53 protein-coding genes, 3 tRNA genes and 1 pseudogene (1 of these 57 running past the window's edge) are annotated in these 57,671 nt (G+C 42.4%); 23 read left to right on the top strand and 34 right to left on the bottom strand.

The window, feature by feature from the left end; all coding sequences use genetic code 11:
• From AC5JL8_RS18790 to AC5JL8_RS18740, 11 genes are all read left to right on the top strand, one after another.
• Window positions 1–813: the 3' portion of an ABC transporter substrate-binding protein gene (locus AC5JL8_RS18790; protein WP_495881204.1), read on the top strand. 432 nt of this gene lie to the left of the window's left edge; the window shows 813 of its 1,245 coding nt (coding positions 433–1,245); its start codon lies off the left edge, out of view; it ends in the stop codon at window positions 811–813.
• Between the two features lie 8 nt (window positions 814–821).
• A complete protein-coding gene (locus AC5JL8_RS18785; protein WP_495881203.1) occupies window positions 822–1,772 on the top strand; it encodes a branched-chain amino acid ABC transporter permease in 951 nt (316 codons plus the stop codon).
• A 160-nt stretch (window positions 1,773–1,932) separates the two neighbouring features.
• Complete coding sequence (locus tag AC5JL8_RS18780) at window positions 1,933–2,883, top strand: branched-chain amino acid ABC transporter permease (protein WP_495881202.1); 951 nt, start codon at window positions 1,933–1,935, stop codon at window positions 2,881–2,883.
• Window positions 2,884–2,914: 31 nt separating this feature from the next.
• Window positions 2,915–3,706 (top strand): ABC transporter ATP-binding protein, encoded by a 792-nt coding sequence (locus AC5JL8_RS18775; protein ID WP_495881201.1) that lies wholly within the window; start codon window positions 2,915–2,917, stop codon window positions 3,704–3,706.
• 15 nt (window positions 3,707–3,721) lie between these two features.
• Entirely contained in the window at window positions 3,722–4,471 is a 750-nt protein-coding gene (locus AC5JL8_RS18770) for an ABC transporter ATP-binding protein (protein ID WP_495881200.1), read from the top strand.
• Between the two features lie 27 nt (window positions 4,472–4,498).
• Window positions 4,499–5,062 carry a Uma2 family endonuclease gene (locus AC5JL8_RS18765; RefSeq protein ID WP_495881199.1) on the top strand — a complete coding sequence of 188 codons (564 nt, stop codon included), beginning with the start codon at window positions 4,499–4,501 and terminating at the stop codon, window positions 5,060–5,062.
• Between the two features lie 155 nt (window positions 5,063–5,217).
• Window positions 5,218–5,865: a histidine phosphatase family protein gene (locus tag AC5JL8_RS18760; RefSeq protein WP_495881198.1), complete on the top strand. Its 648-nt coding sequence runs from the start codon at window positions 5,218–5,220 to the stop codon at window positions 5,863–5,865.
• 89 nt (window positions 5,866–5,954) lie between these two features.
• A complete protein-coding gene (locus tag AC5JL8_RS18755; protein ID WP_495881197.1) occupies window positions 5,955–6,980 on the top strand; it encodes a glucokinase in 1,026 nt (341 codons plus the stop codon).
• A 42-nt stretch (window positions 6,981–7,022) separates the two neighbouring features.
• Window positions 7,023–7,667, top strand: coding sequence for a hypothetical protein (locus tag AC5JL8_RS18750; RefSeq protein ID WP_495881196.1), 645 nt, complete (start codon window positions 7,023–7,025; stop codon window positions 7,665–7,667).
• Between the two features lie 233 nt (window positions 7,668–7,900).
• Entirely contained in the window at window positions 7,901–8,026 is a 126-nt protein-coding gene (locus AC5JL8_RS18745) for a hypothetical protein (protein WP_495881195.1), read from the top strand.
• On the top strand, window positions 8,013–9,350 hold the full coding sequence (locus AC5JL8_RS18740) for a DEAD/DEAH box helicase (protein WP_495881194.1): 1,338 nt from the start codon (window positions 8,013–8,015) through the stop codon (window positions 9,348–9,350). Before AC5JL8_RS18745 ends, AC5JL8_RS18740 begins: the two co-directional genes overlap by 14 nt.
• 252 nt (window positions 9,351–9,602) lie before the next feature.
• Here AC5JL8_RS18740 and AC5JL8_RS18735 read toward each other — a convergent pair whose 3' ends face one another.
• The 3 genes from AC5JL8_RS18735 to AC5JL8_RS18725 form a co-directional block, all read right to left on the bottom strand.
• Window positions 9,603–12,434 (bottom strand): type I secretion system permease/ATPase, encoded by a 2,832-nt coding sequence (locus tag AC5JL8_RS18735; protein WP_495881193.1) that lies wholly within the window; start codon window positions 12,432–12,434, stop codon window positions 9,603–9,605.
• Entirely contained in the window at window positions 12,383–13,162 is a 780-nt protein-coding gene (locus AC5JL8_RS18730; RefSeq protein ID WP_495881192.1) for a peptidylprolyl isomerase, read from the bottom strand. The genes AC5JL8_RS18735 and AC5JL8_RS18730 overlap by 52 nt, the downstream gene beginning before the upstream one ends.
• 232 nt (window positions 13,163–13,394) lie before the next feature.
• Window positions 13,395–14,192, bottom strand: a complete 798-nt coding sequence (locus AC5JL8_RS18725; protein WP_495881191.1) for a TIGR00297 family protein — start codon at window positions 14,190–14,192, stop codon at window positions 13,395–13,397.
• 499 nt (window positions 14,193–14,691) lie between these two features.
• On the opposite strand from AC5JL8_RS18725, the gene AC5JL8_RS18720 reads away from it, so the two are divergent.
• Window positions 14,692–15,123 (top strand): VOC family protein, encoded by a 432-nt coding sequence (locus AC5JL8_RS18720; RefSeq protein WP_495881190.1) that lies wholly within the window; start codon window positions 14,692–14,694, stop codon window positions 15,121–15,123.
• Here AC5JL8_RS18720 and AC5JL8_RS18715 read toward each other — a convergent pair.
• Complete coding sequence (locus tag AC5JL8_RS18715) at window positions 15,053–15,721, bottom strand: esterase/lipase family protein (protein WP_495881189.1); 669 nt, start codon at window positions 15,719–15,721, stop codon at window positions 15,053–15,055. The two genes, AC5JL8_RS18720 and AC5JL8_RS18715, sit on opposite strands and share 71 nt — an antisense overlap.
• Window positions 15,722–16,131: 410 nt before the next feature.
• On the opposite strand from AC5JL8_RS18715, the gene AC5JL8_RS18710 reads away from it, so the two are divergent.
• Window positions 16,132–16,728 (top strand): hypothetical protein, encoded by a 597-nt coding sequence (locus tag AC5JL8_RS18710; protein ID WP_495881188.1) that lies wholly within the window; start codon window positions 16,132–16,134, stop codon window positions 16,726–16,728.
• A 46-nt stretch (window positions 16,729–16,774) separates the two neighbouring features.
• Here AC5JL8_RS18710 and AC5JL8_RS18705 read toward each other — a convergent pair whose 3' ends face one another.
• Complete coding sequence (locus AC5JL8_RS18705; RefSeq protein ID WP_495881187.1) at window positions 16,775–17,872, bottom strand: tetratricopeptide repeat protein; 1,098 nt, start codon at window positions 17,870–17,872, stop codon at window positions 16,775–16,777.
• A 76-nt stretch (window positions 17,873–17,948) separates the two neighbouring features.
• Window positions 17,949–18,656 (bottom strand): 16S rRNA (uracil(1498)-N(3))-methyltransferase, encoded by a 708-nt coding sequence (locus AC5JL8_RS18700; protein ID WP_495881186.1) that lies wholly within the window; start codon window positions 18,654–18,656, stop codon window positions 17,949–17,951.
• A gap of 135 nt (window positions 18,657–18,791) precedes the next feature.
• Between AC5JL8_RS18700 and AC5JL8_RS18695 the strand changes: the two genes are divergently transcribed.
• Entirely contained in the window at window positions 18,792–18,956 is a 165-nt protein-coding gene (locus AC5JL8_RS18695; protein ID WP_495881185.1) for a hypothetical protein, read from the top strand.
• Here AC5JL8_RS18695 and sir read toward each other — a convergent pair.
• On the bottom strand, window positions 18,938–20,968 hold the full coding sequence (gene sir / locus AC5JL8_RS18690; RefSeq protein ID WP_495881184.1) for a sulfite reductase, ferredoxin dependent: 2,031 nt from the start codon (window positions 20,966–20,968) through the stop codon (window positions 18,938–18,940). The genes AC5JL8_RS18695 and sir overlap by 19 nt on opposite strands.
• Window positions 20,969–21,324: 356 nt before the next feature.
• Window positions 21,325–21,861 (bottom strand): putative outer membrane beta-barrel protein, encoded by a 537-nt coding sequence (locus tag AC5JL8_RS18685; protein WP_495881183.1) that lies wholly within the window; start codon window positions 21,859–21,861, stop codon window positions 21,325–21,327.
• A 393-nt stretch (window positions 21,862–22,254) separates the two neighbouring features.
• On the opposite strand from AC5JL8_RS18685, the gene AC5JL8_RS18680 reads away from it, so the two are divergent.
• Entirely contained in the window at window positions 22,255–23,196 is a 942-nt protein-coding gene (locus AC5JL8_RS18680) for an ADP-ribosylglycohydrolase family protein (protein WP_495881182.1), read from the top strand.
• A gap of 97 nt (window positions 23,197–23,293) precedes the next feature.
• Here AC5JL8_RS18680 and cutA read toward each other — a convergent pair whose 3' ends face one another.
• The 4 genes from cutA to AC5JL8_RS18660 form a co-directional block, all read right to left on the bottom strand.
• The gene (gene cutA, locus AC5JL8_RS18675; protein WP_495881181.1) at window positions 23,294–23,626 is read right to left on the bottom strand and encodes a divalent-cation tolerance protein CutA; all 333 of its coding nucleotides are present in this window, start codon (window positions 23,624–23,626) and stop codon (window positions 23,294–23,296) included.
• A 5-nt stretch (window positions 23,627–23,631) separates the two neighbouring features.
• Window positions 23,632–24,765, bottom strand: coding sequence for a transposase (locus AC5JL8_RS18670; protein WP_495881180.1), 1,134 nt, complete (start codon window positions 24,763–24,765; stop codon window positions 23,632–23,634).
• Window positions 24,766–24,786: 21 nt separating this feature from the next.
• Window positions 24,787–25,638: a hypothetical protein gene (locus tag AC5JL8_RS18665; protein ID WP_495881179.1), complete on the bottom strand. Its 852-nt coding sequence runs from the start codon at window positions 25,636–25,638 to the stop codon at window positions 24,787–24,789.
• Window positions 25,639–25,810: 172 nt separating this feature from the next.
• Window positions 25,811–26,470 carry an Npun_F0813 family protein gene (locus AC5JL8_RS18660; RefSeq protein WP_495881178.1) on the bottom strand — a complete coding sequence of 220 codons (660 nt, stop codon included), beginning with the start codon at window positions 26,468–26,470 and terminating at the stop codon, window positions 25,811–25,813.
• Between the two features lie 359 nt (window positions 26,471–26,829).
• On the opposite strand from AC5JL8_RS18660, the gene AC5JL8_RS18655 reads away from it, so the two are divergent.
• Both AC5JL8_RS18655 and AC5JL8_RS18650 read left to right on the top strand, forming a co-directional pair.
• A tRNA-Arg gene (locus AC5JL8_RS18655) sits at window positions 26,830–26,903 on the top strand.
• Window positions 26,904–26,971: 68 nt separating this feature from the next.
• Window positions 26,972–27,647 (top strand): annotated as a pseudogene (locus tag AC5JL8_RS18650) (group I intron-associated PD-(D/E)XK endonuclease).
• Between the two features lie 18 nt (window positions 27,648–27,665).
• Here AC5JL8_RS18650 and AC5JL8_RS18645 read toward each other — a convergent pair.
• From AC5JL8_RS18645 to AC5JL8_RS18580, 14 genes are all read right to left on the bottom strand, one after another.
• On the bottom strand, window positions 27,666–28,208 hold the full coding sequence (locus tag AC5JL8_RS18645; RefSeq protein WP_495881177.1) for a nucleotidyl transferase AbiEii/AbiGii toxin family protein: 543 nt from the start codon (window positions 28,206–28,208) through the stop codon (window positions 27,666–27,668).
• Between the two features lie 677 nt (window positions 28,209–28,885).
• Window positions 28,886–28,957 (bottom strand) — tRNA-Thr (locus AC5JL8_RS18640).
• 71 nt (window positions 28,958–29,028) lie between these two features.
• Window positions 29,029–29,114 (bottom strand) — tRNA-Tyr (locus tag AC5JL8_RS18635).
• A gap of 89 nt (window positions 29,115–29,203) precedes the next feature.
• A complete protein-coding gene (locus AC5JL8_RS18630) occupies window positions 29,204–31,021 on the bottom strand; it encodes an ABC transporter ATP-binding protein (protein ID WP_495881176.1) in 1,818 nt (605 codons plus the stop codon).
• An 88-nt stretch (window positions 31,022–31,109) separates the two neighbouring features.
• Entirely contained in the window at window positions 31,110–31,940 is an 831-nt protein-coding gene (locus AC5JL8_RS18625) for a DUF6816 family protein (protein WP_495881175.1), read from the bottom strand.
• A 46-nt stretch (window positions 31,941–31,986) separates the two neighbouring features.
• Window positions 31,987–32,391, bottom strand: a complete 405-nt coding sequence (locus AC5JL8_RS18620) for a ChuX/HutX family heme-like substrate-binding protein (RefSeq protein WP_495881174.1) — start codon at window positions 32,389–32,391, stop codon at window positions 31,987–31,989.
• Between the two features lie 69 nt (window positions 32,392–32,460).
• Window positions 32,461–33,414 carry a PhoH family protein gene (locus AC5JL8_RS18615; RefSeq protein ID WP_495881173.1) on the bottom strand — a complete coding sequence of 318 codons (954 nt, stop codon included), beginning with the start codon at window positions 33,412–33,414 and terminating at the stop codon, window positions 32,461–32,463.
• A 333-nt stretch (window positions 33,415–33,747) separates the two neighbouring features.
• A complete protein-coding gene (rpsU, locus tag AC5JL8_RS18610) occupies window positions 33,748–33,924 on the bottom strand; it encodes a 30S ribosomal protein S21 (RefSeq protein WP_495881172.1) in 177 nt (58 codons plus the stop codon).
• 390 nt (window positions 33,925–34,314) lie between these two features.
• Entirely contained in the window at window positions 34,315–34,746 is a 432-nt protein-coding gene (locus tag AC5JL8_RS18605; protein ID WP_495881171.1) for a KH domain-containing protein, read from the bottom strand.
• Complete coding sequence (gene rpsP / locus AC5JL8_RS18600; protein WP_012409382.1) at window positions 34,709–34,969, bottom strand: 30S ribosomal protein S16; 261 nt, start codon at window positions 34,967–34,969, stop codon at window positions 34,709–34,711. Before rpsP ends, AC5JL8_RS18605 begins: the two co-directional genes overlap by 38 nt.
• Window positions 34,970–35,179: 210 nt before the next feature.
• The gene (gene ffh, locus AC5JL8_RS18595) at window positions 35,180–36,640 is read right to left on the bottom strand and encodes a signal recognition particle protein (RefSeq protein ID WP_495881170.1); all 1,461 of its coding nucleotides are present in this window, start codon (window positions 36,638–36,640) and stop codon (window positions 35,180–35,182) included.
• 280 nt (window positions 36,641–36,920) lie between these two features.
• On the bottom strand, window positions 36,921–38,303 hold the full coding sequence (locus AC5JL8_RS18590) for an aminopeptidase P family protein (protein WP_495881169.1): 1,383 nt from the start codon (window positions 38,301–38,303) through the stop codon (window positions 36,921–36,923).
• 163 nt (window positions 38,304–38,466) lie between these two features.
• Window positions 38,467–38,712 carry a type II toxin-antitoxin system HicA family toxin gene (locus AC5JL8_RS18585; RefSeq protein ID WP_495881168.1) on the bottom strand — a complete coding sequence of 82 codons (246 nt, stop codon included), beginning with the start codon at window positions 38,710–38,712 and terminating at the stop codon, window positions 38,467–38,469.
• On the bottom strand, window positions 38,705–38,911 hold the full coding sequence (locus AC5JL8_RS18580) for a type II toxin-antitoxin system HicB family antitoxin (protein WP_495881167.1): 207 nt from the start codon (window positions 38,909–38,911) through the stop codon (window positions 38,705–38,707). Before AC5JL8_RS18580 ends, AC5JL8_RS18585 begins: the two co-directional genes overlap by 8 nt.
• A 319-nt stretch (window positions 38,912–39,230) precedes the next feature.
• Between AC5JL8_RS18580 and AC5JL8_RS18575 the strand changes: the two genes are divergently transcribed.
• Window positions 39,231–40,043 (top strand): PhzF family phenazine biosynthesis protein, encoded by an 813-nt coding sequence (locus AC5JL8_RS18575; RefSeq protein WP_495881166.1) that lies wholly within the window; start codon window positions 39,231–39,233, stop codon window positions 40,041–40,043.
• 329 nt (window positions 40,044–40,372) lie between these two features.
• On the opposite strand, the gene AC5JL8_RS18570 is transcribed toward AC5JL8_RS18575, so the two are convergent.
• From AC5JL8_RS18570 to AC5JL8_RS18555, 4 genes are all read right to left on the bottom strand, one after another.
• Window positions 40,373–41,245 (bottom strand): S-methyl-5'-thioadenosine phosphorylase, encoded by an 873-nt coding sequence (locus AC5JL8_RS18570; RefSeq protein WP_495881165.1) that lies wholly within the window; start codon window positions 41,243–41,245, stop codon window positions 40,373–40,375.
• Window positions 41,246–41,381: 136 nt separating this feature from the next.
• Window positions 41,382–42,869 carry a protein kinase domain-containing protein gene (locus AC5JL8_RS18565; RefSeq protein ID WP_495881164.1) on the bottom strand — a complete coding sequence of 496 codons (1,488 nt, stop codon included), beginning with the start codon at window positions 42,867–42,869 and terminating at the stop codon, window positions 41,382–41,384.
• A 694-nt stretch (window positions 42,870–43,563) separates the two neighbouring features.
• Window positions 43,564–45,471, bottom strand: coding sequence for a 1-deoxy-D-xylulose-5-phosphate synthase (dxs, locus tag AC5JL8_RS18560; RefSeq protein ID WP_495881163.1), 1,908 nt, complete (start codon window positions 45,469–45,471; stop codon window positions 43,564–43,566).
• A gap of 157 nt (window positions 45,472–45,628) precedes the next feature.
• The gene (locus tag AC5JL8_RS18555; RefSeq protein WP_495881236.1) at window positions 45,629–46,312 is read right to left on the bottom strand and encodes an S-layer homology domain-containing protein; all 684 of its coding nucleotides are present in this window, start codon (window positions 46,310–46,312) and stop codon (window positions 45,629–45,631) included.
• 454 nt (window positions 46,313–46,766) lie between these two features.
• On the opposite strand from AC5JL8_RS18555, the gene rpiA reads away from it, so the two are divergent.
• A complete protein-coding gene (gene rpiA / locus AC5JL8_RS18550) occupies window positions 46,767–47,477 on the top strand; it encodes a ribose-5-phosphate isomerase RpiA (RefSeq protein WP_495881162.1) in 711 nt (236 codons plus the stop codon).
• Between the two features lie 100 nt (window positions 47,478–47,577).
• Here rpiA and AC5JL8_RS18545 read toward each other — a convergent pair whose 3' ends face one another.
• Window positions 47,578–49,203, bottom strand: a complete 1,626-nt coding sequence (locus tag AC5JL8_RS18545; RefSeq protein WP_495881161.1) for a tetratricopeptide repeat protein — start codon at window positions 49,201–49,203, stop codon at window positions 47,578–47,580.
• Between the two features lie 28 nt (window positions 49,204–49,231).
• Entirely contained in the window at window positions 49,232–49,453 is a 222-nt protein-coding gene (locus AC5JL8_RS18540) for a hypothetical protein (RefSeq protein WP_495881160.1), read from the bottom strand.
• A 522-nt stretch (window positions 49,454–49,975) separates the two neighbouring features.
• On the opposite strand from AC5JL8_RS18540, the gene AC5JL8_RS18535 reads away from it, so the two are divergent.
• The gene (locus AC5JL8_RS18535; protein ID WP_495881159.1) at window positions 49,976–51,157 is read left to right on the top strand and encodes an aldo/keto reductase; all 1,182 of its coding nucleotides are present in this window, start codon (window positions 49,976–49,978) and stop codon (window positions 51,155–51,157) included.
• Between the two features lie 62 nt (window positions 51,158–51,219).
• Here the strand turns inward: AC5JL8_RS18535 and AC5JL8_RS18530 are convergent, their stop codons facing one another.
• Window positions 51,220–52,548 carry a hemolysin family protein gene (locus tag AC5JL8_RS18530; RefSeq protein ID WP_495881158.1) on the bottom strand — a complete coding sequence of 443 codons (1,329 nt, stop codon included), beginning with the start codon at window positions 52,546–52,548 and terminating at the stop codon, window positions 51,220–51,222.
• Between the two features lie 245 nt (window positions 52,549–52,793).
• On the opposite strand from AC5JL8_RS18530, the gene mfd reads away from it, so the two are divergent.
• The 3 genes from mfd (at window position 52,794) to AC5JL8_RS18515 (ending at window position 56,962) form a co-directional block, all read left to right on the top strand.
• Entirely contained in the window at window positions 52,794–56,312 is a 3,519-nt protein-coding gene (gene mfd / locus AC5JL8_RS18525; protein ID WP_495881157.1) for a transcription-repair coupling factor, read from the top strand.
• A gap of 69 nt (window positions 56,313–56,381) precedes the next feature.
• On the top strand, window positions 56,382–56,579 hold the full coding sequence (locus tag AC5JL8_RS18520) for a DNA-binding protein (RefSeq protein WP_495881156.1): 198 nt from the start codon (window positions 56,382–56,384) through the stop codon (window positions 56,577–56,579).
• Window positions 56,579–56,962 carry a type II toxin-antitoxin system death-on-curing family toxin gene (locus tag AC5JL8_RS18515; RefSeq protein WP_495881155.1) on the top strand — a complete coding sequence of 128 codons (384 nt, stop codon included), beginning with the start codon at window positions 56,579–56,581 and terminating at the stop codon, window positions 56,960–56,962. Before AC5JL8_RS18520 ends, AC5JL8_RS18515 begins: the two co-directional genes overlap by 1 nt.
• A 25-nt stretch (window positions 56,963–56,987) precedes the next feature.
• Here the strand turns inward: AC5JL8_RS18515 and AC5JL8_RS18510 are convergent, their stop codons facing one another.
• Complete coding sequence (locus AC5JL8_RS18510) at window positions 56,988–57,434, bottom strand: hypothetical protein (protein ID WP_495881154.1); 447 nt, start codon at window positions 57,432–57,434, stop codon at window positions 56,988–56,990.
• Window positions 57,435–57,671: the final 237 nt, after the last annotated feature.

The following is a 57,671-nucleotide window of genomic DNA, read 5'->3' as shown; positions in this document are numbered from 1 at the left end:
GTACCAGTAGTTGGGCCATCGAATACTGCCAATAAAATTCCTGAAATTGGTGAATATGTGGCTCGTGTTTCAGCACCTGTTTCTGTTGTTGCACCTAATTCGGTGAGAGCAGCACTCAAACTGAATCCTGCTATTAAAAAAGTTGCTGTTTTTTACGCTCAAAATGATGCTTTTAGTAAGTCAGAAACAGAAATTTTTCAAAAAACTGTTAAGGATCAGGGTCTGGAATTGGTAACAGTACAAAAGTTTCAAACTAGCGATACAGACTTTCAAAGCCAAGCGACAAATGCTATTAACCTCAAACCAGATTTAGTGATTATTTCTGGTTTAGCTGCTGATGGAGGTAACTTAGTAAGACAATTGCGAGAATTAGGATATCAAGGCTTAATTGTCGGTGGTAATGGCCTAAATACTTCAAACATTTTGCCAGTTTGTAAGGCTTTTTGTGATGGCGTACTCATTGCTCAAGCTTACAGCCCAGAGCATCCAGGTGAGATTAATGCTACATTTCGCAAAGCTTACGCTGACCAATACAAAAAAGAACCACCCCAATTTACCGCCCAAGCTTTTGCAGCAGTTCAAGTTTATGTCGAAGCACTTCAAGCTTTGGATAAAAAGAATAAAGTTAGTCAGTTAGCATTGCCACAATTGCGAACTGAATTGAACAAACAGCTACTAACGGGGAAATACAATACACCACTGGGTGAAATTGGTTTTACTCCAGAAGGTGAGGTTGTCCAAAAAGATTTTTATGTAGCTCAAATCAAAATGGACAAAGATGGCAGCCAAGGTAAGTTTACATTTTTAAAATAGTTGCGATTATGAGTTTCAATTTGTTTTTGCAACAATTTTTAAATGGATTATCTATTGGCAGCGTTTATGCGATTTTTGCTTTGGGATATACTCTCGTTTATTCTATTTTAGGCATCATTAATTTAGCTCATGGTGCAATATTTGCTCTGGGAGCTTATTTCACTTATGCACTTATGGGTGGTACATTTGGCTTTAATGGCTTGCTAGCTAATGCAACACTACCTATAAAATTACCATTTGCGATCGCCTTAATTTTAGGAAGTAGCTTGGCAGGATTGGTTGGCGTAGCTATGGAACGCATTGCTTTCCAGCCTCTGCGCCGTAAAGGATCTGATCCTTTGTTAACGGTTGTTTCCAGCTTGGGTGTGGCGGTGGTAATTGTTAACTTAATTCAGTATTTAGTAGGCGCAGAAAGTTACACATTTCCAGCAGGTGCTTACGGCAATTTACCGCCTGCAATTAACTTTGGTAATCCACAAAACCCAATTCCCATTCGCAGCGTACAGATAGTAATTTTTGCCGTATCTGTAGTGATTGTGGCAATACTTACCTATTTTATTAACCGCACTAAATATGGTAAGGCAATGCAGGCGATCGCAGAAGATCCAATTACTGCTAGTTTGTTAGGAATTAACACTGATGGCTTTATTGTGCTGACATTTTTCCTCAGCAGTTTTTTAGCAGGATTAGCCGGAACTTTAGTCGCCTCTAGTGTCAGCATTGCTGGCCCATACTTTGGTATTGCTTTTGGGTTGAGGGGTTTAGCGGTGATTGTCTTGGGTGGTTTAGGTAGTATTCCCGGTGCGGTTTTAGGAGGCTTTGTCATTGGGTTAGCAGAGGCGTTTGTACCGAGTGAATACTCTGCTTATAAAGATGCAGTAGCCTTTGGAATACTATTTATTATGCTGATAGTTAGACCTCAAGGTTTGCTAGGACGGCGCTTTGTACAGAAGGTGTAAACAATTCAAAATTCAAAATTCAAAATCAACAGAAGCAGGGAAGGGACTGTTCACTAAAACAAAAATATAGTGGTTTGCGAAAAATATACGTAGGGTGGGCATTGCCCACCCTACTAACACACATTAAAAATGTAAAATTTAGCATCTAATTTATCGCTCTATGGCAGACTTTTTCACTACTTACGGTGCAATTATTGTCTCAATGGTACTAGGGGCGTTGCTGGGTTTATCACTATATTTACCGTTGATGGCTGGGCAATTATCTTTGGCTAGCCCTGGATTTTATGCAGTGGGTGGATATATTGCAGCAATTTTATCTACTACAGTTTTTACCACACCTACTAGTAATTATTTTCCGATACCCTTGCTGCTTTTAGAAATGCTAATTGCGGGGATTGTTTGCGGATTTTTGGGTATAGCCGTAGGAATTCCAGTATTAAGATTGCGAGGAATTTATTTAGCGATCGCTACTATTGCTTTTATAGAAGTTCTCCGCGTTGTTTGTCTCAATTTGGAAATTACAGGCGGTGCTATTGGAATTCCTAACATTCCTCAACCTTTCCAAACACAAATTGAATATTTGTGGATTGCTTTGCCTTTACTTCTAATTGCTATGGTATTGTTTTACCGTCTAGAACGTATCCGCGTAGGCAGAGCATTTATCGCTATTAGAGAGGATGAATTAGCAGCAGGTTCAATGGGAATTAATCCAACTTACTACAAAGTTTTAGCATTCACATTAGGAGCCATTCTTGCAGGGGTAGTAGGAGCAATCAGCGCCCACTTTCTCAATACCTGGAATGCTCGCCAAGGTACTTTTGATGCTAGTATTATTTACTTAACTTTTGTATTGATTGGGGGTTCGAGAACTTTTTTAGGTTCGGTAGTAGGAGGTATGGTATTTACAGCTTTACCAGAAATTTTGCGAAACTTAGCTGATACAGGTGGATTACCTACTTGGTTAGCACAATTTCTGCGAGATGGAAGATTAATTATTTTTGGTTTATTAATAGTAGTAGGGACAATATTTTTTCCTCAAGGTTTAGTCACTCCCGATATTTTTAAAAGACGTAAAATTAAAGTTAGGCAAAATAGTCAATTTAAAAACTGAACTATTTATATGAATATGCGAATCTAAAAAAATGTCGTACAGCATCCAAGAAATTAATAATAGTACAGTTTTAGAAGCTAAAGGCTTGACTCGCCGCTTTGGGGGGCTGGTAGCAGTCAATAATGTATCATTTGATGTCAAAAAACATGAAATTTTTGGGTTGATTGGCCCTAACGGTGCTGGCAAAACTACACTGTTTAATTTGATGACAGCTTTGATTCCGCCTTCTGGGGGACAGCTAATTTATCAAGGTAAAGAAATTTCTCAACTACGTCCTTATCAAATTGCAGGCTTAGGTATTGCTCGTACTTTTCAAAATATCCGCTTGTTTGGCGAATTATCAGCATTAGAAAATGTGATTATTGGGGGGCATTTGCATACTAAAACTGGTATGCTTAAAGGAGTTTTAGGCTTGAGGTCAGCTCTTAAAGAAGAATATAACAGTAGGCAAAGAGCTTTAGAGCTATTACACTTAGTAGGCTTGAGCGATCGCACAGAAGAAAAAGCCAAGAATTTTGCCTACGGTGACCAACGACGCTTAGAAATTGCTCGCGCCCTAGCCCTAAAACCGCAAATTTTACTCCTCGATGAACCTGCGGCGGGTATGAATCCCAGTGAAAAACAGCAACTTAGCGAATTTATTCGTAATCTCAGGGAAAGCTTTAACTTAACGATCATCCTGATTGAGCATCATGTACCCTTAGTTATGGGTTTGTGTGATCGCATTGCTGTTTTAGATTTTGGTCAATTGATTGCTTTGGGTAAACCATCTGTTGTCAGGGATGACCCAGCTGTAATTGAAGCTTATTTGGGAAATGCATAAGGATTTTAACCGCCGATGAACGCCGATGAACGCCGATATTTAAATGATAAAGAAGATTTTACGATTTTAGAAATTGAAAATCTGGATGTTAATTATGGCGGTATTCAAGCTCTTAAAAATATCAATTTAAAAATTCAAAAAGGTGAAGTAGTTACTCTCATCGGTGCTAATGGCGCTGGTAAAACTACTACTCTCCGCGCTATATCTAAAATAGTCACTCCTAAAAGTGGCAAAATTATTTATCATGGTCGCAATATTAACCGTTGCCAAGTTCACGAAATCGTCAACCTTGGGATCGCTCATTGTCCTGAAGGACGTAGAGTATTAGCACGGCAAACAGTTTTAGATAATTTATTATTAGGTGCTTATATCCGCAACGATCAAACTCAAATTAAAGCAGATATTCAACGTCAATATGAGCTATTTCCACGTTTGGAACAAAGACGCAATCAACTAGCAGGAACTCTCAGCGGTGGTGAACAACAAATGCTAGCGATCGCTCGTGCTTTAATGAGTAAACCAAAACTGTTACTTTTAGATGAGCCTAGCTTAGGTTTAGCACCTGCGATCGTCCGGGAAATTTTTACTATTATTGAAAATCTCCGAGCTACGGGGGTAACGATTTTATTAGTTGAACAAAACGCGAACTTAGCTCTACAAATTGCAGATCGAGGATATGTTCTAGAGGCTGGTTCTATCACTTTAACAGGTGCAGCATCAGAATTAATTATTGATGAGCGAGTTAAGAAAGCTTATTTAGGTTAATTATCAAAACTAAGGAGGTGCAAACAAATGGTCAAGTCAGCAACCCGTCCTCTGACTTTGGAGGAGTTTTTAAAACTCCCAGAAACAAAGCCAGCTAGTGAATATATTAATGGACAAATTATTCAAAAACCTATGCCTCAAGGAAAGCACAGTAAATTACAGAGTAAGCTGGTTACTGCCATCAATGAAGTAGTTGAGATTGAAAAAATCGCCTTTGCGTTTACAGAATTACGGTGTACCTTTGGCGGACGTTCGATTGTCCCAGATGTCGCTGTATTTGCTTGGGAAAGAATTCCTTTAGATGAACGTGGAGATGTAGCGAATGTTTTTGAGGCTTCTCCAGACTGGACAATTGAAATTCTCTCACCCGATCAAAGGCAGACGAAAGTAACTGGAAATATTTTGCATTGTCTCAAGCATGGAACTAAATTAGGCTGGCTGCTTGATCCAGATGAGCGATCAGTTTTAGTTTATCCGCCAAAACAACAACCAGAACTTTTACAAGCAGAACAGGAAATATTACCAGTTCCCGATTTAGTCAGTAATTTGCAATTGACTGTAGGACAACTATTTGGATGGTTAAAGCTTTAGGCTAATAGAAGCTTGTAATAGCTAAACAAACTATTAAACCAGTAATTTATTACAAAACATCACAATTTTTATCATATATTTAGATTTGCAGCCTGCTTTTTGGGCGTCTATTTTCGTATAGATGCGGAATTCTATTCGCTGGAATATCTAAAGCTATGAGTCAAATCATCTGGATCGCAAGACACGCCAACCGCCTCGACTTTGTAAACCCTGATTGGTTTCTCACTGCTGAACGACGCTACGATCCACCCATATCTGATGATGGTGTTGTGCAGGCACAGCAGTTAGCTAAACGCTTGCAACGAGAAAAGATTGCTCATATTTTCGCTTCCCCCTTTCTGCGAACAGTACAAACGGCGAACGCAGTCGCAGAAGTGCTAGATTTACCTATTAAATTAGAAACTGGTTTGAGCGAATGGCTTAATCCCGCTTGGATGACAGAAGAACCAGAAAGGCTTTCAACCCCAGCATTAGCAGAATTATTCCCCAGAATTGATCTAAGCTACACTCCGCGCATTGCAGCTAAATACCCCGAAACGCAAGAACAAGTGCGGGAACGTTCTGGACAAACGGCTAGATGTCTGGCGGCTGAATTCTACCCAGAGAACATTTTGCTGGTAGGACATGGTGCTTCTGTACTAGGGGCGGCTATGGGGTTAGTAGGGGAAATTGCCAAAACCGAAGTTAAAGCTTCTTTATGTTCTTTGGTCAAAGTGGTGCTTCAAGAATCAGAATGGTTATTAGAACTCAAAGGAGATACTTCTCATTTAAATCAAATCGAGGAAGTAATTCGATTTGTTTAAACCTCTGATAGGTATTTTGAATTGTAGCTTCCAGTAATCTGGATACATTGCTATGACTCAAGAAAGTAACTAATTTACCAATAAGTTGTATGAAATATTTACTAGCAGGAGATATCGGTGGTACGAAAACTATTCTGCGATTGGTTGAGCCATCAAGCTCACCAAATTTACGTACTATTTACGAAGAAAGTTTCCACAGTAAAGATTTTCCTGATTTGGTGCCGATAGTCCAACAGTTTTTGATCAAAGCTAAGGCATCAACGCCAGACAAAGCTTGTTTTGCGATCGCAGGCCCCGTGATTAACAATACTGCCAAACTGACCAATTTGGCTTGGTATCTGGATTATGAACGTCTACAACAAGAACTGGGCATAGCTTCTGTTTCTTTAATCAATGACTTTGCTGCCGTTGGGCATGGTATTTTTGGCTTAACCAGCAAAAATTTGCTGACTTTGCAAGCAGGTAAACTCAAACCCGAAGCCCCCATTGCCGTTATCGGTGCTGGAACTGGCTTAGGACAAGGATTTTTAATTAAGCAGAAAGACCACTATCAAGTCTTTCCTTCTGAAGGCGGACACGCTGACTTTGCTGCGCGTAACGAGTTGGAATTTCTGCTTTTAAAATACCTCATGGATAAACATGATATCCAGCGGGTTTCTGTAGAAAGAGTAGTTTCTGGGCAAGGCATTATCGCAATTTACCAATTTCTGCGCGATCGCAAAATTGCTGTCGAATCACCAGACATCGCCCACATTGTGAGAATCTGGGAACAAGAGGCCGGACAACAAGAGAAAAGCGTCGATCCTGCTGCTGCTATTGGTACTGCTGCATTGCAAGAACGCGATCGCCTTTGCGAACAAACTATGCAAATGTTTGTAGAAGCGTATGGTGCAGAAGCCGGAAATCTTGCCATCAAACTCCTACCTTACGGGGGACTATACATTGCTGGTGGTATTGCTCCTAAAATACTCCCATTAATGCAACAAAGCAGTTTCCTACTGAATTTCACCCAAAAAGGTCGGATGCGTTCTCTTCTCGAAGAAATACCCGTATATATTATTCTCAATCAACAAGTCGGGCTAATTGGTGCTGCTTTGTATGCTGCTAGGTTATAACAGCTGGCATCAGTAATAGCAGCATCGTTAAATGCAAAAACTATGACACTCAGAGGCTTGTTGTCGTTAATTGTTGCCACTTGTGTATGCAGTGGAACTGTACTGGTTGAGGCAAGTCAACCCAAGCGTCCGGTTTCTCCAGCTAAACCAAAAGTTACTCAAATCAAACCGAAAGTTACTCAAGCTAAACCAAAAGTTACTCAACCAGTACAGCCCAAATGGAAGTTGTTCACAGCACCAGATGGGCGCTTTAGTGTTTTGATGCCCGGAGTACCCATACGCAATACTCAATCGCAAAAAACTTACATGGGGGAAGTTAACTTAGAACTATTTGTAGCGCAACCACCAAAACAAGAAGTAGCTTATGTGGTTGTTTACAATGAATTTCCTCATGATTATGCTCAAATGACAGACCCCCAAGCAATACTGAATAATGCACGGGATCTAGCTTTAATGACCACGAAGAGCAATTTAATTAGGCAGCGAAATATTCGTAGTACCAATGGTCATCTTGGCAAAGAAATTGAGTACGTCAATTCTGCTGGAAAAGTCACTAAAACTAGAATGTTTTTTGCCCAAGGGCGCTTATATCAAGTAATGGCTATAACTAGTAAAAAGCAGCACAAGAGTTTAGCTAAAACCATTACAGGATATTTAAATTCTTTCCATGTGGTTTTGAAAGCTTGAGGCTGAAGCAACCTCTGATATATTATTTGTTGAATTAATCAAAATTCCTTGTAACCCTACCCCTAAGAATTTGGCAAAAGCCAAAAACTGGGTGGGGTATTTTATAGCTGTTTTCTACTGGGTATGTTTATTGGTTGTTTTCGCCTCAAAGCACTGCTACTCCAGACAAACACTGTTATCAAGTCTGAAAACATCAGGACACAACGAACTAGACTCTGTTAAAATGCAGAATTGTGGCATTCGCTTTCAGTCTTGGCGTTTACTGCTCAGAACCCCTTCAAACCATCCGTCCGCCTCAAACTGATGCCGCCACTGGCGACAGACCGATGTTAATTCTGGAGTTTTATGTCTTTTTCTAATCTCGGCTTGTCCAATGAAATTATCCGTGCTGTCACCGAGCGAGGGTACACCAAACCTACACCAATCCAGACGCAGGCGATTCCTGCCATCTTGTCGGGTGGGGATTTGCTAGCTGGTGCCCAAACCGGGACTGGAAAGACTGCCAGTTTCACCCTGCCGCTACTGCATCGGTTGTCGTCCGACAGCGTTAAAAGCACATCTAATGGATGCTCGCCGATCCGGGCGCTGATTCTCACCCCGACTCGTGAACTCGCTGCACAGGTGGCCGAGAGCGTGCATGAGTACGGCAAGTATTTAAAGTTGAACACGATGGTGATGTACGGCGGGGTCAGCATTAATCCGCAAAAACGGCTTTTGAAGGGTCGGGTAGATATTTTGGTCGCTACCCCAGGGCGGCTGCTAGACCATGTGCAACAGGGCACGGTGAACCTGTCAAATATTGAGGTTTTGGTGCTGGATGAAGCAGATCGGATGTTGGACATGGGTTTTATTCGTGATATCCGTCGCATTCTCTCGCTCCTACCCAAACAGCGACAAAACTTGCTATTCTTTGCAACCTTCTCAGACAAAATCAAGGCACTCGCTGCTGGGCTGCTGAATCGCCCGAAGATGATCGAGGTAGCACGCCGCAACGTTACCGCCGATACAGTGGCACAAAAAGTCTACAAAATAGACCGTGACAGGAAGCGTCAATTACTTGCTCACCTGATTCGGCAAGATAACTGGTACCAAGTGCTAGTGTTCACCCGCACGAAGTATGGTGCTGACCGTCTGGTGAAGCAGTTGGCTGAAGAGCGCATTCAAGCATTGGCGATCCACGGTAATAAGAGCCAATCGGCGCGTACCCATGCTCTGGCGAAGTTCAAGAACGGCACTTTACAGGTACTAGTAGCAACCGACATTGCAGCGCGTGGTCTCGACATCAGCGAACTGCCCCATGTGGTCAACTTCGATCTACCCAATGTCCCAGAGGATTATGTTCATCGCATTGGTCGCACTGGCCGCGCTGGCGCGTCAGGTGAAGCTATCTCACTTGTGTGCGCCGATGAATACGATCTGTTGGCAGATATTGAAAAACTGATTGAACAGCGCTTGCCTTTTGAAGTGGTTGCTAGCTTTGGAGCTAATTCCCACACCAAGTCCGAACCAATTTTAGATGAACGCAAGCACAGACCTCAAGCTAGCAAGCGTCCGGCTCACTCTACTGCTAAACCGCTGCCACAAAAATCAGCTAAACAATCAGCGCCACGAACCCTAACAGGTGGCAAAAAGTCCGATGCTCGTCCTGACGCATCACGCCGTCGGGCTAATCGCTCACGTTGATCCATCATACCGTTTCACTTTAAGTTTGATACAAATAGGTCGCAGGGGGCAGGGAGCAGGGGGAAAGAATGAAAAACCAATGATTTGTATCAGGATTTTCTTGAAATGGTATCAGTACTACGAATACCAATCACGACTGAGTTTCTTTAGAAAATACGGAAATCTTTCTTTCAGCTTGCGGAATGTAAAAGAAACAGGGAAAGTGATTTCCCTGCTGACTCTAATGAAGTCTTTTAAAGCCTGACGGCGTTTCTAAATATTTGCCTGCTGGCGTTGATAAAGTGACCAGTACAAACCCTTTTGTTGTAACAATTGTGCGTGAGTGCCACGTTCCGCAATTACGCCTTGCTCCATCACCAAAATCAAGTCCGCTCGTTTGAGAGGAGCAAAGCGGTGGGCGATGAGAAATACGGTGCGGTTGGCAGAGATTTTTTGCAGGTTTTGCAAAACTTGCTGTTCAGTTTCACTATCTAAAGCACTGGTAGCTTCATCCAAAATTAAAATCGGTGCTGAGGAGAGAAATAACCGCGCTAAGGCAATACGTTGTCTCTGTCCTCCAGATAAGGCTGTGCCGCGTTCGCCGACATTGCTTTCATAACCGTAAGGCAATTGACTGATGAAATCATGAGCCACAGCTAACCTTGCAGCTTCTACTACTTGCTCTGCGGTAATATCAGGATTCCCAAGGGTGATATTTTCTAAAATTGAACCGTTGAACAAAAAGTCTTCTTGTAAAACTACGCCAATTTGTTGCCGCAGTGAAGCTAAATCGGCACTTTTAATATCAAATCCATCTATGAGGATGCGTCCTGATTCTATTTGATAGAGGCGTTGTAATAATTTAGAAAGGGTGCTTTTACCAGAACCGCTGCGTCCCACAATGCCAACAAATTGTCCTGGTTCGACGTTAAAAGATATACCTCGAAGAACGGGTTCTGTATTTGCTTGGTAGCGGAAAAAGACTTGCTCGAATGTTACTTGACCCTTGAGAGATGGTAAAACTAAACCTGTGCCAGGTTCCGCTTCTGGGGCGACGTTGAGAATATCACCAATGCGATCTACAGATAGTAGAACTTGTTGCAGATTTTGCCACAACTGCACTAAGCGCAAAAGTGGCCCTGTGACTCTTCCTGATAACATTTGAAAAGCTACAAGCTGACCGATGGTGAGTTTCTGTTCAATGACTAACTTGGCTCCAAACCAGAGAATTAGCAAGATGGAAAAATTGGTGAGAAAGTCACCGATATTGCTGCTGATGTTGGAGGTGGTAGAGGCTTTAAAACTTGTGCGAATGAAGCGAGCAAATAAGCCTTCCCAGCGATCGCGTGCTACTGGTTCTGCTGCATGGGCTTTTACCGAGTGAATCCCCGTGACTGTCTCAACTAGAAATGATTGACTATCAGCACTGCGGTTAAAAGTTTCGTTGAGCCAATTACGCAGAATTGGTGTGGCAACTATCGTTAACGTAGCAAACAACGGCAACACTGCCAATGCCACAAAGGTGAGAGGAATATTGTAATAAAACATCAATGCTAGATACACCACAGCAAAGATGCTATCTAAAATTACAGTTAATGCTGTACCTGTAAGAAACTGGCGAATTTGTTCGAGTTCTTGAACTCTGGCTACTGTGTCTCCAACGCGCCGTGATTCAAAATAAGCTAAAGGCAGCCGCATTAAGTGGCGAAATAGCTGTGCTGATAAACTTAAATCTAAACGCCTAGCTGTATGGGTAAAGATAAATAAGCGCAGGATGCCGAGTACAGCTTCAAATATAGCTACCAGTAAAAGTGCGATCGCCATGACATCAAGAGTTGGCAAACTCTCTTGCACCATTACTTTGTCTATGACGACTTGAGTAATTAGCGGTGTCGTTAAACCCAACAGCTGCAACGTCAAAGACGCTAGTAAGACTTCGCCTAATAATTCTCGGTACTTCCAAACTGCTGGTGTAAACCAACCCAAGTTAAATTTTTCTTGCTTGGAGATCAATTCTACTTGCCATATCTGCCCATCCCAAGCAGCTTCAACCACCGATTGGGGAAGTTTTTCGCAAATATGATCGGGATTTAAGGGATTGGCGATAATGAGGCGATCGCCTTTAATTCCATACGCCACCACCCAAGAGGAAGTCGCAAGTGTGTCCGAATTCCACTGTAATAAGGCTGGAAATGACAACTGCCGCAAATCACTCCAATTCATTTGCAACCGCTGCAACACTAAGCCTAATTTTTCTGCTGCTTCCACAACATTTTTCGGGCGTTCTCCCCTCAGTTGGCGTTGCACCCATTCTAGTTTCACAGCATTATTCAAATATTGCGCCACCATTGTCAAACAGGCGGCAGCTGTATTCCTGCTAGTAACAAAAGGATAACCTGTGATTTCTGATGAGGGGGATTGGGGATTGGGGATTGGGGACTGGGGATTGGGGATTGGGGATTGGGAACTGGGAAACTCGTGGCCCCCTGTGGGGATAAGAGATAATGGAGACTGGGGATTGGGGATTGGGGACTGGGAATTGAGAAACTCGTGGTCTTCTCTGGGGATAACGGGTAATGGGAATTGGGAGAATGTTTCTCGATTTCCCTCAATCTCTCCCTCCTGCTGTGAACCTTGCCAGAAGCTTTCAATTTGTGGTGTTGAAAATTCCATCCACAGTACAGTATCCCAGCAGACTACTATTACTTCTTTACTAGCAGCTACAGCCTTGCAATCTGTAGAGAACTTTTGTAAGTCGCCAAACCAATCTCCTGCTTGTAGAGATGCCAATGGTTTGCCAACACTTTCTTGAGGTAGCAATGGCTGTGCCGATTTGTAGCGTCTATCGTCTCGCAAGCGGACTTTACCAGTAATGATTAAAAACTGGTAACCTCCGACTTGGTTTGACCAGATTTTCTCACCAAGACTGTACCGACGAATTTCTGCGAGATTTCGCAATCGGGATTGTTGTTCGGGACTAAGCCAGGATAGCGGCGGTTGATTCCACGGTACAGAAGCTAGCACGTTTACTCTTAAAGATTGATTATCCAGAATTAGCTCACTTGTAGTTTGACTGTCAGCTTGTGAATTTTCTCGGCTAGCCATTTCTCAAACAACTCATTTTTTAGTGCTTGCTTTAGTTGAGTATCTTCTAAAGACGCTGGTAGAAATTGTTCTACTCGAAACAAACCATAACGTCCTTCTTGTTCAGGGGTTGCGGGAACGAGTTCTATTGGCCCTATCAATTGCCCAGGACTTGCTGCATCAACAGCTGCCCTTAATATATCTGGCATTGTTCCGCGGCTAATTGGCCCCATCATGCCATTGACAATCCGATCATCGGCTAGCGAATACTCTTGGGCTAATTGCTCAAAGCTGCCTCCCTCCTCGATTTGGGTTTGTAGTTCCTCACTCAGCTCATGATTATCAACAACAATTCGAGACAGTACCACCCGATCCAGAAAAATTTTACGTTCAATGAAATATTCTGGAAGTTTTGGTTCTGTAACTACAGCTTTCAGTTTTTCTAATTTAAAACCTAAAGTAATTGATGAGTAAAAGGTAGGATAATCTGTACCATTTTTCTTTAACCATTCTTGAAAAACTTGGGGATCAGTCAGTTGATTTTTGAGCCGAAAATCAATAATTGTCTGTTCGGTTATAGCCGGACTAATTTCGATATCGTCTCGCATTCTGATTTCTTGCTCAATTACGTACTGGCGAAGAATATCGCTAATAAACTGTGTTAATTTGCCAGAGGCTTGCAGATATTTTACTGCCTGTTCAATAGAAATTGGTTGGTTATCTACAGCTAAAAATGATAAAGATTCCATAAATTAAATATGTGGTGAAAATATTAGTAGATTATACGAGCATTAATGTAATGCCTAGAATTTCTAGATTAAAAATAATAAATATCTCATAAATTTAAGTTTAAAAAAGTATTTAATAAATCAATTTTATATTTATTAAAATTATTTAGCGATAGAGCAATTGCCAAGTTCACCTGCTGCACAGGAGTATAAAAAGCCTAAAAATACTGAAGATATTTTTGATGAGCAAACATCAAGCTATAATACTTGTCCATGCCCAGGCAAGTAGCATAGCTGCGATCGCACCGATTAATGTATTCAAAATATTTACCACTTCATTGGTCAGCCAAGTATATTTAGATTGCAGTGTTGCCCCAATTACACTTTCTAGACTAGTGGCAATCAACGCTGCGATCGCACACCAAGCGATCCCTAACAGATTAATCAAACCAACTCCCCAACCAAGTAAAGCGATCGCAAGTGAACCCACCACACCAGCTAAGGTTCCCTCTAAGCTAACTGCACCTTCTGTACCACGCGGAACTGGTTGCAGTGTAGTAATCAAAAAGGTTCGTTTACCGTAGGCTTTACCAACTTCGCTAGCACAAGTATCAGAAAGCTTTGTGCTAAAACTCGCTACATAGCCCAACAATAATAGGGACTGGAGGCTGAGTACTAGGGACTGAGTAATAGGAGCAAATAATCCCAAATTTATCATTCCTACTCCTACAGCACACAGCGCCGCAATCAAAGCAGAACCCCAGACATTCTCTGGGCCTCTTGCACCAGAACGCTTTTCAGCAATTCCTTCCGCTTCCTTTTGTGCTATGCCAATGCGCGTCACTCCTGAACCAACCAGAAAATAAAACCCTACCACTAAATATCCTTGCCAACCCAATGTTCCCCAAACCAGTACGCCCAGCAACCAGGCGTGGAATATTCCAGCTGGGGTAAGCAGCTTTTTAGGAGCAATCCACACTAAACCCAACAAAATTGCGTTTAATCCGACTCCCACCAACCAAGGATTTGCAGAATCTATCGAAGAGAACATCAGCAATACATCACGAGTAGTTTTGCTTGAATATCAACAGAATAACGAATTTAGCACTTTGCTGCTTGATCCCCTCCACCCTATGATCCTAGACTTACATATATTCTCGCCTCTTTCCGGATAAAGCTAGAGGGGTCTGGGCAAGACAAGGCAAAACTTTTATTCATCGGCACTAGTGAAGAGAGTATGGTTAGCCAATGAATACATTTTCATAGCATTCGTTAAAGACGTTGATGCAGGCGATCGCCCTTGCCTCTTAAATGATGAAATTTGCAGTAATTATCAAAGGTCAAGTATAAAATTATAAATTTATTAGGTGTTAATCCAATAATAACCAGAAGTATATATGCAAGCTGGCTGGCTATCATCCGTGCTGAAGAGAATAAATTGTAGAGAGTCTCCCACAGGCAAAAGCCCACAACAAGGGAATGAAATTATTTCTTTCCCAATCCCCAATCCTCAATCCCCAATCCCCATAATAATTTTCTAGAGAAAAGCTATGAACAAAACTTTATTTCATCTTGCTTTCCCTGTTTCCAATATTGCTCAAACAAAAGCATATTATGTTGACGGATTAGGTTGCATTCCTGGGCGTGAAAACCCTCATGCATTGATACTGAATTTTTACAGTCATCAGCTAGTAGCTCACGTCACTAAAGAACCCCTTACAGCGCAACGTGGTATCTATCCTAGACATTTTGGATTAGTGTTTACACTAGAACAAGACTGGGAAGAATTACTAGAAAAGGCACAGCACCAAAAACTACTTTTTAGAGAAGAACCTAAAAATCGCTTTGTTGGTTCTCCTTTAGAGCATCGTACTTTCTTTTTAGAAGATCCCTTTTACAACTTAATGGAGTTCAAATATTACCGCCACCCAGAGGCAATTTTTGGGAGTTCCGAGTATACACAAATTGGGGATAGGGCTTAACTGGCTCTGTCAAGGCTTCTGCTACTGCTGCTAAACTTCTGGAGTCTGTCAGCATCCAAGAGTGCAATCCCACAGGCAATATCACCTCCCGTCCCAGTAGCATTTGTGAACTATTTGCTGGGACGATCATTAAATCGTAAGGAGTCCAGATAGATGTAAAATTCAGCTGCTTTAACATGGCAGCATCAAAATTTAAATCATTGAGTAATGCACTGTTGACGCGCATTTGCTTGCAGCCAGGACGCTGGGAAGCATAAGCTATCATAGTTCCATTATGGGGAGAAGAAATAGTGACAAACCGCTGCACGCGCTGAATTCCTCCCAGTCGTTGAAGATAGTAACGACTAACAATTCCTCCCATGCTGAAGCCTACCAAATCCAGTGGTTGTTCTGGTAAGAAATTAGCTGCAACATAATCGGCTATTTGCTGCGCTAACTCATCTAGACCTATATCACCATTATTAGGCACTAGATCTAGAGTATAGACAGACCAACCCCGTTGTCTTAAATATTGCTCCATTGTATGGAAAACTGCCCCTGTGTCGTTAATGCCATGTATTAACAACACAGGATTTTGTTGCTGGTTTTTAATCTTCATTGCTAGAACCCTGCTGAATCAAGCCTGTAGAAAATTTAACGAAGTATTATGGTGTCATTCAAACAATCTATGACACTCTTTTCACTGGTTCAAAAAAAACCGCTATCTTGGCTTCGAGTCGACATTTATAAATAAAATTTTGTTAATTTTTGTTAAGGTAACTTTCAGGATCTTGCCCTCAGTCATAGTAAAATTTAATAATTAGTTCTCGGTGTATGCAGGTTGCAGGTACTTGCAAAAGTAAGTTAAGAATACTTGCTCTGTATTATTACTACAATGTCGATTAAGCACAAACCTATAATGGTTGTCATTCAGAACTGGATGACACAAAGCAAACAAATGTAATATTCTGTCGTAATTCTTAATAATTACGGTCAAATTTTCAGATATAACAGGCAGGAGAAATTGTAATGGATTTTATCAAAAAGTTGATCACAGGGATTGTGTCTTTCCTTACTGGACTATTACCAGGAAAGAAAAAGAAAAGTAACGGTTACTACTTGGAACTAGACGAAGCTAATGAGCCGAAGCCCTTAGCTATTGTTAAAGAAGCAGCATCAAATGCTAAACAAGCAACAGAAAAAGCTCTAGAGAATGCTAAACAAGCAACGCAGACAGTTGCATCTAACGCTAAAAAAACTGCACAAACACTTACATCAGATACATCAAATACATCAGATACTCCAGCGCCATCCAAGCCAGAGCCAACAAACGGCACAAAGGCCGCAGCAAGTAAGGCAAAACCAGCTAAAGAGGCAAAACCACCAGCTCAAGACGCAAAACCACTAGATGTGGAACTCGTCCAGACTGCCGAGGGTCTTAAGGTGCAGCCCGGCAAAAATGCAAAAGCTTCAGCAGCCAAAGCAGTTAAAGAAGAGCCAAAAGAAACTACCTTCGCGCCCAAATATGTCGCTGCTTCTGTTGGCACTTCCAATGGTCGTCGCCGTCCTGGGGCTAATATGAGCGCTTACTTAGACATGGCTCGTCAGGTAAAAACTCCTGGATAAATTTGCAAATCTAGAAACAAGGGCATTGGGTGGTAATTCATCATTGCTACTCTCCCCTTGCTCCTCTGGTTTCTATCTCCCCATTTAAAAACACTAATCCACTATATAAATGAAAAGCTGGGTCCCAATTAGTCTTTTCCCTACGAAATAGGTGAATGTGAGACTGAATGTTACCCAGCATTTCTGTTTGATCCAATAGTGTCTCGGCAAAAGGTTTGAAATCAGACCAGACTTTTACTTGAGGTAATTGCTGCTCAACCCATGCTAGTAAGGAATTCCAATTGATTCTGATTGTATTTTGGCTAGCTTGAGAAGTAATTTCTATACCTTGCTGGAATTCGTAGCCGTTGTCATAAAGTCGTAGAATGCAACCTCTACCAGGCAGATGCAAGTCACAAAATTGGGCATAGTCTTGCGTTTGAGTTTTGCGTTCGAGTTTACGGCGAACGTCAACATCTACAACTTGCTCAAAAATAGGCAAAAGCCCTACCACCCGTGCTTTTACTTCTGACCAGTTAAAGGTTAAGGAACCGAGTTGATTTGTTTGGTTGCGACAAACAATAGTAGTATTAGCCGCAGATTTTGCAAAATGTTGGACTTGAAAAACTTGAATTTGCTCAATTGCAGCTAAAGTTGCCCAAAAGCAGGGAATGCCAGCTTTCTGTAGTTGTGTACCATAAAATTTTAGTTCTCCTACTTGTCCAGTGCGATATAACTTCCAGCCGCGACTTGGTAACATTAACCGTGCAGTGTAAGCATCAATCTGCATGATTTGGGCAAATTTGGGGGCTGCTTGGGTTTTAAGTTCGTTACTAAGTGGTTCTAAGACTAGCACCCCCAGTTCCGTGTCGTTGGGTTCAGATTTTGCTTGGGCGATCGCTCGTTGTCTTTCTTCTTGTTCAATTTCTTGCAGTCGCTGCAATCCCTGCCGTGCTTGCGTCAAGATTTTTGTATTGGTTGTACTTCGCAGCAGTTGTCGATAAATTTTTTCTGCATCCTGGCGCTTACTTGATACTTCATGTAAGCGTCCAACATAAAATTTTACCCAAGGATTTTCTGGTGATTCTTTTAACAGTTGTTTGAGTAATTTAGCAGCAGTACTATAATCTTTACGCTCAAAGGCATTGGCAACTTGCTCAATCATTACTTTATTTACATCCACGCAGAAAGAACGTCTCGCGCCTTTGCGTCTCTGCGCCTTTGCGTGAGATATACATCCTTTATACTTCACAAGCTACGGTAATTATTGATAATGCCACTACTGGCGCTGTAACTGCTCGTAGGATGCGACGACCAAGAGAAACTGCTTGAAATCCAGCCGCGATCGCACTCTCAATTTCTTTTTCAGTCCATCCCCCTTCTGGGCCAGTAGCAATAAGAATCTCTGTAGAGACAGGATGAATCACATCTTTTAAATGGGGATACTCACCACGAGCCTCACAAATATAACGGTGATCTGCGACACCAGCAGTAATAGCAGAGCTAAAAGCAACAGGTTCTAAAATCGTTGGTACAAAAGAACGTTCTGATTGTTCAGCGGCTTCTGCTGCAATCCGCCGCCAACGTTCGAGTTTTTGGGGACTGGGATTAAGTAAAGTGCGATCGCTCAACACTGGGGCAATCTTAGCTACACCTAACTCCGTACAACACCGCACCACTTCATCAAACCCGTTACCTTTGGGCAAGGCTGCCAAAAGCGTAATTGTTACAGGTAATTCAGTTGTTATTGTAAGTGGTTCTAAAATCTGTGCTTGCTCTGTTTCTAGCTGTGCCAACCACCATTTACCCTTACCATCCATAGCAATAAAGCGATCGCCTTCACGCAAACGCAACACCCTTACTAAGTAATGTTGTTGCTCTTTTGTGAGTAAAATTTGCTCTTGTTGAAATTGGGAGGGTGCGATCGCAATTCGTTGTAGTTGAGTCATAGGAGCATAAACTGCCAAATATAAATAAACACCGATAATTTATCAGTATCATCGGCGTTTATTAGCACGGCAGTTGCTACCCTGCGGAAAGCCGCTTTGCGTCTACAAGTCGGGGAACCCTTTCGGCAGCTCCTCATGGGGCAGCCCTGCGTTGGGCGGCGAGCCGCTCTTTTTGCAAGTAGCGTGGAAACCCCCAAGACCGCACTGCCGACGCTCCTACGTCGCTACCGCTACGCTAACACCAACGCACTGGCTCGTTCATCGGCGGTTAAAATTACTGACTACAGATTTTGTAAGTAAGCTTTGAGTGCCTCATTTACTAATTCAGTCATCGGCTTGCCTTGGCGGGTAGCGGCTTCTTTGAGCTTGCTATAAACTTCATCTTGCAGGCTAACGCGACGACGGTTTTTACTGGTAGCAATAGTAGTATTAGCGATCGCCACTTCTCTATACCCACTATCTTCCGTGATTTCGGTGGTGGTAGAGTCTCCCATTGTCTCTAATAAACCATCGTTATCGTCGGTAATTTCTGGCGGTGCAACTGATTGGGATGCGTAATTGCCAGCAAATTCCCGAATGGCATCAAAGCCAACGCGATCGCAAAAATCACCAAAGCTTTCCCCAGATTTTCGTGACTGCTTAAAGTAGACAAAAATCGGCTCTAGTTGGGTTTCTAAGTCGTTATGATGTAGCCTTTCCATGTAAGGTAACGCCAATCTGGTTTGATCCGGCGAACCTCCCAACCATAATTGGTAAGATTCAGGTGCGCTACCTACAAATCCTAATTCTGCCATGTAGGGACGAGCGCAGCCATTAGGACAGCCTGTCATTCTTACTACAAAATGTTCGTTTTGTAAACCAACTTTTCCTAAGATTGTGCGAATCCGCTCCAAAATCCCAGGTATTGCCCGTTCTGATTCGGTGATAGCTAAACCGCACGTAGGCAAAGCCGGACAAGCCATTGCCAATCGTTCTAAAGCGTCAATTTTACTGGGATCAGAGATGATGCCACAACGGTTGAGAATTTCCTGAATCGCTTGTTTATTTTCCGGTGCAATATCGCAAAAAATCAGGTTTTGGTTAGGTGTTAAACGGATGGGCAAGTTAAACTGCTCAACGATTTCCCGTAAGGCAGTTTTCAGTTGAAACGAACCTTCATCCTTGACTCGGCCATTATCAATGGAAATTCCCAAAAATAGCTTGCCATCACCTTGTTCATCCCATCCCAGGAAGTCTAAATATTTAAACTCTGGTAGTTCTTTAAAGGGTGCGATTGGTTTGCCAAAATATTCTTCAACCTTGGCGCGGAATTTCTCTACGCCCCAATCATGGATGAGATATTTTAATCTAGCGTGACGGCGGTCGGAGCGATCGCCATAATCTCGTTGAGTGGCAACAATCGCTTTTACTACATCGTAAACATCATCCTTTGACACATAGCCAATTGGATCTGCCAGTCTCGCAAAGGTTTCTTCTTTACCGTGTGTCCGTCCTAAGCCACCACCAGCAAAAACATTAAACCCTTCTAGTTGACCCTTTTCATTAGTAATTACTACTAAAGTGAGGTCTTGGGAATACAAATCAACGGAATTATCCCCAGGCACTGTTACGCAAACCTTGAATTTGCGCGGCATATAATAAGTGCCATAAATTGGTTCTTCTGTGTTGTGGATGATTGTGCCATTGCCATTGCGTTGTCGCGCTGCTTTTACCTCTGGGTTTTCCTCAGCGCTAATGGCCTTTTCTCCATCTAGCCAAATTTCGTAATAAGCACCCGTTTGCGGTGACAGCAAGTCAGCGATATTCTGGGCATACTCCCAAGCGTACTGGTATTCTGGGCGATTTTTCAGAGGGACTGGGGGAGCCATCACATTACGGTTGACGTCGCCGCAAGCACCCAAGGTGGAACCCAAGTTGTTGACGATAGTGGCAATTGCTGATTTGAGATTCTTCTTTAAGATCCCGTGCATCTGAAACCCTTGACGGGTAGTTGCTCGCAAGGTGTGGTTACCATATTCATCAGCCAGCTTGTCTAAAGCCAGATACAGCTGCGGTGGCACTAATCCACCTGGATTTTTTGTCCGCAGCATAAACTGGTAATCTTTCTCCTGCCCCTTGACGCGATTATCACGGTTATCTTGCTGGTAAGACCCATGAAACTTCAGCATCTGCACGGCATTTTCGCTAAAGTGAGTTGTGTCCTGAAGTATCTCGGTGGCTACGGGTTCACGCAAAAAATTACTGTTTTCCTTGAGTCCTTCTACTTTGGAAGGCTTACGGCTGGCTATCGGGGAAGGAGGGGATTTAACCATTAGAGTTGTAGACTATTCTTAGATAAAGCATCGGTAGACGCCGAAGCTGCAAATTTAAAAGCACCCATTCGGCTAGGTGATCCCCGGAAATCCGGTCGGAAATGGGAGGAATATTTTAATTTTAACATGGCAAAAAGCCGGCTTTGCTAGTGAAGCAACACTTAACAAAACCAGCATATATTTTATTTTAGGTGTAAATAAACTCAACATTTTTTACTTTGTAAAGTGCTGAGTGCTGAGTCCTGAGTCCTGAGTTTTGATTCGTGAGTTATAAGAATAAGAGTTTCTCTTATTGTCCCCAGTACCCAATCCCCAATCCCCTTCTCATGCATGGTATTCCAGCAGCGGGAGTTAGTTTATCTGAAACGATAACCTAGACCACCTTGGATGCTGACAGCAGAAGCAGGGCTATTTTGATATGTCTTCATACCTACGGTGGCATTACTGTAGATGAGGAAGTTTTTAGCAACTTCAGATTCTACACCAGCCGTTAGCGCTACGCCATTTCTATCGCCTAGAGGAGTTTGTTTACCATCGGTTTCTACAAAAGAGTAACCAGCACCTAAAAATAGGTTGGTACCCTTAGCAATTGGTGCGTCTACGGAAACTTGAGGGATGATAGCAGTCGTCTGATCTGTAAATAGAACTTGAGTGCGTGCAGAAAAGGGGGTAGGCCCTAATTTTAAACGGCCTGTTAGATTACCACCAAACTGAGCATCTTGACCAATTTGTCCGCCATTAGTCACCCCACCTGCAACGCCAGCACCAATATAGCTAGCATCAGTACCATTTTTTTGTTGAGCCGAAGCTTGACCAGCAGATAGAAAAAGAGGAGCAATTACTAAGGAAGACAATGTAGAAATTGTCATGAAAGACTTAATAAAGCGTTTCATATTTTTGAATAAATGTTGTAAGTTTGCTGTTAAGTTATAAGTCGCAAACCAAATAAATATGTTCCAGTAATTGCAGAATTTTGTTCAATGATTGTTGCTATTGATGCCCAGTCCTTAAAAGGTATTTGTCCATTGTATCTCAACTATAAATGTTATAATTACAAGCTTTCATAGCTCAATCCCGTTAGTTTTGGCTAAGAGTAGACTCTTTTGAAACTGGCACAATAATTATAAATATAAGTCAGCCAAGATAGGGTTGATAAAATAACCTATTAATCAACTTTTTAGAATATTTCCACATAGGATGAAACAGTAGGCTGTAGCAACTATTGCAATAAGCTCTAGAGAGAATCTATAAAGTTAAATTTTGGAAACTTTCAGGGAGATTGAATAATGCTAACCGCTGCAAAAACATTATCTGGTTTGATGGGTTTATGTGTCGGTGATGCGTTAGGTGTGCCGGTGGAGTTTACTAGCCGTGCTGAACGAGTTAAATCTCCGGTGACAAAGATGCTGGGTTATGGCACATGGAATCAACCGCCAGGAACTTGGTCAGATGACAGTTCATTGACGTTTTGCTTGGCAGAGAGTCTTTGTAGAGGCTATTCATTAGATGCCATAGCCAATTCCTTCTGGCGCTGGTACAAGGCAGCTTACTGGACTCCTCGTGGTGAACTATTTGATATTGGCCATAGCACCCATGCAGCGATTATGCGCTTAAAGCAGGGAATTTTACCCCAAGATGCAGGTGGGAAGATTGAAAATACTAATGGTAATGGTTCTTTGATGAGAATATTGCCAATGGCTTATTGTCACAAAAGCTTAACTTTTAGCGAATTAATCGCACGGGTGCATGATGTTTCTGCAATTACTCATGCCCATGCGCGATCGCAAATGGCCTGTGGCATTTATATTACTATCGCCGTTGCTTTATTAGAAGGGGCTGACCTACAAGCGGCTTATTTGCAAAGTTTAAACAAAATCCAAACAATTTATTCAGTGCGCGAATACCTGCTGGAAAAACCGCATTTTGCCAGAATCTACAGTGGTGAAATTGCCAAGCTGCCAGTAGAAGAGATTAATTCTGGTGGCTACGTTATTGATACCCTAGAGGCATCGCTGTGGTGTTTGTTAAATAGCTCATCCTACTCTGAGGCAGTGTTAAAAGCTGTTAACTTAGGTGGAGATACAGATACTACCGCCGCCGTTACTGGTGGGTTAGCTGGAATTTACTACGGTGTGGAGAATATTCCCGAAGAATGGATTAATCAAATTGCCCGTAAACAGGACATTATTAACTTGGCAACGCGTTTTGCTGCTGCTGTTTACAGTTAATTGGCAATTGTGAATCAGCAACAAAATTATTCAATAAATTACCCCATCTCCTTGAAACGTAGGAAGATGGGGAGAGTAATTTTGAATTTTAAATTCCCTACCGCTCACCCTTCACCTGTTCGGATATCCATTGCAGGTAGGGATGAGAACCTGCAAGAATTGGTAAAGCAATAACTTCTGGCACTACATAGGAGTGCATTTCCCGGATTTTGGCTTCAATGGTGGGAAATTGTGCCAAATCAGTTTTGATTAACAACTGCCATTCATTCTCTGCGTTTATTTCCCCTTGCCAGGTGTAAACCGAGTGAATGGGCAATATACTCACACAAGCAGCGAGTTTAGCTTCCACAAGGGCATTTGCAATCGCTTTTGCCTCTTGGACGTTGGCAGTTGTCGCCAATACCACACCGTAGCCAGTAGGTGTTTCCATAACATCTAAACAGGAGATAAGGAATATACCTGACCATCAATCAACAGTCTTGTAATGCCTTTAGCTTGCAGATGGGTACGAGCCTTATGCAGCATTTTACTATCGGGGACTTTAATCACGCGATCGCGCTTGGTAGAGAAGCGTTTAGCTACTCGGTGATTATCGAAAATCGGCAAAGTTCTTTGCTGGGTTTCGATAGTGGGAATTTGCCCCAAGTCACCAAAGTCTTTGAGTGGTCGCGTAATTAATTCTGAGGAGCGGTCAATTACCAAATAGCAAGTTTTAGGCAAAAGAGCTGACGACAATGGTAAAACTTGAACTGGTGCTTCACCAGGCCTGCGCCTTGCGACTAAAGGTCTTGGCTCTTCAAAATCGTCATCCTCATCCTCAAAATCTTCCTCTTCTAAATCATCATCCAAATCATCCAAATCCTCGGACTCATCTAGCAAGTCTTCACCCAGCATTTGGGCGAATACGTTTGCTTGTGGATGTTCATCCTCTAACATTGGGCTAGAAATGTTTGTAATTTCTGGCCGTTTTGGACTGGGAATACTTGTAATTTCTGGCCGCTTCGGACTGGGAATACTTGTAACTTCCGGTAGTTTTGGACTGGGAATACTTGTAATTTCTGGCCGCTTCGGGCTAGGAATACTTGTAACTTCCGGTAGTTTTAAACTAGGAATACTTGCACTTTCTGGCGGCTTTTTAGGTAATATTTCCAACTGCTCTGCTGCTGGCTGGGCTTTTGTCTCTGCTGAAGAACGCCGCCGCACCCGTCTAATAACAGGTGTGAAATTCGTACCATCCTCTTTTTGAGATTCTGCCTCTAAGTCTACCTCTGCTGACTCAATCTCCGGCAACTGCGAGGATTCGGTCTGGTTGCTAAGAGTTTCTTGCTCTGGCTGACTCAACAAAGGCAACTGTTCATAGCTTACCTGTGCCCGACCCTCAGGAGTTCTAGCAGCACGCTTCAACGAAACGAGGTATTCGTACTCCTCTTCGGGTAAGGTACTTTTAAGCAACCTGCTAATTGTTGAGTTACTGACGCCATAACGTTCCGCCAAAGTTGAGGTTGTTTCGGCAGTTTCTCGATATAACTTAAGAATTTCTTGCTTGTCTGAATCTGTTAATTTTCTCACGGTAGACACCAAAAATCTTTTCTAAGCTCGTTTCTTTCCTCGCTCCCGCCGCGATCGGCTCAATGATGTGTCATATTCTAAAACAGCGCCCATACCAAATAAGACTCCGCTAAACACCCAAAACACTTCTAGTATCTCTCCACTTTGATAATTTGGGCCTTGGGCGTATTTAAACCACATATCTGCAATGTAGAGTGAAAACGCTGCGGCTGCAATCATTCTCCAAGACTGGGCGACTCTTCCTCCCCAAAAGGCTAACAGCAAAGTGGTGGCGATAACCAAAAGAGCTACGTCGCTAACTATGTAAAACCAATTCAAAATAGTGCCTAGCGGGTCTAGGGATTTTGTCTGTTGCAGAGAAATCCACCAAGCCAACAAACTACCAAACACTCCAATTGCCAACACAATTAGCCATTGCCATTTTTCTAAATTGATTCGCCTATGAGTTGCTGCCAAAATCATGCCTACACCTAGTAACAGATAAGCTACTACAAAAAACACATCGCCAATCGACACATCCGGTTCATCTTTTAAAATTATTTCTGTATAACCGAAAAATATCCCTCCCAGGAAATAAGAAAGCATACCTATGCCAATAGCGAGCCAAACATTTCGACCACTGACAATTTGCGGACTACGCCAATTCCTCAAGCATAAGATACTTGCACCCAGGTAGGCTAACGCTTCAAAAATATTTGTACCAATCACATACCACTCGGCGCGGCTTTCTATGCCATCTGCTCCTGGAACTTTGGCACTAAACAATAAAAAGTATAACAGCGCCAGGACTGCCCAGCCAATGCCAAGCAAAACAATGTTCCCAGTGCTGAAAATAGATTTAGAACGGTATGAATTATCGTAAGAGCTACTCATAGGGCTTGACTATAGTAAACACACTCTGGCAGTATTTTGACGTGCAAGACTGTGTGGGAAGCAGTCTATGTATGTAATGACAACAAATTCTCAATTGCTCTACTAAGCCGTACGCAATCGGACGTCAAGAGCAACTGTATGTGGCAGCAATCTTGTCCCACAGTGTCTTATGCTACTGCCACAGTTTACTCATTGGAGATTGATTTAGCCAAGTGATAAACAGCGATCGCTCTCCCTCTTGCATATCTTGTAAACGCTCAAGCGCTGGATAGGTAAATTTCGCGTTGCCAAGATAGGTTTTCCCTAGCTTATGAAGTTCTTGCAAGAAAATAATTACATGATTTTCTTGCCAAGGAGGTAGGCTGGCTGTATCCTGTGGATTCTGAATTAACAAGGCTTTGACTGCTTCTTGAGAAGTTATTTTAGGAAATTGCTTTTGTTGCAATACCTCCGCAATATCTTTTTCAAATAAAGCTGCTTGTCTAGCACCTAGAAAATCTTCAATGTCCATATAAACAGCTTGTAGCAGCATAATACTAGCTTGGACAAAAATTCCAGCTTTGCTGTGTCCACCTGTATCAGTACCCGCCTGCTCTAAACGTATTTTCCCCCAGACGCTATAGCGCTCTGGTTCCTCCAGCAAAACACAAGCTTTACCTCGTTGATCAGTTAATTCTCTCCACAAGGCTCTAGCTTCTTCCTCTTGGCTAGCTTTGAAAATACTAATCAAGCGAAAGGTTTGCCCCTGATAGTGGAGGACTGGCATTGGCTGATCCCGCTTGGGATGCTGAATGCTTGATATTTCTACATCCTGCCGTTTGAGAATAAACATGGCACTAGCAAATAACTCCTCACAGGGGCGTTCTCGATATGCGATCTATAATCCGATTTGAAAGTATCGCCAAGAGTGCGATTACCTAGCGTAACATTGGGGCAAGCTTGGCGATCGCAAAAAGCTAATCTACAGCCAGCCGCCCAGAGGTTATTTATTATACCAACACGCAAATAACCCATTGACCACACAATATATCTAACCGATAGTCCATTTATTTCGTTTTAAGTGTACATTGACTAACTAGCGACTAGCATCTTAGCCTTCCCACGGGGAAATCTGCAATTTTCAATTGCTTCTTATTAAGGGAAACGATATAATTTAATAGATGACTCGTTTAAGAGCCATAGTTTTATCTTGGGCGCGTAACTCAGGTGGATAGAGTAACTGCCTTCTAAGCAGTCTGCCGCAGGTTCGAGTCCTGCCGCGCTCGTTTTGATTACATACGAACCCTTAAGCACAGAATCGTGATACTGTGATTACATCGATTGAGGGTGCGTTTTGCTGCATCATACCAAAAACAAAGGAGATATTGCAGCGACAAAAGCGATCGCTGACTTAACACTTAAAGGTTACTTGATTCTTACACCAGTAGTTTGTGAGCATTTACCTTTTGATTTTGTTGCCTACAAAGACAACAAATTTTACAAAATTCAAGCTAAATATGCTGGAGACAACAGAGTAGTCAATAAAACTATTTGGATAGATAAAAACGGTACTCATCAGAAAAAGTACAAAGCCGATGACTTTGATTTTTATGCTGTTTATCTACCTGATATAGATTGATATAGATAAAGTTGTCTATCCATTCGTTAACTTTAGTGGTTGCTATATCACCACCCAATTACCTCATTCAGCCACACCGTTTTACTGGTGGGAAGATTTTACAGAATTTACAGAAGAAGCGCCTAAGCGAACTTATAAGGAATTTGGAGTTGATTTAACAACTAGAAAGATTAACCCAGATTCAAGAATTTACACCAGAAAAGTAGAAAGACCTTCAAAAGAAGAATTAGAAAAATTGGTGTGGGAAAAACCAACAGCGCAAATTGGTAGAGATTTTGGTGTGTCTGACAAGGCTGTGGAAAAGTAGTGTAAGGCTTATGGGATAGAAAAGCCACCTAGAGGTTATTGGGTAAAGAAGGCTTATGAGAAAGTAGAAGGAAAGATAAATTAATAATTATTTACATTATTTTTATAAGTTGTCCCAAATATCATGCTGTTCTTTGAAAAACCTCTCTGTAATAGCTAAATTTAAATCGCTAGCTAATAAATCAATACCATCAATAATGATGGGTATTTGAGCTTCCCTAACTTGAAGACCAAAAAAGCATTTCTGCCTGTAATCTGGCCTTTCCTGAAAACGGGCGATCGCAATTTTCAAAGGACGCATAACTTCATATGCATTCTCAGCCTTTTCAATTGATTGTTGAGGAATTGCAGATTGCAACCGGAGAATTGCTAAATCAATTAAATCTCTTGCTTCAACACTGTCATCCATGTAGCGATCAGAATTTGAAAGTAGTTTCGATGTGAAACAGTCATTAAGGCTTAAGCAGGCTACAGGTGATTCAAGATTACTAAAGAGCTTGCGATATTCCCAACCCCGCTCATAGCGACTCAGCATTTGCTCTGGAGTAAATCGATACACATCTCCTGTCTGCCAGCAAATCGACTCCAAGAAACGCAGTTTGTTTGGAACAATAGGTGGATTAATTATTGGTGTAGAGGTTTTCATAGCTCCCTTAATTAACCACTTTGTATAACTCTATTTAAACAAAGGAATAGATTCATGGGATTCCAATAATAGAGAGGCTAATGCTCACGAAACTAGAATAAAAAAGGCAATGAATAATCTTGAGGAATTAACAGAATGTTTAGTGCTTTTTATTTTTAATAATATTACTGAACGCTGGAAGTTTGAAACTGCACAGTTAGAGGATGTTTGAAAAGTCCTCCAGCGCGTGTTTCATTACCCTGGCTACTGAGAAACTGCTACGAAAGAATCAGAGTTTTGGGATTTGATCTCGCACCCCTGAGTCGCACTTAAGGCTCAAGCCGACCCTTTTCAAACATGCTCTTAGAAATGAAGATGAGAAATTGCGCTACACAGATTTCAGCCACCAATACTGCTTATTTACTACCACAAGCTGATCAACAGTCGGCGGTTTGATTTCTATTAGTACAATCTCAGTTAATTTCTTTTTAGCAGATATCCAGTGGTGTAGTTGTTTTTAGCCCTTTCATTTTACTACACCACCGCGAAAAGCTTTGAAACAAATAATTTCAGTGTCATCATAGCCAAATCTTAGCCAAAAATATGAGTAAACCACTCAGTTTTAGCACCTCTGAAACCTTTATAAAGGCTGAAACCCTTAATGTACATTTAGCGTTGATTATTTAGAAAATATAAAAAGCCCGTGACGAGGATTGAACTCGTGACCTCACCCTTACCAAGGGTGTGCTCTACCACTGAGCCACACGGGCAAAATAACCTTTTTTAAGTTGTGAGTTATAATCCTGTTCACTCAGCAATTATAACTCATAACTTCTAGAAGTGGTGGGCCGGGCTGGATTTGAACCAGCGTAGGCGTAAACCAACGGATTTACAGTCCGTCTCCATTAACCACTCGGACACCGACCCATTTGTCTCACGATTTATAATATTAGCACCAGATTTTAGAAGTTGCAAGGGGTTAAATAAAAATAGCGGTGTACCCCACCGCCATCCTGCTAACTCAGGAGTTCGCCGGTTTCTTGCAAGGAGTGCAAGCGGCGATAAATACCTTCTTGACGCAAGAGTTCATCGTGGCTACCAACTTCAACAATTTTTCCCTGATCTAGAACCACAATTTTATCGGCTTCCCGCACTGTACTCAGGCGGTGAGCAATGATAATTGTGGTGCGAGTGCCTTGAATCGATCGCATCGCTATTTGAATTGAACGCTCAGACTCGTAATCTAGGCTAGAGGTAGCTTCGTCAAAAATCAGCACGTCTGGTTCCACTAGCAACGCCCTAGCAATTCCTAAGCGTTGTCTTTGTCCACCAGATAATCTCACACCACGCTCCCCGACAACGGTGTAATAACCCTGAGGTAGCTGTTGTATTACTTCATCTACTCTGGCAATCCTACAGGCTTCCTGAACCTGCTCAAAACTAGCATTTGGCCTACCATAGGTGAGGTTGTCTAACAAAGTGCCGTTGAAGACATCTACTTCTTGGTGAACGATCGCCAATCTCCGCCGATAATTACCCACATTCAGAGTGCGGATATCTTGACCATCAATCAAAATTTGGCCTGCTTGCGGTTCAAAATAACGCAACAACAGCTTCACTAAAGTAGATTTACCAGAACCGGAACGCCCAACTAAGGCTACTGTTTGGTATGGCTCAATCAATAAGTTGATATCTTGCAAAACTAGGCGGTTGGTATCATACCCAAAATTCACGTGTGATAACTCAATTTTTCCTGTGAATTCATAAGGTGATTGCGTCTGGTTTTCATCCAATAGGCTAGATGAATCAGAGCGAATTGGCTCTTGCAGAAATTCATGAAACCGCAGCATGGAAGAATACCGACGAGCAAACACTTCTGCCAAATTATTAATAGGTTCTAATTCCGCGTATGCCATGCTAGAAAGAGTTAAGGTCATAACAAAATGGCCTAGAGAAATTTTTCCTCCTACTGTTGCTGCTAAAGTTAAACCCAGGATTGTAAACACGCAAAACTGAATTACTGTCTTCTGCCAAGTCAGCAGTTTTATATAACCTTTGTGGATGCGATAATCAACCACCGTTAACTCACGATTTAAGCGTTGAGTTTGTCGCTTTAGTTCTTTTGCTTCTGTAGCAAATGCTTTGACGGTTTTGATATTGGTGATGAGTTCGGAAGAACGGCTTTCGGTATTTTCCATATATTTATCCAGGCGGCTTTCGTACCAAATCAGCCGCTGTAAATCTTTCAAGCTCAAAGCGAGGATAAATACAAAAGAAATTAGATATAAAGTTGCAATTCGCCAATCAATCAACAAGATAAACACAAAAATTGCCAGCACACGCATCAATTTGGGAATCAATTGACCAGCAATTTCGGGATACGTCCAAGTATGGTTAGTAAGACCTCTAGCTACTCTTCCGGCAATACGTCCGGGATTATTCTCATCATAAAATTCTAAGGGCAGAGTCAGAATTTTTTCTATGGCTGTTTGGGTTTTTTCTCGACGCGCTCTTAATGGTATATCCCAATGAAACCAATTGGTTAACCAAGGCTGTGTTGGCGCTCTAACTACCGTGACGACGAAGATTAAACCCAGTAATACACTTAAAGATAGTGATTGATTTACTGGGTAATTAGTGAGATTGGAAAAAGTTGTGATCGCCTCTTGAAGTGGTTTGTCCAATGGCTGATTGGACAAGACATTTAAAATTTGGCCGATTGCATAAGGTACAACCAAATCAATAATTTCGTAAATACTGGATACTGTAATACTGAAAATACTCAGCCCCCAGTAGGGACGAAAATAATGGAGAATATCTCGAAATTTTGCCATGATGCACACTTTCCAAGAGCGCGAGCGTTAGCTTGGAAATTTTATACTACAGATGTATTACACAGCAGTCAAGCTTTGTATGCCTAAATCATTCTTGGGGAGTAGTTGGCAATTGAGAAGGAAAAAATTCTAGATGATAACGATAAAGGGCGACAGGACGAGAGTTGGCGGTAAAGTAATCTGGATCTTGAGGTGAAAGGTAGACAGCAGTAACTTGATCTGCTTCTATTGCTGGATTGGATGTAGAAAGTTTGCTGTAAGCAGTGGTAGATTCTACAGAGTTGAAATAAGGACGAGAAGCCCCTTTAAAAAGTTGTTGAAATACTTCTGTTGTGATGAACTTACCATCAGATGTAGTTTCTGTGGCACGTGCAGTGACAAGAGAAACTAGCTGGCGATCGCCACGCAATAAGGTAATTTGACGATTAGGCGAATCTGGATCGATTTTCACTGATAATACAGCTTCATCTCCTAAATAAGCCCGTGCCAAATTCAAGCTATTAAACGCTCTATCGGCTATTAAAATTGGTAAATTGTTGTCTATCTTAGGGATGATTTTTAGACCAGAAACAGGCGATCGCCTTTGGCGCTGCGCTCCGCGCAATCGCTGTTTAATAAAACGTACTTGAAAACTCACAGGTTGATTTAGCTGTCGGCGATTAGCTTCAAACCCTGGTGTAACGATATCTGGTGCTAAAGGTGCAACCAAATCTACTAATTTACTCGTAACCAGCCAATTACCCGCCATCCAGTCAGGGTATGTTAAATCTCCCGAAGCTGGTTGCACAGAAGTTAATTTTTCCCACTGAGGAAAATTTGCCAGTCGTTCAGACAACTCACCTGCTGTTGCTTCACAACTCCATCCTAGTAGGAACAAAATAACCAAGCAAAAACTCCAAATTGCCTTGATAACCAGCATCAGCAATTTTGTATTTAGTATTTATTTTCAAGAGTAATATTTAGCCTTAAATCTCTGTCGGCAAAGGTTCCCAAACTTCTCCATACTTTTCCTTGAGAGCCTGCCAAGCTTCCACTTGCCCTACTTCATATTCTCCTGGTTTACCCCATTGCAAGAATAGACTTAAAGCAGGTTCCTGTTTTTCATCTAAAAACCGAATAGCATAAGTTGTAAAATTACCTCTTTTTGCTTCCCCTGTTTCAAATTTCACTTGAGTAATTTTGTCCATATTCAAGTGAAATTCAAAAGCTTCGGTGTGCATATTCGCATATTTACCTTTAGGCAACTCTGCATAAAATAGCTTTTCTAGCTTACCTCTTGCCTCTAAAACAGCAGCGCTACTAGTAACAATTAAACGCAAAGTTCCCAGGCTTTCGCAAGCTTCCAAAAATTCTTTGAGTGTGGCAGGCATAGGTATTATTAAGTGTTGATTACTGAATGATTAATCATTAGCTAATAACTAATGATTAATCACTAATGGCTATTTTTCGTATTGTTCGTAAGCGGCGACAATACGCTGAACTAAAGGATGTCGGACAACATCTCTTTGGGAAAATTCGCAAAAGGCAATGCCTTCAACGTGTTTTAAAACTTGTAAGGCTACTGCTAGCCCTGATTGTTGGTTCAATGGCAAATCAGTTTGAGTCATGTCACCTGTAATCACCATACGTGAACGGAAGCCCAAACGAGTCAAAACCATTTTTATCTGAGCGGGTGTAGTATTTTGAGCTTCATCCACAATTACAAAAGCGTTATTGAGGGTGCGTCCCCGCATATAAGCGAGTGGTGCAACTTCAATCACACCACGTTCCATCAAATTTGGGACTTTTTCGGGATCGATGAATTCATTGATGGCATCGTAAAGTGGGCGGAGGTAGGGATTAACTTTCTGCTGCAAGTCTCCGGGTAAAAAACCGAGTTTCTCGCCAGCTTCAACGGCAGGACGAGTTAAAATTAGCTTTTCAAACTGGTTAGCAAGGAGTGCTTGCACAGCGACAACAACAGCGAGAAAAGTTTTACCAGTTCCAGCAGGCCCGGTACAGAAAGTGAGGTCACGTTTACGTATGGAGTCAATATATTGTCGTTGTCGAAAAGTTTTGGCACGAATTTCCTCACCCCGGCGAGTCCTGGCGAGAATATCTCGCTGTAACTCTTGGAGTTCTTCTTGGCGATGAGTATCCAAAGCTTGACGGGCTGTGGCAATATCGGCACTAGAGATTATATTGCCTTTAATCCATAGGTCTTCAAGCGATCGCACTAATCGAGAAGCCAGATCAATTTGCTGTTGGGTTCCAGAAATATGTAAGTCTTGTCCCCTAAGTACTAAAGTGGCTCCTGTTTGCTGAGATAAAGTTTTGAGATTTTCTTCTCTATCTCCTGCTAGAGCGATCGCACTAGGAATATTCGGCAGCTGAATTTTAAAGGCATCTGCCATAGGATTTCTTAAATTTGTGAGGGGCAGTTATTGACAAAGGTTAATATTTTCCTGTAGGGCGAGAAAGCGAATTTTACTATTTTAAGTCTATTTTTATACTTATTTATACTAAAATACGCTTATAATTTTCAGAACTGTCATGGTTTCATTGGATTTCATACTTAGCAATTATTACTAAGTTTTAGCCAACCTCTGACAAATTCTCTTTTTGAGTTTTGGATTTCCTGATACTTACTGAGTAAAAGTAGAGACGCGATCGCGTCTCTACTTTCTATACCTTAACTTCTATCATTGAGATAGGTTAACCGCGTTCGCCAAAGACACTGCTCTGATTTAGTAGCGGACACCTTTACGTGCAGCTTCTTCTTTACGCTTACGCCGCAAACTGGGTTTTTCGTATCTTTCTCGGCGTTTGACTTCGGATAAAATTCCGGCTTTTTGAATTTTCTTTTTAAAACGTCTAAGAGCCGAGTCAATCGTCTCGTTCTCACCTAAACGAATTTCAGCCACTCCCTGGTTTCACCTCCTGACAGAATCATTAGAGTTGAGTACAACTGTTAATAACAGCAAGCAGTATGGTGCTAGTTTCTCCTGATGAGAAACACTCATCTGTTCAATCCTCAAAAGGATTTCGAGCATTTTACAGTGACGCAACATTCCACTGATGTCAGCGTACCAAATTTTGCCATTTTTCACTTATTCCCAGAATATTTGCAGAATAAAACATCACAGATGCCTGCGCTTTTCATTCCGGGTTCGTCATAGGTGGTGCTTTATACAGGCAACTCAAAAACAAAGTTAAAAAAACACGACAATTTTGTTGTCGCCTGCCTATTATTCTTATCAAAATATCTGAGCGGTTTTGCTAACTCCGCTCAGAGAATATTTTGAGTTTTAGTCCTACCGAGAACGGGGTTTAGCAATAGGTCTTGATCCGTTGTCACGGCGTTCTCTCGATTTAGGCGGTGGAATTCGCTCTTCCCTGTCTTCATCAAAAGACATTCCTTCCCGCCCGGAGGCGGTGCTGCCATAGATGTCCAGGTATACTGATTGCCCAGCAACTTCAGCAGCTGCTGCAATTACCGTGCGAATTGCCTGAATATTGCGCCCTCCCCGACCAAACACTTTCCCTTTATCCGTGCTTTCAAAGGCGATGCGAATCCAAGCCCGTTGGAGGGTGTGAGAAATTTCACAATCGACGCTTAAAGACTCTGGAGATTCTAAAAACGGCTGTACTAAAAATCGTACCAATCCGTCGTAGTTGGGATTGGCTGAGGGAGATTTGGTTCCGGCATTATGATGCGGCTGTTGCACTGACCTGTTCAAAAACATTGGCTTTTACTAGAATGCGACGTACGGTGTCAGTGGGTTGAGCGCCTTGTTGTAGTCGCTTGACGATGCCGGGAACGTCCAATCGCACTTCATCGGTTCTAGGGTTGTAAAATCCCAGTTCTTCTAAGGGACGACCATCGCGGCGAGCGAGGTTGTTAATGGCGACAATGCGGTAACTTGCTTCCCGCTTTTTACCGAATCGCTTTAAGCGCAGTTTGATCATGGTTGAAGAATCAATCTCCTGTTGGTAGGTATTTGTTGGCAGCTAGTTGATGAGGAACTCACCTGACAGGGGCCGCGGTTGGAAAGTTGAGGGTGAGCTAATTTTGCTCATAACTTCCCATACTAAAATGCTAATTTTAGCACTTGCATAGCATCAACTGCTATCAGTCTCTTGTCAATTGTCTGGAGTTTAATAAGCAACGATTAATGACTAGAGATTGCCAAAGCCTTTCTTCTTTTTCTCTTTCTTTTTCTTTTTCGTGCCTGCGTCGCCAGGGTAACCTCGCCATCCGGGGGCTGCGGGACGATTCCCGGCGAAGGCGTTGGCGTTGCCCATGCCACCACCGCCAAACATTCCTGGCATCCCAGGCATACGACCTTGACCCATTTGTTGCATGAGCGATCGCATTTTTTGGAAATCAGCTACCAGTTTGCTAACATCCGCTTCTCTATAGCCAGAGCCGGAAGCAATCCGTCGCCGCCGACTAGGAGAACTCGCTAATAAATCAGGGTCATGACGTTCTTGGCGAGTCATGGAGTTAATCATTGCCTCACAGCGCTTAAGCTGGGTTTCTCCCTGCTTGAGTTGGTCATCTGAGAGCTTGTTCATCCCTGGAATCATCTTGATGATGCCTCCCAGCGATCCCATATTCTTTAGCAGGCGCAATTGCTTGAGAAAGTCGGTAAAGTCAAATTTCGCCGTCAGGATTTTTTCCTGCATTTTCTCGGCGTCAGCCAGGTCAATTTCTTCCTGCGCTTTTTCTACTAGAGTCAGGACATCGCCCATGCCTAGAATCCGCGAAGCCATCCGGTCAGGGTAGAAAGGTTGTAGAGCCTCGACTTTTTCACCCACACCGACAAACTTAATCGGCGCTCCCGAAATTTGTCTTACTGATAGCGCCGCACCACCACGGCTATCACCATCCAGTTTGGTGAGGATCGCCCCAGTAATCCCTATCTGCTCGTGAAAGGTACGGGTAAGATTTGCTGCTTCTTGTCCCGTCATCGAGTCTACGACTAGCAGAGTTTCCTGGGGTTGGACAGTCTCTTTAATGCGGGCTAACTCCGCCATCATGTCTTCGTCAATTTGCAGACGACCCGCAGTATCAATAATTACTGTGTTAACGCCTTCGGCTCTGCCGCGCTCAACACCTTGGCGAGCAATTTCTACAGGGTCAGCATCGCTTCCCAACTCAAAGACTGGCACGTCAATTTGCTTACCTAACGTCACCAGTTGATCAATAGCTGCTGGGCGATACACGTCTGTCGCTACCAACAAGCAACTACGGTCTAATTTACGGAGATGTAAGGCTAACTTAGCTGTAGCAGTGGTCTTACCAGTACCTTGTAACCCAGCCATTAAAACAATCGTGGGTTGTCCCGCAACCTCTGCCAGGGGAACATTCTCCTCCCCCATTACCTGCACAAGTTCATCGTAAACAATTTTGATGAACTGTTGGTCAGGTCGCACGCCAGCGATCACCTCAGATCCCTGTGCCTTGGCTTCGACTTCACTAATAAAATCTTTGACTACCTGGAGGTTGACATCTGCTTCCAACAAAGCGCGTCGCACTTCCCGCAAAGCATCTTGAATGTTGGATTGAGAAATTTTGTCCTGCCCCCGCAGTTTCTTCCAGGCAGATTCTAAACGGTCAGATAGAGCATCAAACATAATGTAGTTACAGGTAGTTCGTCAGTGAGAATTTCCGCTAGATTTTTAACGTGCTATTTACCAGCTTAGTAGTTTTCCCAACGACTTGAGCAACCGGATACCTATCTTTATAGGTTGGCAAACCGTTCTTTGTGTGTAAATTTTGATTTTTGTTCCATCCCGCAGAAATTATTTACCTTTCAAATATTAGTTCGCAAACGGATATATATAAATGCACACCAATGAATTATCAGTGTACATTTGGGTTTATAAAGAATAGCAATTTAAAAAAAGTAGTAACTTAGCCATTGACAAGATTTTCTACAGTATCAGCATCATTTGGTAATGCGGCTGTTAAAACTTCGCTTCCTTCTTGCGTAACTAAAACATCATCTTCAATGCGGATTCCGTGGACATCGTTAAATTGAGATAAGCGTTCCCAATTCACTACATTCTCAAATTTTGAGCGCAGATGAGCATTATTTAAAATGGCTGGTACTTGATAAAAACCAGGCTCAATTGTGACTAACATTCCGGGACGCAAGGGACGATTTAAACGCAGGTAGCCCAAGCCGAAGCGATCGCTTCTTTCTCTTCCCTCTTCATAACCTGCTAAATCGCCCAAATCTTCCATATCATGGACATCCAAGCCCAATAGATGACCGATACCGTGGGGAAAAAACAACGCATGGGCATCCATTTCTACTAAATCTTGGGCATTTCCTAGTAAAATTCCTAAATCAACTAAGCCTTGCGCTATGACTGTGGCAGCTAAAAGATGAATGTCGCCATACTCCACACCAGGACGCATTTTGGCAATGCAAGCATCATGGGCTGCCAACACGACATCATAAATATCTCTTTGGGTTGATGAAAACTTACCAGAAACAGGCCAAGTACGGGTAATATCAGCTGCCCAACCCATTTCAGTTTCAGCACCAACATCAGCCAGTAGCAAGTCTCCTGGTTGCAGAGGATGATGATATTGTTCGTTATGCAAAACTTCGCCGTGGACAGTAACAATACTGTTGTATGAGGTAGTCATGTTATGGGCAATAATGACTCCTTCCATTGCCCCACGTACTTCTGCTTCCCTTTTGACGTTAGGTGTTGCTGCCATACCCGCTTTATGCGCTTCCACACTCACACCAGCTGCTTTTCGCAACTCAGTTAATGCTTCTTCATCGTGGGTGAGGCGTAAGGAAACAATTGCCTTAGCTAACTCTAAGTCAATTCCTTGGAGTGGATTCTGCGGTAAAACCCATCTATTCAATAGCTGCGACTGCTGTGTCCAAGTAGCAGCATCCTGCACAGCAATTGTGGCTGCTTCTGCTACGCAAAACTCTAGTTCTGTTAGTGGTTTAGCTGCGTCCGCCTCAATTATTTGGGCGATTTCCTCACGTTTGGGTATTTCTCCATGCCAAAGAGCGCTGCTAGGTGAGGGATCGTCCATGAATAGTTCTAACTTGCCTGCTTCTAAGCGAATGGCAGCCTTTGGCAGTGGTAGTCCTGCAAAATAAAGGAAATGACTGCTAGCGCGGAAAGGAAAAACATTAGCTGGAAAATTGCGTGGGCTACTGCTTCCTGACCAAAGAATTGCGGGAAAATCAATTAGATTAGCTAGTCTTTGCCGTCTTTGGCGTAGACTATTGGCTAGGGAACTAGAAATATTGTGGATAACCATAAATAGAAACTTGAAGAAAAGGATAAAGAAAAGATTTGATTGCCACTTTTATAGCGTTTCTTAGTGTACTGAGGTACTAATTTATCTGTGGTTAATTACTTCTTCCCGTACCTCACTCAAGTGAAAACTGCTATATTTAGCGATCGCACTTTTCCAGGAATGACTACAAACTCTGCAAAAACTCTTCAACTGAAACACCCGCCTGATTCAAAATACTTTTGAGTGTCCCAACTGCTACTGTCTTCTTGTGTAATGGCACAACACAACCTATTTCGATGACATCTTGATTTTCATCAATTATCTGCTTTTTTAAAACTATGTGACTTCCCCATTGTCTTACTTGGACAAATCCTAAGCGCTCCAAAGCACGAATAACTTCAGAAGCAGGTACTCGTGGTAGCTTAGGCACTCATCATCTCAAATGTAGTTAACAAACGAGGACTTGTTTTTGGAAGCGGAAATTCCTCTAAGTAAAGTTCAGTTGCTTCTTTGAGATTAGCAATAGCTTCTTCAATTGTTTCGCCTTGGCTAGCCATTCCGACTTCTGGACACTCAGCCACGTAGATATCATCTTCCCAATACACGATTGCCGTAAACGTGCGATTCATAATCAATCATAATATTTGTACTACTTTAGTTCATATTATTGAGCGATCACCAACAGCTATCAAGCCAATAATAGCGTAGACACGGAGCGGCTTGTCGCAGACATCGCTCTCAACTTTTCAGGCTCACAGGGCGCTCACATTTAATAAAAAATCTCTAAAGTCCTTGCAAAAGGTTTTTTGACGTTTTGTTTGCGTCTTTGCGTGAGCTTTTTACACTATTATTCAGCAAGGTAAGAGCTTTATTGCTTCTTTCAAAAATTAGTTGAAGTTTTGCAAGACTAAGTGATCGCTCAAGAATTTTTCAATTTGGGGTGATTTTATGGGACAAATCATTACTCAGGTGGATGCTTTCACCAATACACCATTTGCAGGGAATCCTGCGGCTGTTTGTGTTTTACCTGCTGCTCAAGATGATATATGGATGCAGAATGTAGCGCAGGAGATGAATTTATCTGAGACGGCTTTTCTAGTCAAACAGGATGATGGCTTTAATCTCCGGTGGTTTACACCGACGGTGGAAGTGCCGCTATGTGGTCACGCAACCTTAGCTAGTGCTCATGTACTTTGGTCAGAAGGACATCTTTTACCCGATGAAGCTGCCCGTTTCCATACCAAAAGCGGAGTGCTGATAGCCAAGCTTCAAGGTGACTGGATTGAATTAGATTTCCCTGTTAATCACTCACAAGCAACTGTAGCCCCAGAAGAACTCAGCCAAGCTTTAGGTGTAGAATGCAAATCTGTCTTTCAAAATTCGCTTGGCTATTTGGTGGAATTAGAGTCTGAGGATTTGGTGCGGCAAATGCAGCCCAATTTTCAACAACTGAGAACTTTGCCTGTTGCTGATGTAATTATTACTAGCCTCACTCATTCTGATTCAAAGTACGATTTCGTTTCTCGGTTTTTTGCACCAGGAGTAGGTATAGATGAAGACCCCGTTACTGGTGCGGCTCATTGCTGCCTTGCTGCTTTCTGGCGCGATCGCTTGGGAAAGGATGAGTTTTTAGCTTATCAAGCATCAAGTCGTGGTGGAGTGGTAAAGGTGCGCTATCCAGGGGGCGATCGCGTTTTTCTGGCTGGACAAGCGGTAACAGTTTTGCGAGGAGAATTGGTTAATACTCAAAAGAATTCGTAATTACAAATTAATAATTATCGCTCTTCCTTGTATTTAGAATTTAGGCTTGAGTAGTCCTTCGTGAACAATGTTAATTATATCGTCAATAGACCTCTTGCATAAGTCTATGTTTTGTATAAGTAACCACAAATGCACACAGATAAATATTAGTGTTAATCGGTGTTTATATGTGGTTTATTTTGGTTTTATTTGGATTTTTGCAAGAAGTCTAATGAGGTCGAATGGCTTTTTAAAACCATGAGGCAGCAAATTTTTTTGTGCGTATAATGTCAGTCAGGATTCTACTCTTAGTTGTGATGTACTCGCTCATCGCCTATTTCTCAGCTAATCTACAAATACTTCTGCAACAACAAGCCCAATTTTTCCTTCGTTGCCGATGGTGCTTTATCCAACTGAGTTAAAATTGCATACTTTAAAGCTGAATGTGCATCACTATGTGGCGGATTTTCACTCAAACGTCGCACAGTTTCTTGAATTACCTTTTGAGCATTAACTGCATTTCGTTGTAAGTTTCCTATTACCATTTCTACTGTTACGCTGTCGTGATCTGGATGCCAACAATCATAATCTGTCACCAGCGCTAAAGTTGCATAGGCAATTTCTGCTTCTCTAGCTAACTTTGCCTCTGGTAGATTCGTCATCCCAATCACTGTTGCACCCCAACTGCGATAAAGATTTGATTCCGCTTTAGTTGAAAATGCTGGCCCTTCCATGCATACATAAGTGCCACCGCGATGCAGAGTAACTTCCGGTAAATTCAAAGAAGCGATCGCATCAGCCAACACACCAGCCAAAGTCTGACAAATCGGATCGCCAAAGGCAATGTGAGCTACAATTCCTTCACCGAAAAACGTTGAAACTCGATTTTTTGTCCTGTCAATAAACTGATCTGGAACCACCATATCAAGTGGTTTAGCCTCTTCTTTTAAGGAACCAACCGCACTAGCAGAAATTAGATATTCTACACCCAATTGTTTCATTGCATAAATATTGGCACGAAATGGCAATTCCGAAGGTAACAAAGTGTGATTACGCCCATGTCGCGCCAGAAAAGCTACTCGTGTTTCATTTAATGTACCGAGAATTAAAGCATCTGAAGGTGAACCAAATGGTGTCTGCACTCGTACTTCTTCTATATCCTGAAGTGCATCCATTTTGTATAAACCGCTGCCACCGATAATTCCAATTTTAGCTCTGTCCATAATCCTTTACCTATTCCTTGCAAAGCTGCCAAGTCATTTTACCGAAAAGGTAAGTAGCATGGGAGGCAAGCCAAGCAATTCAAAATTCAAAATCTAGGATTGGTCGGCGTCCTGGTAACTTAGTACAGCACGAAGCTTATTTTTTAAAATATCTTAAGTTATATCGGTCTTGATATTTAGCGATATAGTCTACATTTTGCCGCTCTAATTGTGATAGTAATTTAGACTGAAATTTTTTTGGTGAGTATATAGGACGATACCAAGGTTGATTATTAAAGTATTCTTGTAACCCCGGAGTCTCAAAGCGGCGACCGTAACGTGCAAAAATTGAATTTCGCATAATATCGAGTTCAAATCCGTCTTTGCCATTTAAATCTGCATCTGTAACAGGTCTTTGAGAAAGCCAAGAATAATCATTTGCTGTAGTATTAACGACTGGTGGTGTTGATGTAGTTGAAGTAGGTGGAGATTGGGGAGTTTCAATAATTTGTGGTATTGCAGACGATTTGATTGTAGGTAAGGAAACCGCTGGGGTTTCTGTAATTTGAGATGTAGTATTTGATGATGTTTGTGTAGGTGTTGCGATTGATTCTGCTACAGGTTGAGAAGATTTGGTTAACACCTGACTAATAATTACCGATGCACCGATTAAGCCACCAGCAATTAAACTGCCGATCAAGATACTATTTTGACTATTACCTTGATAGCTAGGTTGGGGAGTAATAGGAATAGTTGCAGGAGGTGGTGCAGATACCACAGTTGGCTCTTTGAAAGCCAGTTGCGTTGGTGGAAGCGAATTAGTTATGCTCTGCAAGGCATCTAGCATGGCTCTAGCAGTAAAGTAGCGATCGCGTGGATGATAGGCGATCGCTCGATCAATTATTTCCGCCATCGTCAGGCTAATATGATTGGCATATTGTCGCCAAATAATTTCAGCCGTCTGTGAATCTGTTTCTAGTTGTTGTGGCTGTCTACCAGTCAGCAAATAAATTGCTGTCATCCCTAAACTATATAAATCACTCGAATAAACTGGTCTACCTGCTGCTTGTTCACTAGGCATATATCCTGGTGTACCAATCACAATCGAGCTGGTAGGATTGCCTTGAGAGTTTACTACCGTTCCCATTGATTCGCGCACTGCACCGAAATCAATTAGTACAGGTTTGTTATCTCGATAACGCACAATAATATTATCCGGTTTGATATCGCGGTGAACGATATACTTCCCGTGGACATATTCTAGAACAGGTAATAAATTTATTAATAATTCTTGTACAGCGATTTCGCTAAATAACCCCTGCTGTTGGACTTTTGCTGTTAGAGTATCGCCTTCAACCCACTCTTGAACTAAATAAAATTGCCCAGCAGATTCAAAGTAAGCGTACAAAGTTGGAATTTGGTCTGTGCTTCCACCGAGTTCTTCTAAAATTGCTGCTTCCCGTTGAAACCGTTCTTTTACTAGTTGATAAATTTGGGGATTGTTTTGAATTGGTCTTAGCTGTTTGACTACACAACGGCGCTTTGAGGGCATATAAGTATCTTCTGCCAGAAAAGTTTCGCCAAACCCACCAGCCCCCAATGTACGGATAACTTGATAGCGATCGTTTAACAAGTTTATTGTCATAAAAATTACAAGCAGTGATTGCTCTGCGGTTTATCCTAAGAAGTACGTTAACTCTTCTGATACGGACTGTCTCAACGTATACCAGTTTTATTCAACACAATAAATGTATGTTTATATACAAACAATAATTTTCTAAAAAAACTTAACTTTCTATTATAATCAGGGCTGAAGTTGGGAGGCCTAGCTACCAAATTATTACTGAAAAACATGGTGGCTCACTCTCTTGTACGTCAGCACCCGATACGGGAGCAGAGTTCATTATCCGCATCCCAGTTCGCCAGGAACTCAGCAAGAACGTTGCTGCCTAAACACACTAGTAGTCTGCTAACCCAAAATTGTTGGGTGGAGGCAGCAAGGGTGCAGGGGTGCAGGGGAGATGGGGAGCAGGAGTGCAGGGGGTAGGGGGTAGGGGGAGATTTCTATATAAGTCTTTCCCCTCTGCCCCTCTGCTCCTCTGCTCACCACTACGCAAAGTTTGTGTGGTGTACCACTAGTGCTGAGTGCTAATTACTGAGGAGTCAGCTTATACGGCGTGATGCCTATCAGTACGACAATTTGAAAAAAGACACTCCACAGTTAGGCTGGTGGAGTGTCTTTTTGAGTAATTATCCGTTTGGGCTATGGATAATTTACTCTAAATAATAATTAACAGATGCAGCTTGGCAGAAAATAAATTGCCTTTTGCTTTCTTGCATTAAACAACAGCAGATAGTTGCCGTTCAAAGAAAGCTGCTAACACTCTTTCGGCTATTTGACGACTAGTTAAACCTAATTCAGCCTTAGATTCATCGGGTGTAGCATGATCTACTAAGATATCTGGCACACCGATGCGTTTTACAGGTACTACGACATCGGCATCGAGTAGGGCTTCTGCTACCGCAGAACCAAAGCCACCCATAACGCAGCCTTCTTCTAGGGTAACAACACGCCCAATTTTCTTAGCTAAAGGCAAGATCAATTCGGTATCTAAAGGTTTGACAAATCGGGCATTGATTACAGTGGCTTCAATACCGTGTTCGCTGAGAATTTCAGCTGCTTGCATACCTGGATACACCATTGTGCCGTAACCGATGATTAACACATCATCACCAGTGCGGAGAATTTCCCCTTTGCCAATTTCTAAAGGTTCCCAGCCTTCTTCCATTAGGGGGACGCCATGGCCATTACCACGCGGGAAACGCATTGCGATCGGGCCACTGGTATGGTTAATACCAGTGACAATCATGCGTTGCAGTTCGGCTTCGTCTTTGGGTGCCATCATGACGATATTGGGTATGCAACGCAAATAAGCAATGTCATACATCCCCTGGTGGGTGGGGCCATCAGCACCAACAATTCCCGCCCTGTCCAGACAGAAGAATACTGGCAAATTTTGGATGCAGACATCATGAATTATTTGGTCGTAAGCGCGTTGCAAGAAGGTAGAGTAGATGGCAGCGACGGGACGCATACCTTCACTAGCAAGTCCAGCTGCTAAAGTAACAGCGTGCTGTTCGGCAATGCCTACATCAATATATTGATTAGGTAATTTCGCTTGAAGTTTATCTAAGCCTGTCCCTGTTGCCATCGCCGCAGTAATCCCAATGATTTTGGGATTTTGTTCGGCGAGTTTCACTAAGGTGTGGGCAAAGACTTTGGCATAAGCCGGAGGTTTGGGTTTATTGGAAGGAACAGCTTTGCCAGTTACTAGATTAAACGGATTTTGGGCGTGGTAGCCTACTTGGTCTTGTTCGGCAATTTCATAACCTTTGCCTTTGACTGTGACCACATGTACCAGCACTGGCCCTTGCATTTGATGTGCCTGTTGGAAGGTAGCAATTAATTCCTCTAAATTATGTCCATCCACTGGCCCCATATAAGTAAAGCCCAATTCTTCAAAGACTGCGCCTACTTTGGGGACAGCTAAACGCTTCATACTTTCTTTGATGCGTCCTAATTCGGGAGAAAGGGATTCACCAACGAAGGGAATTTGCTTAAACTGTTCCTCGAAGTTATCCTTAATAAACTGCACTGGTGGGCTGAGGCGCATTTTGTTGAGGTAGCGAGGAATTGCACCCACGTTGGGAGAGATGGACATCTCGTTGTCGTTGAGAACAACCAGCAGGTTAGTTTTGGGTAAGTGTCCTGCATGGTTGATGGCTTCTAATGCCATACCTCCAGTTAACGCACCATCGCCAATAACGGCAACGGCTTTAAATTTTTCTCCTTGCATGTCTCGTGCTAAAGCCATGCCTAGTGCTGCTGAGATACTTGTGGAAGCGTGTCCTGCACCAAAGTGATCGAATTTACTTTCACACCGCTTGAGATAACCGGCAATTCCGTCTTTTTGCCTGAGAGTATGGAAGTTACTATAGCGTCCTGTGATTAGTTTGTGGGGATAGGCTTGGTGTCCTACATCCCAAATAACCTTATCCCGATCTAAGTCCAGTGTCTGGTAAAGCCCTAATGTTAACTCTACAACACCCAAACCAGGCCCCAGGTGTCCCCCAGTTGCTGCTACCGTTTGTAGGTGCTTATCTCGGATTTGACGGGCAATCTGTTGCAGCTGCCGAATCGATAAACCGTGCAACTGATTAGGATGGGTGATTTCGCTCAGATGCATATTATAGGGTTTTCCTCTCTAATCTCTACTTTTGGTATTCTCTGATTTTCCCACGGTAATGTTGCTTGCGAATTCTTAGGCAGTGGCATTAAATTATATGAACTAAGAGGCAGGCAAGGGTAAAGTTTTCTCTAGGTTTTTACCTTGGATGATTTAGCTAACGCGGTTCTGTCATACTAGGAACACCAGGAACCTCTGGTGTTTCTGGTTGTTTCTGCTGACGTTCCAAATATTTACTCAATACATACGCCATATCCCCACGGGTCATCGGCTGTAAGGGAGCGATTTTGCCTTGGGGATCTGTATTAATAAATCCTTCGGTAATCACTGTGGCGATCGCTTTTCTAGCCCAAGCTGGAATAGCTGCTGCATCTGGATATGGAGCAAGAATTTCATTGACAGTTTCATCAGGGAATTGAAATACACCATAAGCTTGGGCAAAAATCGCTAAGGCTTCTGCTTTCGTTACCCTTTGATTAGGGAAAAACATATTACCACGATAGCCTTTCATGATGTCAGTTTTCAGTACGATCTGAATATCTTTAAATGCCCAATGATTAGTAGGTACATCTGCAACTGTTATAAAATTTTCTTGTTGGGCTGCTTGTCTTTTTTCTAAATGAAATGCTTTCACCAATATTGCTGCTAGTTCTGCACGATTAATCAGCCTTTCTGGATAAAATTTGCCATCGGCAGAGTTTGTCATTAACTTGGCCGAAATTACCTGTTGAATTTGTTCTTGGCTTATTCCAGAAGAAATTTCCGAGCTTTGAGCTTTAACAATTCCTGGGTAGCTTTGTAGTAGTATCACTAAGGAAATAGTACGTAGCAACCGCCGCATAATAATGTTCACTAATTCTATTTTGATATTGCAAAGTTCACTTAATTAATCGGAAAATTACATCCTATTAATTATAAGACAGTGACGTATTATTTGTTCACTAAGTTTCCTAGCTCTCAACCAAATATAAATAATTGAAATTGCATCCATTAATATAACAATTTTATCTAAATTGTGAAAAATACCCTTTTTAACGAATCGCAAAGGACGCAAAGAGCGCAGAAAGTAGTAAGGTAAGATTTCACTAATCATGTAACAGGGCAATAGCCTCTTTAATATATGATAGCTGCTGATTTTATATTAAATACTCATAAAAATATTGGGTATATAATAATTCAACAATTTTACTGAAATTATTTTGAATTTTGAATGAAAAAATTTTGAATTGCATAGGATGTAGTATAGTCGACCGTGATAGTGCGATCTATTTAGTCCATATTGCAGGAGTTTGGGAATGACTGTAGCAGCAGACCCCGTAAAGTTGATGAAGCAAGAAGTTGGCAAAGCCGCCGCCGCCCTGGTTAAATCAGGTTCGATTGTCGGGTTGGGTACGGGGTCAACCACGGCGTATACAATTCAGTTTCTCGGAGAACGTCTTCAGTCTGGTGAACTCAAAGATATAGTTGGTGTCCCTACCTCGTTTCAGTCAGAAGTGTTGGCAAAGCAGTACGGTGTACCTCTCACTACCCTAGACGCGATTGACCACATTGATATTGCCATTGATGGCGCAGATGAAGTCGATCCTCAGAAGAATTTGATTAAAGGTGGTGGTGCAGCCCATACCCGCGAAAAAGTAGTAGATTACCTGGCAAATCAGTTTATTGTCGTGGTGGATAGTGGTAAGTTAGTAGACCGCTTGGGTTCTAGTTTTGCTGTACCAGTAGAAGTCATACCAATGGCGATCGCTCCTGTTACTAATGCTATCAAGAAGCTTGGTGGTAAACCTGAACTCCGCATGGGTGTGAAAAAAGCTGGCCCAGTCATTACCGACCAAGGCAACATGGTTTTAGATGTCAGATTTGACTCTATTGACGATCCAGTAAACCTAGAAAAAACACTCAATAACATTCCTGGCGTTCTGGAAAATGGTATTTTCGTCAATTGTGTCGATTTAGTTTTGATTGGCGAAGTTAAAGATGGTCAACCGCTGGTACGGCAATTGTAAAAGGGATTAGAGGCAGGAGGAATGAGGACAAGGGGACAAGGGGACAAGGAGAAAGAACTATGAATAATTGCTCCTTGTCCTCTTCACCCAGTCCCCAACCTCAGAAATTCTCTACCAGTAGCTGAGTATCGGTACTTTTCCAAGCTTTTGTAAATTCAGCTTCCACAAGTTTAGCGGCATCATTTTTGCCTAGTGCTTGTAAACTTGCTTGCAAGCCCAATAGTGAACGCCCGTTCAGGGGATACTTTTGTAAATCGGCGCGAAATACTTTTTCTGCTGCGGCATAATCACCCTTAGCTAACAGCGCACCTCCTAGTGCTTCCCGTGTGGGAATGTACCAGTCTGGTGGTTCCATGTAATTCAGGGCATCTTCTTGCGCCACCGCTGTTTCTAATAATTTAATAGCGGATTCATAGTCCTGTTTAGCTTTGACAATTTTCGCATCTAACAGATTGCTGGCAATATCTAAAATATTACTGGCGGGACTCATGCCTATAGTTGCAGCAGCGGGAATTGTTTTTTGGGCTGCTAGTAACTCAGTGCGATCGCTTACTGCATCCTCAACTTTACCTGTGGCGGCGTTAGCCATACCGTGAGCAAAATACCACAGTGCTTTGGTTGTAACTAATTTGTCATCGGGCGGTGAAGATTTTAAGATGGCATCCCAATCACTAAAGCGCACCTGAATCAGGATTTTAGTCCCAAGATATCCCTCAACCATTGGTAATTCCGATACAAATGGTGTAGCAGTAGTAACTAATTTATCGGCTGCTTGGATAGCATCTTGATACCTACCTGCCATAGCACCCGCCACTGCCAAGAAATGCACGTTGTGAGTATAGTACATCAAAGGATAAACACCCTGGATGTGATTTTTTTGAATATAAACTTCATCTTGAGCGATCGCCTGCGCGTTTGACCGCATTGCTCCTTCGTAATCTCCCACACGAAAATAAATATGCGAAGGCATATGTACTAAGTGTCCTGCTGCTGGAACTAGATTTTCCAAACGTTTGGCACTTTCTAAGGCGCGTTCTGGAGTCAGCGATGCTTCTACTGCATGAATATAGTAATGATTAGCACCTGGATGGTTCGGGTCACGTTGGAGTACCGATTCTAAAACAGCTACAATCTCTTCGGTATCTGTCAGGGGTTTACCATCTTTAGTCCAGAGTTGCCAAGGATGCAAATCCATCAAGCTTTCAGCGTATAGTGTTTTTGCATCTAAGTCTTGGGGATAACGCTTGACTAAATCTGCCATCGCGTTTTTGTAATCCACTGCTAGTTTGTATAAATAAGCATGGGAATCGTTAGAATAACGCTTTGCTAAGGCGTTAATGTAGTCTTGTTCCTGTTTCGATGCACGGGTAGACAATGCCTTAGCTTGCTGGATTGCTTGATATGCTGCTAGTTCGCGATCGCTGTCTACATCCAAGTTAATATTAGGCCCAAGAGCTAGAGCAATGCCCCAATATGCCATTGCTAACTGAGGATCAAGTTCCGCTGCATATTTAAATGAACGCGCCGCCTCATCATGGTTGAAGGCATACATTAAATTTAACCCCTGATCGAAAAACTGTTGCGCTTCGGGGTTGTCGGTAGACACTGGATGGTGATGTGTTCCCAGTCCAGATATGAGAGTATATGGCTGTTGTGCTTGAGCGATTGCACTGCTGGGAAACAATAAGCTGAATACAAGGGCCCAAACTAAAAATAAATACTTCATTTTCAAAATTCCGGTTTTTTAAACATTCTTATTTTTTGATATCTAAATGCCATAGTTTCTCTAAGGAAGCAATTTCTTGGTGGAGAACAGCAATACGGTATTTTTTATAACCAAGAATACTTATAATTAAAATAATGGAAATAATAATGGTTGACAATCCTATAACAGTATCAAATGATGTATTTTCTTGGCTTGTAAAGCCTACAGTAGCAGAGTTAGTTGCAATTTGATTAGTGGTATTGCTCCGCATAATTTACTCCAAAATTACGACAATATTTCAGGTATAAAAAATGTAAGTAACTGCGGTGATTTTTATTAATCAGTTCTTACATTGATAAGTACTCTTCAGCGATAATGAGAAAAATTATGTTGATTGCAGTCTGGTGTCGTGCTGACAATAGACTTCATCACGAAGATGCTAATTTTCTGATTTACGAGGTGATTTTTTCTGTGTGCCCTGAAGATTGAGCCATGATTAATTAGCATCCCACCTTTAAAATCAAGTACACTTGTGTTGCGATTGTGAGCATACTGAGTAATATGGCGGCAAAATGCTTACTAGTAGTAGCTATGATGTGATTATCTAGCTAGATACCCATTTGATGGGATTAGATCACAAAGCATGAAAATCTATTTTTTCCCAGTTCTATTTTCAAGCTAGAGGGTTATGGAATAAATCACACAACGAGGGTATGAAAATCAATACTCAATGCCCAATGCCCCATTTTCAAGCTAGATTTGAGATTGTTGGCAAGGAATTCGATATTATTTAATGTTGTACAGAAGATTTGGACGCACAGAATTACAAATGCCTGTGTTTTCTTGCGGTGGTATGAGATACCAGTTTAAATGGCAGGATGTTTCCCAAGAAGAAATTCCTTCAGACAACCAGGAAAATGTCGAAGCAATTATTAAACGGGCGATTGATTTAGGTATAAATCATATTGAGACTGCCCGTGGTTATGGAACTTCGGAAATGCAGTTAGGAAGAATATTGCCCAAGTTTCCCCGCGAAAAGTTAATTGTTCAGACTAAAGTTAACCCAGTCGCAGATGCCCAAGAATTCCGAAATAAAGTTGAAAAATCACTGCAATATCTTCAGCTAGATTATGTTGATTTACTAAGCTTACATGGCATTAATAATGATGAGTCTTTCGATTACAGCATACGTCATGGTGGCTGTTTAGAAGTAGCAAAGCAATTACAAGCTGAGGGAAAAGTTAGATTTATTGGCTTTTCTACTCACGGCTCTACGAATATGATTATCCAGGCAATTAATACTAATCAATTTGATTATGTAAATTTGCATTGGTACTATATTAATCAATGGAATTGGGAAGCAATTCTAGCTGCAAGACGCCATGATATGGGAGTGTTTATTATTAGTCCATCTAATAAAGGAGGGATGCTATATACACCACCACAAAAATTAGTTAATCTCTGTGCGCCCTTGAGTCCGATGGTGTTTAACGATTTGTTTTGCCTCAGTCATCAACAGGTGCATACTCTGAGTGTGGGAGCAACAAAACCACAAGATTTTGATGAACACTTAAAGACTTTAGAATTGCTGGATCAAGCAGCAGAAATTTTGCCACCAATTTTGGCGCGGTTGGAATCAGAAGCGATCGCTACTTTGGGAGAAGACTGGGTGAAAACTTGGCAGGTTAATTTGCCCAGTTTTGAAGAAACACCAGGTCAAGTAAATATACGAATGATTTTGTGGCTGTGGAATCTAGCGATCGCCTACGATATGGTAGACTACGCCAAAATACGCTACAACCTGCTTGGTAATGGTAGCCACTGGTTTCCTGGCAACAAAGCAGATCGGCTAGACGAACTAGACTTACGCCCATGTCTTGCCGATAACCCTCAAGCTGATAAAATACCCCAGATTCTGGCACAAGCACATCAAATGCTGGCGGGTGAAGCAGTCAAACGTTTATCTCAGACTTAATACAAATTCGTAATTCGTAATTACGAAATTCTGACAGCATCTAGAGTTTATCTATGGCTTTGTTAGTCAGATTGGGTCGAGTCTGTCGATTTATCTGCCTTCGGTACAACTAGTACCTTATCAACTCGGTTACCATCCATGTCCATCACCTCAAAACGCATACCCTGCCATTCAAAATGATCTGCTGCTGTAGGGATACGGCCTAAATGAGTGATCACAAACCCGCCCAAAGTTTGATAGCTACCTCGCTCCTCAGATTGCCATTCTTCCATATCGAAAAGTTCTAAAAACTCTTCTACAGGCAGCATTCCATCCAAAAGCCAAGAACCATCTTCGCGTTGCACAGCTTGTGGTTCTTCTTGCCCAGGCCCAGCCGGAACATCACCAACAATTTCACTCATAATGTCATTAAGAGTAACTAATCCTTGAATTACGCCGTATTCATCAACTACCAGCGCCATGTGCGTAATAGTCTGCTTAAATAACTCTAAAACTTTTAAGCCACGGGTACTTTCTGGTACAAATACAGGTTGCCGTAATCCTACTGTTAAATCTAGGGGTTCACCTCGAAAACTCCGGGCTAATAAGTCTGTTACTGGGATCACACCAAGCACGTTATCTAGTCCTTCCTGACAAACCGGATATCGAGAATAGGCGCTATCAACCATTTTCTGGCGGTTTTCTTCAGGAGTATCTTCCAAGTCGAGCCAAACAATATCTGGACGAGGTGTCATAAACGAACTGACGGGGCGATCGCCTAAACGAAAAACTCGCTCCACCATATCTTGTTCAGCTTCCTCAAAGGTTCCCGCCTCTGTGCCTTGCTCAATTAAAATTTTGATTTCTTCCTCAGTAACTTGTGGTTCAGTAGAAGCTGTAATACCTAACCCTCGCAGCACCATTTCCGTAGAAGCACTTAATAAATAAACTGCTGGAGAAGCTAGGGCTGCCAAGGCTCGCATCGGAATTGCGACAAAGGCGGCAATTTTTTCTGGGTTGTTTAATGCCAAACGCTTTGGCACTAGTTCGCCCACAATCAGCGACAAATACGTGATGATCACAACCACTATCCCGAAGGATATCGGCTCACTATAAGGTGCGAAAAAGGGGACTAACTTCAAATAAACCGCTAGTTTTGAGCCAATAGTTGCCCCGCCAAAAGCACCAGTGAGAATGCCAATCAGGGTAATCCCAATCTGAATCGTCGAAAAAAATTGATTTGGAGACTCAGCTAGCTTCAATGCTGCTCGCGCTTTTAGGTCTCCTTGATTAGCTAACTGTTGCAACCTTACCTTACGCGCCGAGACGATCGCCATCTCGGACATAGAAAACACACCATTGGCAATAATTAGCACCAAAATAATGGAAATTTCAAAAGTGATGGACGACATGTTTAGAATGGCCGCTATAGAGAGCGAACGTAGCTCAACTCTTAGTATCTAGTATTCAAGGTGCATACATAAACGCTTTTATTGTACATAAAGTAGTATTTATAGTTCTTGTGTCTAATTAGTTGTCAAGCATTATTCTTCCACAGAAAGAATATTCAGACTATTAACACTTTTAAAATAGTGGATATAAGCTGCCTCTCTCTATACTTTTTCATCCGCAACGACTCCCATCTATAGTAAAACCTATGGCCTTTTCTTCTATTGTGCGTGCTTTAGCGCGATCGCCACTGACCGCAGAATTTCTTTCTAAACTCAACCGACAACAGGATTTGCGGTTGAATGGTATTCCCCGTCTACCCAAGGGACTAGTCGCCTCTGCACTGGCACAAAGTTCGGAAAGAAATTTATTTGTGGTATGTGCCACTTTAGAGGAAGCTGGACGCGCTTATGCACAATTAGAGGCGATGGGATGGAAGAGTGTACATTTTTACCCGACCTCCGAAGCTTCACCCTACGAACCTTTTGACCCCGAAACCGAAATGACTTGGGGACAAATGCAAGTCTTAGCAGACCTTTTAAAGGATGAGGGCAAAGATAATTCATCCTTTTCTACGGCAATTGTCGCTACTACGGGAGCGCTACAACCCCATTTACCACCACCAAATGCTTTCATCCCTTTTTGTCTAACTTTAAAGAAGGGTATGGAATTTGACCTCAATGCCTTCAGTACCAAAATAGCTACTTTGGGGTACGAACGAGTGCCGTTAGTAGAAACAGAAGGACAGTGGAGTCGGCGTGGCGATATTGTTGATATTTTTCCCGTTGCTTCTGAGTTACCAGTACGGCTGGAATGGTTTGGTGACGAAATTGAGCAAATCCGGGAATTTGACCCCGCAACTCAACGTTCTGCCCTTGACAAAATTGACCAAATTATTCTTACCCCCACTAGCTTTGCTCCGATTGTGATGGCAGCACTTCAAGACAGTGCTGAGTTCCAAGTGCTGAGGAGCCACTGCGGTCTTGGGGAGACCCCAAGTGGAGCAAGTGGCGTTGCTAAGTTAAATTTTGACTCAGAACTAATTGAAGGTAGCCGTCGCTTTTTAGGGTTAGCATTTGAACAGCCAGCATCCCTTCTAGACTATTTGCCAGAAAATACCCTAATTGCAATTGATGAGCCAGAACAGTGTCATGCTCATAGCGATCGCTGGGTAGAAAATGCTGAGGAACAGTGGCGATTGGGGATTGAGGAAGAAGCCTTGCAATTACCGAAAATTCATCGGTCTTTTGATGAATGTTTGGCAGCGACGGCAAAATTTAAACAAGTATATTTATCGGAACTCGCAGAAGAAAACAGTGGGATTAATCTAGCTAGCCGGGCTGTTCCTGTAACACCGCATCAGTTTGCCAAACTTGCGGACACATTGCGCCAAGAACGCGATCGCAATTTCTCTATCTGGTTGCTTTCTGCTCAACCTTCGCGTTCGGTTTCTCTGTTACAAGAACACGACTGTCCTGCTCAGTTTATCCCTAATCCCCGCGACTATCTAGCGATTGACAAGCTAAATATTAACCACACACCAGTAGCACTTAAATATTCTGGTCTGGCGGAATTAGAAGGCTTTATTCTGCCTACCTACCGAGTAGTAGTCGTTACAGACCGCGAGTTTTATGGGCAACACTCCCTAGCTACTCCTAGCTATATCCGCAAACGCCGCCAAGCAGCATCGAAGCAAGTTGACCCCAACAAACTGCGTCCAGGAGATTATGTAGTTCATAGAAGTCACGGGATTGGTAAATTTGTCAAGCTAGAAAGTCTCACAATTAATGACGAAACCCGTGATTATATAGTCGTGCAGTATGCTGACGGCTTATTGAGAGTCGCGGCTGACCAAGTAGGTTCTTTATCCCGGTTCCGCACTACCGCAGATAAAGCTCCAGAACTGCACAAAATGACGGGTAAAGCTTGGGAAAATACCAAGAACAAAGTCCGCAAGGCCATTAAAAAATTGGCTGTAGACTTGCTGAAGTTGTATGCAGCGCGATCGCAACAACAAGGCTTTAGCTACCCAGCAGATATGCCTTGGCAGGAAGAATTAGAAGACTCTTTTCCCTACCAACCGACAACCGATCAACTCAAAGCCGTCCAAGATGTCAAACGCGACATGGAAAGCGATCGCCCAATGGATCGCTTAGTTTGTGGCGATGTCGGTTTCGGGAAAACGGAAGTGGCAATTCGCGCCATTTTTAAAGCTGTGACTGCTGGTAAACAAGTAGCTTTACTTGCGCCTACTACTATTCTCACCCAGCAACACTACCACACCCTCAAAGAACGCTTTGCCCCTTACCCGGTGAATGTCGGGTTACTCAACCGTTTCCGCACTGCTGAAGAACGCCGTGAGATTCAAAAGCGGCTAGCAACGGGTGAATTAGATGTAGTTGTAGGCACACACCAACTTTTAGGCAAAGGTGTAGCATTCCGGGATTTAGGACTGTTGGTAGTTGATGAAGAACAGCGATTTGGCGTTAACCAAAAAGAGAAAATTAAAAGCTTGAAAACTCAAGTTGATGTGCTGACTCTCTCTGCCACTCCGATTCCGCGTACCTTGTATATGTCTTTGTCTGGGATTCGGGAAATGAGTTTAATTACCACCCCACCCCCATCGCGGCGTCCGATTAAAACTCATCTCGCCCAGATGAACCAAGAAACTATCCGTACCGCTATTCGTCAGGAATTAGACAGAGGCGGGCAGGTATTTTACGTAGTGCCGCGAGTTGAGGGAATTGAAGAGACAACCACAAAATTACGCGAAACAATTCCTTCAGCTAGATTTGCAGTTGCTCACGGTCAAATGGATGAAGGGCAATTAGAATCAACGATGCTCACCTTTAATAATGGCGAAGCCGATATTCTCGTCTGCACCACGATTATTGAATCTGGTTTAGATATCCCTAGAGTCAACACCATCTTAATTGAAGATGCTCACCGCTTTGGCTTATCTCAACTTTACCAATTACGTGGTCGTGTAGGACGTGCGGGGATTCAAGCTCACGCCTGGCTATTCTACCCGCAGCAACGAGCATTATCTGATGCTGCACGGCAGAGATTACGGGCAATTCAAGAATTTACCCAACTCGGTTCTGGATATCAGTTGGCGATGCGGGATATGGAAATTCGGGGTGTAGGTAACTTGCTTGGTGCAGAACAATCCGGTCAAATGGATGCGATCGGCTTTGATTTGTATATGGAAATGCTTGAAGAGTCAATTCGAGAAATTCGTGGCCAGGAAATTCCCAAAGTTGACGATACCCAGATTGACCTCAACCTCACCGCATTTATTCCCGCCGATTACATTCCCGACTTGGATCAAAAGATGAGCGCTTACCGTGCAGTGGCGGCGGCTAAATCTCAAGAAGAATTAACGCAGATTGGAGCCGAGTGGAGCGATCGCTACGGTGCAATTCCAGTACCAGCTAGCCAATTATTACGTGTAATGGAACTCAAGCAGCTAGCGAAAAAGCTAGGATTTAGCCGCATTAAACCAGAAAATAAACAGCACGTCATTTTAGAAACGCCAATGGAAGAACCAGCTTGGAATTTACTCGCTGCGAACTTACCAGAACATCTCAAAACGCGTTTTGTTTACTCTCCTGGAAAGGTAACAGTACGCGGTTTAGCAGTGATGAAGGCAGATCTACAGTTGCAAAGTTTGATTGACGCTTTCCGAAGAATGCAGGGCGCAATTCCTGAAGCGGCTGTGGTTTGAATAGCCAGTTGTTTAGGAATTTTTAAATGAATGTTAAGCTCTATTCACAAATGCGGGTGATGAATGGTTATGGCTTCTATTACTATTGATATTCCAGATAGCCAATTACAAAAGCTACAAGATTTAGCGAAAGTCCATGGTATTTCTCTTGAAGCTTTGCTGCGTGTCAGTATAGAGGAATGGTTAAGCGATCAAAAAAGCGACTTTACAGATGCAGCAAATTATGTACTGAAAAAAAATGCTGAACTCTACCGACGTTTGGCATAATGCGTTATTTGTTATTAGTTGAAGTATTGGTGCTGCATCGTCAAATTATTGAGCAGTCGGGAGGGGCATTAGGAATTCGTGATTTAGGTGGATTAGAATCTGCACTTGCTCAACCTCGCATGACATTTAGCGGTGAAGATTTATATCCAACTGTCATTGATAAAGCTGCTGCTTTAGGCTTTTCAATTATCATGAACCATCCATTTATTGATGGAAATAAGCGCACTGGTCACGCGGCAATGGAAACTTTTCTCATACTAAATGGTATAGAAATTAGTGCTTCTGTTGATGAGCAAGAGCAGATTATTCTGGTAGTAGCTTCAGGTAACTTAAGACGCGAAGCGTTTGGTGAATGGTTGCAGCATAATACCATCACAAGCTAATACATTTTTCAAATTTATATTAGTATTAGCTTGTCGCTGTTGCTTTGTTTCCATTTTGGTTGCCATTTTTGCTGCCATTTTCCTCTCCACTGGCAATAATTGACGGTTGCTGCAAACTGGGAGTTGGTGACTCCCCTCGCAACCCCTTGCTGCGCTTGTTTTTAGGAACTCCTCCCGCCATACCGTACTCCACACTACTTTTGCCATATCGAGTACCAACTGCCATTAGCATATGCTCTGTCATATCTCCCAACTGGCTCTCTGTTTCCAGCATTTCACTGTACAATTTATCGACGTTGGAAAGGGCGGTGTTGTAGGCATTTTCTTTATTTCGCATCCTTTCGATCAGCCTTGAGAACGCAGGTAAGGTAAGCCCATTGCCTAAATCTAAATTCGGATCAATTGAATTTATGCTAGCCGCACGACGCACTGCTTTTTCTAAGATCACAGAAGTTCTCTTTCTACGAGCCATGATATACACCTTGCAATAGAGTACGGTTAATATTCTTTACCTTAAAAGACTTCCGTATCGATCAACCTGAGAGAATTCCGGCAAATCTGCAATGCTTTTTGCTACACAGCAATAGTTATCATCAAATGCGCGATCTACTTAAATAAGTAAGTCAAAAGGGATTTTGAGAAAGTCAAATGCCTTTTTGCTTGCGGAAAACACCAAAATGAATAAGTCAAAAGGCATTTTGAGAAAGTA

This window comes from Mojavia sp. (assembly GCF_059505145.1).
Note: the sequence above shows the minus strand (reverse complement) of the source record. Positions and strands in the feature narration are given on the sequence as shown.

What these genes read in the sequence shown, in the direction of transcription:
- AC5JL8_RS18785 (WP_495881203.1), top strand. Translation starts at nt 822, where the DNA reads ATGAGTTTCAATTTGTTTTTGCAACAATTTTTAAATGGATTATCTATT.
- AC5JL8_RS18780 (WP_495881202.1), top strand. Translation starts at nt 1,933, where the DNA reads ATGGCAGACTTTTTCACTACTTACGGTGCAATTATTGTCTCAATGGTA.
- AC5JL8_RS18775 (WP_495881201.1), top strand. Translation starts at nt 2,915, where the DNA reads ATGTCGTACAGCATCCAAGAAATTAATAATAGTACAGTTTTAGAAGCT.
- AC5JL8_RS18770 (WP_495881200.1), top strand. Translation starts at nt 3,722, where the DNA reads ATGAACGCCGATGAACGCCGATATTTAAATGATAAAGAAGATTTTACG.
- AC5JL8_RS18765 (WP_495881199.1), top strand. Translation starts at nt 4,499, where the DNA reads ATGGTCAAGTCAGCAACCCGTCCTCTGACTTTGGAGGAGTTTTTAAAA.
- AC5JL8_RS18760 (WP_495881198.1), top strand. Translation starts at nt 5,218, where the DNA reads ATGAGTCAAATCATCTGGATCGCAAGACACGCCAACCGCCTCGACTTT.
- AC5JL8_RS18755 (WP_495881197.1), top strand. Translation starts at nt 5,955, where the DNA reads ATGAAATATTTACTAGCAGGAGATATCGGTGGTACGAAAACTATTCTG.
- AC5JL8_RS18750 (WP_495881196.1), top strand. Translation starts at nt 7,023, where the DNA reads ATGACACTCAGAGGCTTGTTGTCGTTAATTGTTGCCACTTGTGTATGC.
- AC5JL8_RS18740 (WP_495881194.1), top strand. Translation starts at nt 8,013, where the DNA reads ATGTCTTTTTCTAATCTCGGCTTGTCCAATGAAATTATCCGTGCTGTC.
- AC5JL8_RS18735 (WP_495881193.1), bottom strand. Translation starts at nt 12,434, where the DNA reads ATGGCTAGCCGAGAAAATTCACAAGCTGACAGTCAAACTACAAGTGAG.
- AC5JL8_RS18730 (WP_495881192.1), bottom strand. Translation starts at nt 13,162, where the DNA reads ATGGAATCTTTATCATTTTTAGCTGTAGATAACCAACCAATTTCTATT.
- AC5JL8_RS18725 (WP_495881191.1), bottom strand. Translation starts at nt 14,192, where the DNA reads ATGTTCTCTTCGATAGATTCTGCAAATCCTTGGTTGGTGGGAGTCGGA.
- AC5JL8_RS18720 (WP_495881190.1), top strand. Translation starts at nt 14,692, where the DNA reads ATGAACAAAACTTTATTTCATCTTGCTTTCCCTGTTTCCAATATTGCT.
- AC5JL8_RS18715 (WP_495881189.1), bottom strand. Translation starts at nt 15,721, where the DNA reads ATGAAGATTAAAAACCAGCAACAAAATCCTGTGTTGTTAATACATGGC.
- AC5JL8_RS18710 (WP_495881188.1), top strand. Translation starts at nt 16,132, where the DNA reads ATGGATTTTATCAAAAAGTTGATCACAGGGATTGTGTCTTTCCTTACT.
- AC5JL8_RS18705 (WP_495881187.1), bottom strand. Translation starts at nt 17,872, where the DNA reads ATGATTGAGCAAGTTGCCAATGCCTTTGAGCGTAAAGATTATAGTACT.
- AC5JL8_RS18700 (WP_495881186.1), bottom strand. Translation starts at nt 18,656, where the DNA reads ATGACTCAACTACAACGAATTGCGATCGCACCCTCCCAATTTCAACAA.
- AC5JL8_RS18695 (WP_495881185.1), top strand. Translation starts at nt 18,792, where the DNA reads ATGGGGCAGCCCTGCGTTGGGCGGCGAGCCGCTCTTTTTGCAAGTAGC.
- sir (WP_495881184.1), bottom strand. Translation starts at nt 20,968, where the DNA reads ATGGTTAAATCCCCTCCTTCCCCGATAGCCAGCCGTAAGCCTTCCAAA.
- AC5JL8_RS18685 (WP_495881183.1), bottom strand. Translation starts at nt 21,861, where the DNA reads ATGAAACGCTTTATTAAGTCTTTCATGACAATTTCTACATTGTCTTCC.
- AC5JL8_RS18680 (WP_495881182.1), top strand. Translation starts at nt 22,255, where the DNA reads ATGCTAACCGCTGCAAAAACATTATCTGGTTTGATGGGTTTATGTGTC.
- cutA (WP_495881181.1), bottom strand. Translation starts at nt 23,626, where the DNA reads ATGGAAACACCTACTGGCTACGGTGTGGTATTGGCGACAACTGCCAAC.
- AC5JL8_RS18665 (WP_495881179.1), bottom strand. Translation starts at nt 25,638, where the DNA reads ATGAGTAGCTCTTACGATAATTCATACCGTTCTAAATCTATTTTCAGC.
- AC5JL8_RS18660 (WP_495881178.1), bottom strand. Translation starts at nt 26,470, where the DNA reads ATGTTTATTCTCAAACGGCAGGATGTAGAAATATCAAGCATTCAGCAT.
- AC5JL8_RS18645 (WP_495881177.1), bottom strand. Translation starts at nt 28,208, where the DNA reads ATGAAAACCTCTACACCAATAATTAATCCACCTATTGTTCCAAACAAA.
- AC5JL8_RS18630 (WP_495881176.1), bottom strand. Translation starts at nt 31,021, where the DNA reads ATGGCAAAATTTCGAGATATTCTCCATTATTTTCGTCCCTACTGGGGG.
- AC5JL8_RS18625 (WP_495881175.1), bottom strand. Translation starts at nt 31,940, where the DNA reads ATGCTGGTTATCAAGGCAATTTGGAGTTTTTGCTTGGTTATTTTGTTC.
- AC5JL8_RS18620 (WP_495881174.1), bottom strand. Translation starts at nt 32,391, where the DNA reads ATGCCTGCCACACTCAAAGAATTTTTGGAAGCTTGCGAAAGCCTGGGA.
- AC5JL8_RS18615 (WP_495881173.1), bottom strand. Translation starts at nt 33,414, where the DNA reads ATGGCAGATGCCTTTAAAATTCAGCTGCCGAATATTCCTAGTGCGATC.
- AC5JL8_RS18605 (WP_495881171.1), bottom strand. Translation starts at nt 34,746, where the DNA reads ATGTTTTTGAACAGGTCAGTGCAACAGCCGCATCATAATGCCGGAACC.
- rpsP (WP_012409382.1), bottom strand. Translation starts at nt 34,969, where the DNA reads ATGATCAAACTGCGCTTAAAGCGATTCGGTAAAAAGCGGGAAGCAAGT.
- ffh (WP_495881170.1), bottom strand. Translation starts at nt 36,640, where the DNA reads ATGTTTGATGCTCTATCTGACCGTTTAGAATCTGCCTGGAAGAAACTG.
- AC5JL8_RS18590 (WP_495881169.1), bottom strand. Translation starts at nt 38,303, where the DNA reads ATGGTTATCCACAATATTTCTAGTTCCCTAGCCAATAGTCTACGCCAA.
- AC5JL8_RS18580 (WP_495881167.1), bottom strand. Translation starts at nt 38,911, where the DNA reads ATGAATCGCACGTTTACGGCAATCGTGTATTGGGAAGATGATATCTAC.
- AC5JL8_RS18575 (WP_495881166.1), top strand. Translation starts at nt 39,231, where the DNA reads ATGGGACAAATCATTACTCAGGTGGATGCTTTCACCAATACACCATTT.
- AC5JL8_RS18570 (WP_495881165.1), bottom strand. Translation starts at nt 41,245, where the DNA reads ATGGACAGAGCTAAAATTGGAATTATCGGTGGCAGCGGTTTATACAAA.
- AC5JL8_RS18565 (WP_495881164.1), bottom strand. Translation starts at nt 42,869, where the DNA reads ATGACAATAAACTTGTTAAACGATCGCTATCAAGTTATCCGTACATTG.
- dxs (WP_495881163.1), bottom strand. Translation starts at nt 45,471, where the DNA reads ATGCATCTGAGCGAAATCACCCATCCTAATCAGTTGCACGGTTTATCG.
- AC5JL8_RS18555 (WP_495881236.1), bottom strand. Translation starts at nt 46,312, where the DNA reads ATGCGGCGGTTGCTACGTACTATTTCCTTAGTGATACTACTACAAAGC.
- rpiA (WP_495881162.1), top strand. Translation starts at nt 46,767, where the DNA reads ATGACTGTAGCAGCAGACCCCGTAAAGTTGATGAAGCAAGAAGTTGGC.
- AC5JL8_RS18545 (WP_495881161.1), bottom strand. Translation starts at nt 49,203, where the DNA reads ATGAAGTATTTATTTTTAGTTTGGGCCCTTGTATTCAGCTTATTGTTT.
- AC5JL8_RS18540 (WP_495881160.1), bottom strand. Translation starts at nt 49,453, where the DNA reads ATGCGGAGCAATACCACTAATCAAATTGCAACTAACTCTGCTACTGTA.
- AC5JL8_RS18535 (WP_495881159.1), top strand. Translation starts at nt 49,976, where the DNA reads ATGTTGTACAGAAGATTTGGACGCACAGAATTACAAATGCCTGTGTTT.
- AC5JL8_RS18530 (WP_495881158.1), bottom strand. Translation starts at nt 52,548, where the DNA reads ATGTCGTCCATCACTTTTGAAATTTCCATTATTTTGGTGCTAATTATT.
- mfd (WP_495881157.1), top strand. Translation starts at nt 52,794, where the DNA reads ATGGCCTTTTCTTCTATTGTGCGTGCTTTAGCGCGATCGCCACTGACC.
- AC5JL8_RS18520 (WP_495881156.1), top strand. Translation starts at nt 56,382, where the DNA reads ATGGCTTCTATTACTATTGATATTCCAGATAGCCAATTACAAAAGCTA.
- AC5JL8_RS18515 (WP_495881155.1), top strand. Translation starts at nt 56,579, where the DNA reads ATGCGTTATTTGTTATTAGTTGAAGTATTGGTGCTGCATCGTCAAATT.
- AC5JL8_RS18510 (WP_495881154.1), bottom strand. Translation starts at nt 57,434, where the DNA reads ATGGCTCGTAGAAAGAGAACTTCTGTGATCTTAGAAAAAGCAGTGCGT.